58 protein-coding genes, 1 tRNA gene and 4 pseudogenes (1 of these 63 cut by a window edge) are annotated in these 55239 nt (G+C 69.6%); 31 read left to right on the top strand and 32 right to left on the bottom strand.

What is annotated here, in order from left to right; all coding sequences use genetic code 11:
* Positions 1 to 51: 51 nt before the first annotated feature.
* Positions 52 to 1668 (bottom strand): serine/threonine-protein kinase, encoded by a 1617-nt coding sequence (locus tag E4N62_RS20130; protein WP_230216269.1) that lies wholly within the window; start codon positions 1666 to 1668, stop codon positions 52 to 54.
* 55 nt (positions 1669 to 1723) lie between these two features.
* On the opposite strand from E4N62_RS20130, the gene E4N62_RS20125 reads away from it, so the two are divergent.
* The gene (locus E4N62_RS20125) at positions 1724 to 2053 is read left to right on the top strand and encodes a transposase (protein ID WP_230216267.1); all 330 of its coding nucleotides are present in this window, start codon (positions 1724 to 1726) and stop codon (positions 2051 to 2053) included.
* Positions 2050 to 2979: an IS3 family transposase gene (locus E4N62_RS20120; RefSeq protein ID WP_230216265.1), complete on the top strand. Its 930-nt coding sequence runs from the start codon at positions 2050 to 2052 to the stop codon at positions 2977 to 2979. Before E4N62_RS20125 ends, E4N62_RS20120 begins: the two co-directional genes overlap by 4 nt.
* On the opposite strand, the gene E4N62_RS20115 is transcribed toward E4N62_RS20120, so the two are convergent.
* The 10 genes and pseudogenes from E4N62_RS20115 to E4N62_RS20075 form a co-directional block, all read right to left on the bottom strand.
* On the bottom strand, positions 2868 to 4142 hold the full coding sequence (locus tag E4N62_RS20115) for a hypothetical protein (protein WP_230216262.1): 1275 nt from the start codon (positions 4140 to 4142) through the stop codon (positions 2868 to 2870). The genes E4N62_RS20120 and E4N62_RS20115 overlap by 112 nt on opposite strands.
* Before the next feature lie 45 nt (positions 4143 to 4187).
* Complete coding sequence (locus tag E4N62_RS20110) at positions 4188 to 4655, bottom strand: hypothetical protein (protein WP_230216260.1); 468 nt, start codon at positions 4653 to 4655, stop codon at positions 4188 to 4190.
* A gap of 212 nt (positions 4656 to 4867) precedes the next feature.
* Positions 4868 to 5266 (bottom strand): hypothetical protein, encoded by a 399-nt coding sequence (locus tag E4N62_RS20105; RefSeq protein ID WP_230213572.1) that lies wholly within the window; start codon positions 5264 to 5266, stop codon positions 4868 to 4870.
* Positions 5263 to 6110: pseudogene (locus E4N62_RS20100) on the bottom strand (IS5 family transposase). Before E4N62_RS20100 ends, E4N62_RS20105 begins: the two are co-directional and overlap by 4 nt.
* A gap of 204 nt (positions 6111 to 6314) precedes the next feature.
* A complete protein-coding gene (istB, locus tag E4N62_RS20095; protein ID WP_230216258.1) occupies positions 6315 to 7103 on the bottom strand; it encodes an IS21-like element helper ATPase IstB in 789 nt (262 codons plus the stop codon).
* Positions 7104 to 7107: 4 nt separating this feature from the next.
* A complete protein-coding gene (istA, locus tag E4N62_RS20090) occupies positions 7108 to 8349 on the bottom strand; it encodes an IS21 family transposase (protein WP_230216338.1) in 1242 nt (413 codons plus the stop codon).
* An 85-nt stretch (positions 8350 to 8434) separates the two neighbouring features.
* Complete coding sequence (locus tag E4N62_RS49515) at positions 8435 to 8620, bottom strand: helix-turn-helix domain-containing protein (protein WP_374117024.1); 186 nt, start codon at positions 8618 to 8620, stop codon at positions 8435 to 8437.
* A gap of 74 nt (positions 8621 to 8694) precedes the next feature.
* The gene (locus E4N62_RS20085; RefSeq protein WP_230216254.1) at positions 8695 to 8967 is read right to left on the bottom strand and encodes a hypothetical protein; all 273 of its coding nucleotides are present in this window, start codon (positions 8965 to 8967) and stop codon (positions 8695 to 8697) included.
* Positions 8968 to 9410: 443 nt separating this feature from the next.
* A complete protein-coding gene (locus tag E4N62_RS20080) occupies positions 9411 to 9983 on the bottom strand; it encodes a hypothetical protein (protein ID WP_230216252.1) in 573 nt (190 codons plus the stop codon).
* The gene (locus E4N62_RS20075) at positions 9983 to 12553 is read right to left on the bottom strand and encodes a DnaB-like helicase C-terminal domain-containing protein (protein ID WP_230216250.1); all 2571 of its coding nucleotides are present in this window, start codon (positions 12551 to 12553) and stop codon (positions 9983 to 9985) included. The genes E4N62_RS20080 and E4N62_RS20075 overlap by 1 nt, the downstream gene beginning before the upstream one ends.
* 438 nt (positions 12554 to 12991) lie before the next feature.
* Here E4N62_RS20075 and E4N62_RS20070 point away from each other — a divergent pair, with 438 nt between their 5' ends.
* The 3 genes from E4N62_RS20070 (at position 12992) to E4N62_RS20060 (ending at position 15529) form a co-directional block, all read left to right on the top strand.
* Positions 12992 to 13630: a hypothetical protein gene (locus E4N62_RS20070; RefSeq protein ID WP_230216248.1), complete on the top strand. Its 639-nt coding sequence runs from the start codon at positions 12992 to 12994 to the stop codon at positions 13628 to 13630.
* Positions 13631 to 13746: 116 nt separating this feature from the next.
* Positions 13747 to 14958: a hypothetical protein gene (locus tag E4N62_RS20065; protein WP_230216246.1), complete on the top strand. Its 1212-nt coding sequence runs from the start codon at positions 13747 to 13749 to the stop codon at positions 14956 to 14958.
* On the top strand, positions 14951 to 15529 hold the full coding sequence (locus E4N62_RS20060) for a hypothetical protein (protein WP_230216244.1): 579 nt from the start codon (positions 14951 to 14953) through the stop codon (positions 15527 to 15529). The genes E4N62_RS20065 and E4N62_RS20060 overlap by 8 nt, the downstream gene beginning before the upstream one ends.
* Before the next feature lie 111 nt (positions 15530 to 15640).
* Here the strand turns inward: E4N62_RS20060 and E4N62_RS20055 are convergent, their stop codons facing one another.
* Complete coding sequence (locus E4N62_RS20055) at positions 15641 to 16252, bottom strand: hypothetical protein (protein ID WP_230216242.1); 612 nt, start codon at positions 16250 to 16252, stop codon at positions 15641 to 15643.
* A gap of 127 nt (positions 16253 to 16379) precedes the next feature.
* Here E4N62_RS20055 and E4N62_RS20050 point away from each other — a divergent pair, with 127 nt between their 5' ends.
* A complete protein-coding gene (locus tag E4N62_RS20050) occupies positions 16380 to 16736 on the top strand; it encodes a hypothetical protein (protein WP_230216240.1) in 357 nt (118 codons plus the stop codon).
* Positions 16737 to 16911: 175 nt separating this feature from the next.
* On the opposite strand, the gene E4N62_RS20045 is transcribed toward E4N62_RS20050, so the two are convergent.
* Positions 16912 to 17766, bottom strand: a complete 855-nt coding sequence (locus E4N62_RS20045) for a Swt1 family HEPN domain-containing protein (RefSeq protein ID WP_230216237.1) — start codon at positions 17764 to 17766, stop codon at positions 16912 to 16914.
* Between the two features lie 520 nt (positions 17767 to 18286).
* On the opposite strand from E4N62_RS20045, the gene E4N62_RS20040 reads away from it, so the two are divergent.
* Positions 18287 to 18547 carry a hypothetical protein gene (locus E4N62_RS20040; RefSeq protein ID WP_230216235.1) on the top strand — a complete coding sequence of 87 codons (261 nt, stop codon included), beginning with the start codon at positions 18287 to 18289 and terminating at the stop codon, positions 18545 to 18547.
* A gap of 137 nt (positions 18548 to 18684) precedes the next feature.
* Here E4N62_RS20040 and E4N62_RS20035 read toward each other — a convergent pair whose 3' ends face one another.
* Together E4N62_RS20035 and E4N62_RS20030 are read right to left on the bottom strand one after the other, a co-directional pair.
* Positions 18685 to 19566, bottom strand: coding sequence for a DNA ligase (locus tag E4N62_RS20035; protein WP_230216233.1), 882 nt, complete (start codon positions 19564 to 19566; stop codon positions 18685 to 18687).
* A gap of 46 nt (positions 19567 to 19612) precedes the next feature.
* Positions 19613 to 19849: a hypothetical protein gene (locus E4N62_RS20030; RefSeq protein ID WP_230216231.1), complete on the bottom strand. Its 237-nt coding sequence runs from the start codon at positions 19847 to 19849 to the stop codon at positions 19613 to 19615.
* Between the two features lie 290 nt (positions 19850 to 20139).
* On the opposite strand from E4N62_RS20030, the pseudogene E4N62_RS20025 reads away from it, so the two are divergent.
* From E4N62_RS20025 to E4N62_RS20020, 3 genes and pseudogenes are all read left to right on the top strand, one after another.
* Positions 20140 to 23576, top strand: a pseudogene (locus tag E4N62_RS20025) (DNA polymerase III subunit alpha).
* A 5-nt stretch (positions 23577 to 23581) separates the two neighbouring features.
* Positions 23582 to 23800: pseudogene (locus tag E4N62_RS49510) on the top strand (hypothetical protein); the annotation flags it as partial.
* A gap of 156 nt (positions 23801 to 23956) precedes the next feature.
* Positions 23957 to 24589: a hypothetical protein gene (locus E4N62_RS20020; RefSeq protein WP_230216336.1), complete on the top strand. Its 633-nt coding sequence runs from the start codon at positions 23957 to 23959 to the stop codon at positions 24587 to 24589.
* A gap of 331 nt (positions 24590 to 24920) precedes the next feature.
* Here the strand turns inward: E4N62_RS20020 and E4N62_RS20015 are convergent, their stop codons facing one another.
* From E4N62_RS20015 to lexA, 4 genes are all read right to left on the bottom strand, one after another.
* A complete protein-coding gene (locus E4N62_RS20015) occupies positions 24921 to 25175 on the bottom strand; it encodes a hypothetical protein (protein ID WP_230216229.1) in 255 nt (84 codons plus the stop codon).
* A gap of 147 nt (positions 25176 to 25322) precedes the next feature.
* A complete protein-coding gene (locus E4N62_RS20010) occupies positions 25323 to 25745 on the bottom strand; it encodes a hypothetical protein (RefSeq protein ID WP_230216227.1) in 423 nt (140 codons plus the stop codon).
* 214 nt (positions 25746 to 25959) lie between these two features.
* A tRNA-Trp gene (locus tag E4N62_RS20005) sits at positions 25960 to 26035 on the bottom strand.
* 58 nt (positions 26036 to 26093) lie between these two features.
* On the bottom strand, positions 26094 to 26765 hold the full coding sequence (gene lexA / locus E4N62_RS20000) for a transcriptional repressor LexA (protein WP_230216225.1): 672 nt from the start codon (positions 26763 to 26765) through the stop codon (positions 26094 to 26096).
* An 890-nt stretch (positions 26766 to 27655) separates the two neighbouring features.
* Here lexA and E4N62_RS19995 point away from each other — a divergent pair.
* Complete coding sequence (locus E4N62_RS19995) at positions 27656 to 27871, top strand: hypothetical protein (protein WP_230216223.1); 216 nt, start codon at positions 27656 to 27658, stop codon at positions 27869 to 27871.
* 26 nt (positions 27872 to 27897) lie between these two features.
* Here the strand turns inward: E4N62_RS19995 and E4N62_RS19990 are convergent, their stop codons facing one another.
* Both E4N62_RS19990 and E4N62_RS19985 read right to left on the bottom strand, forming a co-directional pair.
* Entirely contained in the window at positions 27898 to 28623 is a 726-nt protein-coding gene (locus tag E4N62_RS19990) for a DUF6415 family natural product biosynthesis protein (RefSeq protein ID WP_230216221.1), read from the bottom strand.
* A gap of 142 nt (positions 28624 to 28765) precedes the next feature.
* Positions 28766 to 29980: a helix-turn-helix domain-containing protein gene (locus E4N62_RS19985; protein WP_230216219.1), complete on the bottom strand. Its 1215-nt coding sequence runs from the start codon at positions 29978 to 29980 to the stop codon at positions 28766 to 28768.
* 127 nt (positions 29981 to 30107) lie between these two features.
* Between E4N62_RS19985 and E4N62_RS19980 the strand changes: the two genes are divergently transcribed.
* The gene (locus E4N62_RS19980; RefSeq protein WP_230216216.1) at positions 30108 to 30785 is read left to right on the top strand and encodes an HAD family hydrolase; all 678 of its coding nucleotides are present in this window, start codon (positions 30108 to 30110) and stop codon (positions 30783 to 30785) included.
* A 229-nt stretch (positions 30786 to 31014) separates the two neighbouring features.
* Here the strand turns inward: E4N62_RS19980 and E4N62_RS19975 are convergent, their stop codons facing one another.
* The 5 genes from E4N62_RS19975 to E4N62_RS19955 all read right to left on the bottom strand — a co-directional run bounded on the left by E4N62_RS19975 (position 31015) and on the right by E4N62_RS19955 (position 34290).
* Entirely contained in the window at positions 31015 to 31158 is a 144-nt protein-coding gene (locus E4N62_RS19975; RefSeq protein ID WP_230216214.1) for a hypothetical protein, read from the bottom strand.
* A 493-nt stretch (positions 31159 to 31651) separates the two neighbouring features.
* The gene (locus E4N62_RS19970; RefSeq protein ID WP_230216212.1) at positions 31652 to 32266 is read right to left on the bottom strand and encodes a hypothetical protein; all 615 of its coding nucleotides are present in this window, start codon (positions 32264 to 32266) and stop codon (positions 31652 to 31654) included.
* A 550-nt stretch (positions 32267 to 32816) separates the two neighbouring features.
* On the bottom strand, positions 32817 to 33233 hold the full coding sequence (locus tag E4N62_RS19965) for an NUDIX domain-containing protein (protein ID WP_230216210.1): 417 nt from the start codon (positions 33231 to 33233) through the stop codon (positions 32817 to 32819).
* Positions 33230 to 33439 carry a DUF397 domain-containing protein gene (locus E4N62_RS19960; RefSeq protein ID WP_230216208.1) on the bottom strand — a complete coding sequence of 70 codons (210 nt, stop codon included), beginning with the start codon at positions 33437 to 33439 and terminating at the stop codon, positions 33230 to 33232. The genes E4N62_RS19965 and E4N62_RS19960 overlap by 4 nt, the downstream gene beginning before the upstream one ends.
* On the bottom strand, positions 33436 to 34290 hold the full coding sequence (locus E4N62_RS19955) for a helix-turn-helix transcriptional regulator (protein ID WP_230216206.1): 855 nt from the start codon (positions 34288 to 34290) through the stop codon (positions 33436 to 33438). The genes E4N62_RS19960 and E4N62_RS19955 overlap by 4 nt, the downstream gene beginning before the upstream one ends.
* 197 nt (positions 34291 to 34487) lie before the next feature.
* Between E4N62_RS19955 and E4N62_RS19950 the strand changes: the two genes are divergently transcribed.
* From E4N62_RS19950 to E4N62_RS19870, 17 genes and pseudogenes are all read left to right on the top strand, one after another.
* Positions 34488 to 34904, top strand: coding sequence for an ATP-binding protein (locus E4N62_RS19950; RefSeq protein WP_230216204.1), 417 nt, complete (start codon positions 34488 to 34490; stop codon positions 34902 to 34904).
* A 104-nt stretch (positions 34905 to 35008) separates the two neighbouring features.
* A complete protein-coding gene (locus E4N62_RS19945) occupies positions 35009 to 36028 on the top strand; it encodes a hypothetical protein (RefSeq protein WP_230216202.1) in 1020 nt (339 codons plus the stop codon).
* Positions 36015 to 37061 (top strand): enolase C-terminal domain-like protein, encoded by a 1047-nt coding sequence (locus E4N62_RS19940; protein ID WP_230216200.1) that lies wholly within the window; start codon positions 36015 to 36017, stop codon positions 37059 to 37061. Before E4N62_RS19945 ends, E4N62_RS19940 begins: the two co-directional genes overlap by 14 nt.
* Positions 37061 to 37522, top strand: a complete 462-nt coding sequence (locus E4N62_RS19935) for a hypothetical protein (protein ID WP_210549327.1) — start codon at positions 37061 to 37063, stop codon at positions 37520 to 37522. The genes E4N62_RS19940 and E4N62_RS19935 overlap by 1 nt, the downstream gene beginning before the upstream one ends.
* On the top strand, positions 37519 to 38226 hold the full coding sequence (locus tag E4N62_RS19930) for an HAD family hydrolase (RefSeq protein ID WP_230216198.1): 708 nt from the start codon (positions 37519 to 37521) through the stop codon (positions 38224 to 38226). Before E4N62_RS19935 ends, E4N62_RS19930 begins: the two co-directional genes overlap by 4 nt.
* Positions 38210 to 38995: a trans-aconitate 2-methyltransferase gene (locus E4N62_RS19925; RefSeq protein ID WP_230216196.1), complete on the top strand. Its 786-nt coding sequence runs from the start codon at positions 38210 to 38212 to the stop codon at positions 38993 to 38995. The genes E4N62_RS19930 and E4N62_RS19925 overlap by 17 nt, the downstream gene beginning before the upstream one ends.
* A 71-nt stretch (positions 38996 to 39066) precedes the next feature.
* Positions 39067 to 39843, top strand: a complete 777-nt coding sequence (locus E4N62_RS19920) for a phytanoyl-CoA dioxygenase family protein (RefSeq protein WP_230216194.1) — start codon at positions 39067 to 39069, stop codon at positions 39841 to 39843.
* Positions 39844 to 39868: 25 nt separating this feature from the next.
* The gene (locus E4N62_RS19915) at positions 39869 to 40519 is read left to right on the top strand and encodes an L-threonylcarbamoyladenylate synthase (RefSeq protein WP_230216192.1); all 651 of its coding nucleotides are present in this window, start codon (positions 39869 to 39871) and stop codon (positions 40517 to 40519) included.
* Positions 40509 to 41225 (top strand): annotated as a pseudogene (locus E4N62_RS19910) (phosphoketolase); the annotation flags it as partial. The gene E4N62_RS19915 and the pseudogene E4N62_RS19910, both read left to right, overlap by 11 nt.
* A gap of 283 nt (positions 41226 to 41508) precedes the next feature.
* A complete protein-coding gene (locus E4N62_RS48070; RefSeq protein WP_308185307.1) occupies positions 41509 to 42153 on the top strand; it encodes a hypothetical protein in 645 nt (214 codons plus the stop codon).
* Positions 42087 to 42638, top strand: a complete 552-nt coding sequence (locus E4N62_RS19900) for a hypothetical protein (RefSeq protein ID WP_230216334.1) — start codon at positions 42087 to 42089, stop codon at positions 42636 to 42638. Before E4N62_RS48070 ends, E4N62_RS19900 begins: the two co-directional genes overlap by 67 nt.
* The gene (locus E4N62_RS19895) at positions 42635 to 43471 is read left to right on the top strand and encodes a phytanoyl-CoA dioxygenase family protein (protein ID WP_230216332.1); all 837 of its coding nucleotides are present in this window, start codon (positions 42635 to 42637) and stop codon (positions 43469 to 43471) included. The genes E4N62_RS19900 and E4N62_RS19895 overlap by 4 nt, the downstream gene beginning before the upstream one ends.
* A gap of 242 nt (positions 43472 to 43713) precedes the next feature.
* Positions 43714 to 44958: a helix-turn-helix domain-containing protein gene (locus E4N62_RS19890; protein WP_230216190.1), complete on the top strand. Its 1245-nt coding sequence runs from the start codon at positions 43714 to 43716 to the stop codon at positions 44956 to 44958.
* A gap of 188 nt (positions 44959 to 45146) precedes the next feature.
* A complete protein-coding gene (locus E4N62_RS19885) occupies positions 45147 to 45665 on the top strand; it encodes a hypothetical protein (protein WP_230216188.1) in 519 nt (172 codons plus the stop codon).
* Positions 45662 to 46222, top strand: coding sequence for a hypothetical protein (locus E4N62_RS19880; RefSeq protein ID WP_230216186.1), 561 nt, complete (start codon positions 45662 to 45664; stop codon positions 46220 to 46222). The genes E4N62_RS19885 and E4N62_RS19880 overlap by 4 nt, the downstream gene beginning before the upstream one ends.
* Positions 46219 to 46620 carry a restriction endonuclease gene (locus tag E4N62_RS19875; RefSeq protein WP_230216184.1) on the top strand — a complete coding sequence of 134 codons (402 nt, stop codon included), beginning with the start codon at positions 46219 to 46221 and terminating at the stop codon, positions 46618 to 46620. The genes E4N62_RS19880 and E4N62_RS19875 overlap by 4 nt, the downstream gene beginning before the upstream one ends.
* 153 nt (positions 46621 to 46773) lie before the next feature.
* Entirely contained in the window at positions 46774 to 47553 is a 780-nt protein-coding gene (locus E4N62_RS19870; RefSeq protein ID WP_230216182.1) for a class I SAM-dependent methyltransferase, read from the top strand.
* A 53-nt stretch (positions 47554 to 47606) separates the two neighbouring features.
* Here E4N62_RS19870 and E4N62_RS19865 read toward each other — a convergent pair whose 3' ends face one another.
* From E4N62_RS19865 to E4N62_RS19855, 3 genes are all read right to left on the bottom strand, one after another.
* Positions 47607 to 48569, bottom strand: a complete 963-nt coding sequence (locus tag E4N62_RS19865) for a D-alanine--D-alanine ligase (protein ID WP_230216180.1) — start codon at positions 48567 to 48569, stop codon at positions 47607 to 47609.
* Positions 48570 to 48598: 29 nt separating this feature from the next.
* Positions 48599 to 49831: a PLP-dependent aminotransferase family protein gene (locus tag E4N62_RS19860; RefSeq protein WP_230216178.1), complete on the bottom strand. Its 1233-nt coding sequence runs from the start codon at positions 49829 to 49831 to the stop codon at positions 48599 to 48601.
* A 497-nt stretch (positions 49832 to 50328) separates the two neighbouring features.
* Complete coding sequence (locus tag E4N62_RS19855) at positions 50329 to 51063, bottom strand: A24 family peptidase (RefSeq protein WP_230216177.1); 735 nt, start codon at positions 51061 to 51063, stop codon at positions 50329 to 50331.
* A 65-nt stretch (positions 51064 to 51128) separates the two neighbouring features.
* Here E4N62_RS19855 and E4N62_RS19850 point away from each other — a divergent pair, with 65 nt between their 5' ends.
* Positions 51129 to 52058, top strand: coding sequence for a PIN domain-containing protein (locus tag E4N62_RS19850; protein ID WP_230216175.1), 930 nt, complete (start codon positions 51129 to 51131; stop codon positions 52056 to 52058).
* 17 nt (positions 52059 to 52075) lie between these two features.
* Here E4N62_RS19850 and E4N62_RS19845 read toward each other — a convergent pair whose 3' ends face one another.
* Positions 52076 to 52447, bottom strand: coding sequence for a type II toxin-antitoxin system death-on-curing family toxin (locus E4N62_RS19845; protein WP_230216172.1), 372 nt, complete (start codon positions 52445 to 52447; stop codon positions 52076 to 52078).
* Entirely contained in the window at positions 52444 to 52743 is a 300-nt protein-coding gene (locus E4N62_RS19840; protein WP_230216170.1) for a hypothetical protein, read from the bottom strand. The genes E4N62_RS19845 and E4N62_RS19840 overlap by 4 nt, the downstream gene beginning before the upstream one ends.
* Positions 52744 to 52907: 164 nt before the next feature.
* Here E4N62_RS19840 and E4N62_RS19835 point away from each other — a divergent pair, with 164 nt between their 5' ends.
* Positions 52908 to 54545 (top strand): hypothetical protein, encoded by a 1638-nt coding sequence (locus E4N62_RS19835; RefSeq protein ID WP_230216168.1) that lies wholly within the window; start codon positions 52908 to 52910, stop codon positions 54543 to 54545.
* A gap of 36 nt (positions 54546 to 54581) precedes the next feature.
* Here the strand turns inward: E4N62_RS19835 and E4N62_RS19830 are convergent, their stop codons facing one another.
* Positions 54582 to 55239 carry the 3' portion of an HNH endonuclease signature motif containing protein gene (locus tag E4N62_RS19830; protein ID WP_230216166.1) on the bottom strand. 5 nt of this gene lie beyond the right edge of the window, so 658 of the gene's 663 nt are visible here — the last part of the coding sequence; its start codon lies beyond the right edge, outside the window — the gene reads right to left on this strand; the stop codon is at positions 54582 to 54584.

The raw sequence follows: 55239 nt of genomic DNA, 5'->3' as shown, positions 1-55239 counted from the left end.
GCCGGGCCGTAATGACCGTGATGTGGTTGATCATGCCCTTGCACTGACCGCTCAAGGGCTGTAGACAGCGCCTCGGATGGCCTGGTTGACTCGCCGGTCGTCGGCAAGTTCGACGAGGAGGCGGGCTCCGTCTGGTTGAGCACGCAGTGCGGTGGCGGTGATGCTCGCGGCGTTCCCGGTGAGCTCGCGCATCCAGTCCTTGATGTCGTCTCGTGGTTTCCACCGGTCGTGGCGGCTGTCCCATTCACACATGCCCTGAACGGCTGTGTCGAGCAGAGCCCACTGCTTGTCGCGCGCTGCCAGGCGGGCGACATCGAGCAGCCACCACACGGCCCGGTCGGCCTCTTCCCAGCTGGGCCAGTCGTCGGCTGCGGCATGTTCAGCGAGCGCCTGGACCACGGCGGCCGCCTGCGTGGGGTTGTCGAGCATCGCCTTCCTGGCGGTCGCCACCTTCAGTCTGGTGATCACGTCCAGGTACAACTCATCGGAGCCGGGCTGATCGGCGGCAAGGGCGAGCAGTTGCGCGGCCGCAGCAGTGTCGTTCTTCTTGTCGGCTGCCTTCAGCAGGCGCTGAGCGCGCACAATGGGCAGTTCGCTGGCGGCCCCTGTCTCGCGTTCGACCAGGTTGAGGAAGGCCGTCATGTCCTGGGGCCGGCGGGCGGGATCGAACTGGGTGGCCTGGCGTACGACGCCGTACCACGGGCCCGGCGGGGGAAGGAGGGGCCTGTTGGTCTGGGGCCAGGTCCCGGTGAGAATCCAGCCGATGAGCTGGCCGAGGCTGTAGATGTCGCTGGCGGGAGTCACATCGTGACCGTCGATGAACTGTTCCGGCGCCGCGAAGCCTTCGGTGCCGATGCCTGTGGTGGTCAACAGGCCAGCAGTACTCGTCTGTCCGCGGGGGCGGCGCACGATCCCCCAGTCCGCGACCACCCAACGCCCGTCCAACAGCAGGATGTTGCCAGGGGTGATATCCCGGTGGATCCAGTCGTGCTGGTGCGCGTCGGCCAGGCCGACGGCAACGGCCTCCACCATGGCTCGCAGTTGGCCCGGCTCCTGCAGCTTGATACGTCTGTCCTTGACGTTGTCCTCGGCCTTCGGCATGACGAACCACTCATAGCCGGGATCGAAGTCGAGTACGGGCATGACGTGGGGGTTGGAACCCAGCCGCTGGGCGATCTCCACTTCGCGATGCATACGCCGGATGCCTCGCTGTCTGAACATGCCCTTCCGCCGTTTGAAGGCTACGATCGTGCCCGATTGTTTGTGGGTGGCCGGGAAGACCTCCCCCTGCCCGCCAGGCGGGGCCAGAGGGCGCCGGCCCAGGCTGTAGTCGTCGCGCTCGCCGCGGGCCGACCGGCTCACCACGTCGTAGCGGCTAACCTCCGGCGTCGACGCGGGCTCGGGCGTGGAGGCCTGATCCTCGGGGCGGTGGCCGGTGATGCGTACCAGGACCGGGGCGGGGTTGTCGATGTCGTTCGAGGGCAGCGAGGTAAGCAGGTAGGCGGGCCCGCGGTCAGGGGTCTGGGTGAGGCCGAATACCTCTGCGAGCCGCATGCGTACCAGGGGCTCGCTCGTGCGGCTGGGAATGTCGGTGCGGTGTACGGCGATGCCGCCTTCACTTCGGTCGGGTGATGCGCTCAGCACGCTTCCGATGCCGGCGCGCAGCACGTGTGGCCCTCCCCTCATAGCGTGGAGCCCGTGATTGCAGGGGAAGTTGGGGTTCATGGGGTCCAAGAAACAGCCGTACGACGCCGAGTTCCGTGAGGGCGCCGTTCGCATCGTGATCGAGACTGGGAAGCCGGTCCCGGAGGTAGCCGAGGAACTCGGCATCAACCCCGGCACCCTCCACAGCTGGGTCTCGCGCTGGCGCCGTAACGGAACGGCGTCGTCGGACCGGCCCGCGCAGACCGCGGCCAGCGGGCGGGTGCGCGAGGCCGAGCGCGTGGAACTGGAGCGGCTGCGGCGTGAGATGAGCGAGAAGAACAAGCGCATCCGGGAGCTGGAGATGGAGCGTGATGTCCTCAAGCGATGCATGGTCCTCTGGGTGAAGTGACCGAGAACGCTCCGGAGGCGCTGGTCGCCTTCATCGGTAACCAGAGGGCCGAGTACGGCGTCCCGCACCGGGTGGCCTGCCGGGTGGCCGGGGTGAGCGAGGCGTGGTTCTACAAATGGCGCCGCCGGCCGGACGAACCGACGAACCGCGAGGTCAGACGCGCGAGGCTGGAGGAGAGGATCGTGTACTTCTTCCGGGAGTCGGGCCGGACCTACGGCTCGCCGAGGATCACGCTCGATCTGTGGGCGGAGGGCTGGCAGGTCTCGGAGAACACGGTCGCCAAGATCATGGCCGAGCTCGGGCTCCAGGGTCGCAAGCCCCCGCGGCGGCGGTCGTTGACCCGGCAGGGCAAGCGGAAGGCCGCCCCTGACCTGGTGCACCGCCGGTTCGAAGCGGTGGCGCCGGATGTGCTGTGGTACGGCGACATGACGGAGATCGAGACCGCTGAGGGCAAGGTCTACCTGGCCACGGTCCTGGACGCGTTCTCGCGCCGCTGCCTCGGGTACGCGATGGGCGAGCACCACGATGCGGCCCTGGTCGGCGCGTCCTTGCAGATGGCCGCAGCGACGCGGGGCGGTCGCAGGGACGGGACGATCTTTCACAGCGATCGCGGGGCGGAATATACGTCCGAGGCGTACAACGGCCTGTGCGACCGGTTGGGCGTGGTGCAGTCCATGGGGCGGGTGGGGTCGGCGCTGGACAACGCCGCCGCGGAGTCGTTCAACTCGCTGATCAAGGTGGAGTACATCCACCGGCATCGCTTCGCGACCCGCACCGAGGCGCGGCTGAGGATCGCGACCTGGATCACCGGGTTCTACAACCCCAGGCGCAGGCACAGCGCGGCCGGCGGCCTGCCGCCGGAAGAGTTCGAACGGATCATCATCGAAGCACGCAACCAGAGCGGCCAGAGGTGCCAGGCCGCATAGAAGAGGTCTCTACGAAACGAGGGGATTGACACGTGTGCCGGGTAGTGCACGGGGGTCTCAACGCAGTCCTTGCGCTGTCCGGCGTCCGTCGTGCGCGCCAGATCCACCACGGCGCTGTTCCCCTGCGCGGCGAGGAAGAACTGGCGGCCGTCCAGCCAGAGAGCCGAGCGCACTGCGGCGTTGAAGGTGATCGGGTAGCGCAGCTGGTCGCCGACCGTTTCCCCGGCACGGGTCAGTGCGAGGGTCCCCTCACCGGCGCCGAGGGTGGCACCGTATCCGGTCAATATCCACGGTTCGTCGTCTGGTCCGGGCAAAAGCACCGCACCCTCTTCGAATGCTCCGGCGACAACCCGCAGGTGTCCTTCATGCCAGCGCACCAGCGCGGAGCCGCACATCACCAGCGTGGCGCCGTCCCCGCACACCAGAGCACCTCCGTGGCACCCAGGCAGGAGCAGGCGCCAGCGAGCCTGACCGCTGCCCGCATCAACCTCCAGCAGCCCGTCGGGGCAGGTGATCAACAGATGCTCGTCGGGCAGACACGCCAGACCGGTGGGGTGCGCAGACTGAGCCCGTCCGACGAGCAACACCTCGGCGGTCACCCCCGCCCACGTCTTGGACTCCACCTGCACGGGGGACATCAGGCGAGCCGGCGGCGTCAGATCCAGAGGCTGCGGCGCGGGGGCGCCGACGCCGAGCAACTCGGCCAACGGCGCATGCGGCTTCCGTCGGCGCAGGGCTGTGCGCACCAGGGCGGCCAGCGGAGACAACCCGGCGACCGCCGCTTCCAGATGGGTTCGGTCGAGGACTGCGCCACGGTCACCGATCTTGTGAACGAGTTCTTCGTCCGGCTGTTCCTCGGGCCAGTGCAGCACTGCCCACGAGGCGCCACGCGCCGCTCCCATGGTGTGCACGAGCACGCTGCCCCACGCCGGTTCCTGGCGCCGGGCAAGGACAATGAGGAAGTCCCTGCCCTCGAACTCGTATGCCATCGCCAGCGCGCCTGTGTCACCGAGCGCGGTCAGGTGCATGGAGTCCGCAGGGACGGACCTCGACAACAGCGTAGACACGATGTCGGCCAGCTGCTGCAACTGGTCCTCGGCCGAGGCGGTGTCGTTCCTTCGCCACTGGCCGTACTCGACCAACAGCTCGCGTTCCTGCTCCACCGTGCTGATTCCCCCTCGGTCCCGAGCGTGGTCTGCGCGTTTGCGTTACTGACCGGCTCTGGTCCGTGAGCCTATGACCCGTGATGGTTCCGCCGCTTGGTAATAGCTGACGACCGGTGCCCGCTCAGGGCCTGGGTGTGTGTGGGGCGGCCCGATGAGCCGGGCGACGTCGGGGGGAGCCACCGTCCAGTCGGATTCCCAAGCGTACTTTTGCACCATGCCCACCAGGTGTTGCCGGTCTTTCTCAGGAGGCGACGTCTCTTCCAGGTACACGACGAGGTAGGTATACAGAGTGTCGTAGCTCGCCTCCAAGGTTTCCAGTGTGTTCGCCGCGTCCCGGGCGGACGGCCGACTGAAGACCTTGAACCAGGCGCGGAACCAAGGCGCCAGAGACTCGTCGTCGATCCCGCAGGCTTGCAGGAATGCGACGTACTGCCGGAGGTCTCGGGGGACGCGGCCGGTGGTAATGGCATTGGCGGTGCTGCGCGGCAACCACCGTGAGGCCAGCGCCATCGTCCGCGACTCCGGGCGGCCCCCTTGTGCCCAGGCGTCGCGCAGGGCGTGGCTGAGACTGGCGACGTCTCCGACGCGCTGCAGGTTGGGCCGGACACTGGACCGGCGGAAGTCCCGCTTGGCCTGCGCGACAGCTCTCAGTGGGCGGTTCGTGAGCTGATGTCTGTTTCCGGCTGAGGTTGGTGCGAGGTCGCTGGTGGAGGTTCCGTCGGCTATTGCTTTCTGGCGAAGTTGCCGGTGTCGGCCTCGGTGAGGATGCCGAGTCTGACCAGGCGTTTCAGCTTGGCGCGGGTGCCTTCGACGTGCTTCGGCAGCAGTTCGTGGCCGAGGGCTTCGCAGACGTCCTTGGCCCGTAGCGGTCCGGTCGTGTGGTTGAACGCGGCGAGGATGCGGGGGTAGTCCGGGTGCTCGGGCAGGTCCGGCGGCGATGCGGGGAGCCGGTCGGCGAGGGCGGTGACGGTCGTGCGGGTGATCGCGAGGTGCTCCAGGTGCGTCTCGGCCTCCCGCAACCGGGTCTGTAGGTCGTCGATCTGTGCGCGGAGGTCGTCCGCGTGGGCCCGGGCGGCGTCTTCCTGGAGGCCCAGGGCGTCGAGCAGGGGCTGGATGTTCACGCTGCCGCCGCCTGCGCCTCGCGCCAGGTGGGGGCGTTCGCGCCGGTGAGGCGTCGGGTCATGACGTGGGTCATCGCCCAGTAGACGCGGGAGGCGGAGGAGGAGGGGCGGTGCTCGTAGTCACGGACCAGGCGCCGGTGCAGTATCAGGATCCCGTAGGTCTGCTCGACCCTCCACCGCTTCGGCTGCGGCACGAACCCTTTGACCTGCGGGTCGCGTTCGACGATCTCGACGTCGATCCCCAGGCCGGCGCCGTGCGCGACGACCTGGTTCTTGAAGCCCTGGTCGACCAGGGCCTTGCGGACACTTCCGCCGGCGTGTTCGGCGACCTGGTCCAGCAGGATGCTGCCCGCGGCGTTGTCGTGGGCGTTCGCGGCGAGGACGACGACTGCGATGACCAGGCCGAGGACGTCCACGGCCAGGCCCGCTTGCGGCCCGGCACCCGCTTGGCCGGGTCGTGGCCGGTTGTGGAGGCGGGGACCCCGGCGGCCACGTGGACACTCTGGGTGTCCAGGACCACCAGGGTCGGGTCCTCTAATCGGCGGGCACTCTCCCGGACCTGGCAGCGCAGGAGTTCGTGGATGACCTGGTCGGTTCCGTCGTCCCGCCAGGCGGCGAAGTAGTAGTACGTCGCGCTCTTCTGCGGCAGGTCGTGCGGGAGATAGGCCCACTGGCAGCCGGTCCGGCCCTGGTAGAGGATCGCGTTCACGATCTCCCGCATCGCGTACTTGCCCTGGTGGCCGCTGACCGAGCGGTGCCGGGCCTTCCACGCGGTGATCACCGGTTCGATCAACGACCATTGCTCGTCCGATAAGTCACTCGGGTACGGCTTGCGTTCACTCACCCGGTCACACCACCAGATCAACAGCCGCGGACCGGCAGATTCCGCCCTGCCGCCACACCATCAGGCGACAGCAGATCCGCTCAAAGACTCACGAACCGCCCACTCACAGCTTCCCTGTAGTAGAGCTCGGTGATCAGGTGTCGGCGGTCTCCGAACCTGGACCCCTTTGGGGTCGGTGACTTTTGACCCCGTGTGTGCAGTTGTTCACCCGGTTGCCGCGCTCGGTGTGCGGCCGATGTCGCGGTCCTTGAGCCGGTAGGAGTCTCCCTTCAAGGAGAGCACATCGGCGTGGTGGACGAGGCGGTCGATCATGGCGGCGGCGACGGTGTCGTCGCCGAAGACCTCTCCCCAGCGTCCGAAGGGCTTGTTGCTGGTCACGATGACGGAGGCGCGTTCGTAGCGGCCGGAGATGAGCTGGAAGAACAGGTTCGCTGCTTCCGGTTCGAACGGGATGTAGCCGACCTCGTCGATCACCAGAACGGGGACGCGTGCGAGCCGCAGGAGTTCGTCCTGGAGCTTGCCGGTGGTGTGGGCGGCGGCCAGGCGGTCGACCCACTGGGAGGCGGTGGCGAAGGCGACGCGGTGTCCGGCCTGGCAGGCGCGTATGCCCAGGGCGATGGCCAGGTGGGTCTTGCCGGTGCCGGGCGGGCCGAGGAAGACCACGTTTTCCTTGCCGGTGATGAAGTCCAGGGTGCCCAGGTGGGTCACCGCCTCCCGTTTGAGCCCGCGCAGGTGGGTGAAGTCGAACTCCTCCAGCGTCTTGCGGGCGGGGAAACGGGCCGCGCGGATGCGGCCCTCACCGCCGTGGGCCTCGCGGGCGGCGACCTCGCGCTGCAGGCAGGCGGCCAGATACTCCTGATGTGTCCAGGACTCGGCGGTGGCGCGTTCGGCGAGCCGGTCGGCAGCGTCCAGCAGGGCCGGTGCCTTCAACGCACGGCTGAGGAAGGCCAGTTCAGCGGTAACGTCCCTCGATGTAGTAGTGCGGGTGGCCATGGCTTCACTCCTCTCCTGCGCCGCCCTCGATCAGCTGGAAGAGGCGGTCATAGGCCGGCAGATCCGGCTGTGCCACCTCGATTGCAGCGGCAGCGGCACCGGCACCTCTCTGGCGGTACTGGCTGCGCATCGCCGTGGCGGCATCGGCGTGGTCCGGATCGGTCAGCGTCTGGTGGCGGGCCCAGCAGCGCGCATGCTCGGCGACCAGGCGGCCGTCCAGATGGGCCCGCACTGTTTCGGTGTCTGCCTCGATCCGCACGATCCTTCCGATGGCAGCCGGGTGGACGGAGTAGTCGCAGGTGTCCAGGCGGATGTAGTGGTCCCGGCCGATCCGCACCGAGGTCTGCCACCAGCGCGGCGGCGCGGTCGGCGGCAGCGGCAGCATCGCGGCCCGGTCGGCCTCCCACCGCTCGGCCGGACGGGCATCCAGGGTGCGGTGCACCCGCCTGTTGGCGACCTCAAGCCACGAGCCCAGCTGCATGTTGAAGTCGCCCGGGGAGGCGAACACCCTGCCAGGCAGGAACGACGTCTCCAGATAGCCGTTGGCCCGCTCCACCAGCCCCTTGGCCTCCGGGTCGCGGGGCCGGCACAGGATCACCTTGCAGGCCAGCAGCCCGGCCAGCGCGGCGAACTCATGACCGAGCACGACCCGCCCCTCGCGGCGGCGTCCGATGGCCGCCTCGTTGTCCCAGACCAGTGCCCGGGGCACCGCATCCCAGCCGGACAGCAGGTCCCAGTGCCCGCTCACGAGATCGGCGGCCTGCCTCGACGGCAGCATCCGCGCGGTGATCACCCGCGAGTACCCGGCCACCATCACCAGCACCGGCGGGCGCCCGGTCTGCCCGAAACCCAGCGGGATGTCCACCGGCGGGAACCACAGATCACACTGGGCCAGCTCGCCGGGCTGATACGCCGTCCGGGAGACCGGATCCGCCGGCAGATAGACCGGCCGCAGTTCCCGCACCCGTCGCTTCAGCACCGACAACGACCGTTCCCACCCGATCCGCTCGGCGATCACCGTGGCGGGCATCCGCGGGTACTCCGCCAGCAACTCGCGGATCGCCGGTTCCACCGCATCCACGATCGAGCCCTTCGGCGCCCGCCGGTACTTCGGCGGATCGTCGCTGGCCACAGCCCGCCGCACGGTGTTCCGGGCGATCCCCAGATGCCGCGCGATCCCCTTGATCGACATGCCCTCCGCACGGTGGAGCCGCCGGATCTCAGCCCAGTCCTCCACACCGATCACCTCTTCCACCTGACTCCCATGGAGCCAGACTGATCACTTGATCACGGAAGGGGTCACTTTTCATCGACCGATAGGGGGTCACGGTTCACGGAACGGCGACAATCAGGGGAGGCCTGGATTCCCCCGTGCATCCCCCTACGTACGCGAGCATCACGGGGCGGGCAGGCAGGGTCCTGCCGCTGGCCGCTCGCTTGAGGTGGGCGGCCGAGCAATTGCTTCGTACGGCGAGTTCGCCGTACGAAAGGCCCGCCTCATGTCGCAGTCGCCGCATGTGCTCGGCGAGCATGCCCAGGGCGGGCACGGTGTGGTCAACCGGCGTTTCCGGACGCGCCATCATCACCCCCGTCAATTGCCAGAACCGGGCGTCAGTGCGGCGTCCAACAGGCGCCGCAGCAGACCGTGTTTCCCCCCGCCGCGAGGGAAGCCGACGGCGAGCAGCACTGCGACGCCGACCGCGCCGGCGGCGGCCAGCAGCGTGACGGAGTCGCGCAAACTCATGCCCGCGACCAGGCGCAGCACGACAGAGGCCGCGACGAAGCCTAGGACCACCAGGGCCTGGGGCATACCGAAGCGGGCGGGAGCCGCCGGGTTTTGCGGCTCGGCGTTCTTCTGGGGCATAAGCCCTCCTGAACTCAGGAGGCGGCGGCCACGACGGCCGGCGCCCTTGCTGATGACATGGCGAATCCGGGGACAGCGGAGCGGTTCGGTGTTCTACCCCGGGGCGCGATCGGGATTCGGGCAGTCCGTACAGCTCGGGCTGTTGGCGTACAGACCCGTGCAGTGGCGTGCCGACCGCCTGGAACCAGACTCCCGTAACTGAGAGTTGGCTCCAACTTCGTCCCACTGCACGACGGGTACCTAGGCGTGAAGGCATCATGGACAGCGTCGCTCGGACGGCCGGACGGCCCGCGAGCGCAGCCCCTGAACTGCCGCTGACGTCAAGCAGGGGATCTACCGAGCCTCGATTGGCGTGTGGCCCAGAAGAGAATGGGCTGGTGACCGCCGCCTGGCAGCGGCGCTCGCCTGTCTCCTCTGTCTCCTCATGAACTCACCGCGTGCTGTTATCTGACTTCGATGGAGTACGAGGCGCCGGGGAACTCCCAGCCGTCGGTGCCTTCGCCGATGTCCTCGACGATGACGTCGTCGATGAAGTGGTCCTCGAACTCGTCGTCGGTGAGCTCGCCGGCGAGCCAGAGTTCTTCGATTGCGTCCCAGTTGCCCCGGCTGCCGTCGATGCGCAGGGGGTTGGCGTCCGGGGTGCCGCGCGTACGTACGTCGTCCCCGGTTTTGACGACGCCGCTGATCTCGTACTGGCCCTCCGTGATGTGGTCGGGGAGCGGTTCAGCGGGGACGATCGCGACGTTCTCGTACGCGGTGTGGATGATGTCCAGGTAGCTGCGGCGGACGTTGTACTCCGCGTCGGACAACCAGTTGATGAGGGTCTTGGTCGTGACGTGGAGCCCGGCGTCCGCGAGGGCCTGCTGGCCGCGGTGGGTCGCGGTGAGCTGACTGAGCTGGGCGTGCCAGTGTTTGGCGTTGTACGACGACAGCCGGTGGCGGGGGGTGACCTGGGAGCGCAGGAGGTCGTTGAGGGCGGCACCCAGGGAGCCGCCGCGGCCGGTGGGGCCGGCCATCAGTCATCACCCTCGGGAATCATCTCGCCGGCCGGGACGAACTTGGCCTTCACTTCGCCGAAGCCGGTCCCGATGCGGTACGTGGACGGCGCGGTGCCGTCCGGCGCCCAGAAGACGGCCGCGTCGACGTTGCGCAGCGCGAGGAGCCGGTGGCCTTCCTCGACCGCCCTGAAGGCCACGCTCCAGTGACGGACGGACGCCTCCGCGACCATACTCATGCGCCAGTCCGGCCGCCAGAACGGGGACCGCTGGGAGGGGCGCTTGGGCCACAGCAGACGCAGCGCGATGGACAGCCGGGTCTTGTACGCCTTGTAGGGGTCTCCGCCGACCTGGACGAGCTCGGTCCGTGCCTTGCGGGTGGCCTCGTAGAAGGGCTTGAAGAGGGACTCGTTGTACTTCCCGGTCCAGGAGTCGTAGATGGTCGGCATGGCGCCGAGGTGCTTCTCCCGGACGAGCTTCTCCAACTGCTTGACGTGGGGGGTGGTGACCCACACCCGGCCGTCCTCGTCGGGACGGTCGATGATCCGCCCCAGGGGGTGCGGCATGTCCGTGCGGGTCCACTCCGGGATGCCGATGAGATAGATACCGGCCTTCGTCTTGTCGTACGCGTCGAGCGGGCCGGTGTGCAGGAGCTTGTTCGGGGCGAGGGGGACGCCTGAACAGGCTGAGGGGAAGCTGCCGTTGCGGTCGATCAGGCACAGTACGCCCTCGCCGAACGAGTCGGGCACGTCGATCTGGTCGCGCCGGACGCGCTTTCCGTTCGCCCGGATGTAGGGAACACGGGTGGCGGTGATGTCTGGGTGGACCCAGCGGGGCTCGCCGTCCATGTGCTCGCTGATCAGCGGCCACGGGCCGCTGTCGCGCTCCTCCTTGCGGATGACAGGGATCGGGTGCATCTTCGAGCGGCTGACCGCGTCCTTGAGGATCTTCAGGGCGGGGAAGACGTGCCCCTCGGGCTCGTCCTCCTCGTCGCCCGGCTTCAGCCAGTCTCCGCCGTCTTCCTCGTCCTCCGCTCCGTCGCCCTGGGCCTGTCCGCTGTCCGCCGGGACGTGGACAGGGGCACTGGCCACAGCGGCCTGACCGGCGCTTGCGGCGGTGTCGGCGGGCGCGGGCGTGCCGTAGGGCCGCAGCGCGGCGGCGAGGCGGTGCCCCTCATGAGTGTCTGGCATCGCCGCTACCGTGGCGGCGGCCTGGAGTAGCGACGGCAGGATCTCCTTCAGGGCCTCCTGGTCGCCGCCCGCGACTGCGGTCCGCCATGCCGCGAGCTCGTGGGTGAGGGCGGCTGGAATCCCCTGCTGTCCGCCGGATGTGTAGGGAAGGGCGGCTTCGGCGAGTTCCAGCGCCGCCGTTCCCGTTCCGCCAGTGGCAGGCGAGAGCCCTGGGCCCGCCGGGCTGTGGGCGCGGTCGATGGGTCCGGTTCCAGCGTCGAGGAAGCGTGCGTGGATCAGGTCGGGCTGCAGGTATGCCGAGCCGATCGTGCCGAAGTCGCGTTCGGTGACCGTCACTTGGACGTTGCCCAGGTCGGCGGTCGCGGTGAGCGTCACGACGACGTCGGCGTCCAGGAGTGCCAGGAGCGTGGGGTCGTCGCTGTCCACGACGGCGAGGACCGGTACGTGAAGGGTGCGGGCGAGGCCGGCCAGGACCTGGGAGGCATCGGGGAGACGCTCTCCGGACAGCGGGAGGCGGGCGCTGTGGGCGGCCTGGAGGCGGTCCACGACCACGAGGGCCAGGCCCTCCATGTGCGGCGCGGTTTCCGCGATGTCCTCGGCCCTCAGGTTGGTGCCGTCATCGATCATCAGCAGGTCTCCCGCCTGGACCAGCTGCCGGGCGACCTGCTGCTCCTGCGCGGTGAGGCGGCCCTGCTTCAGGCGCGGGTAGTCGCCCCCGGTCTCGGCGGAGATGATCCGGCGGAAGATGTCGTCCCTGTTGGGTCCGGACGCCGCGTAGAGGACCGTGTGGCGGTCGACGAGCGCGGTCTGCCGTGCGGCGGCAAGACCCAGCAGGCTCCCGCCGACGTTCGGGGCGGCTGCCACGAGCGTCAGCCGGCCCGGCTGCAGACCGCCCGTCGCGGCGTCCAGGCCGGGCAGCCCGAACAGGGCTCCGCCGGCCGGGCCGTCGGTGAGTACGGAACCGATGGCGTCGCCCAGCGTGGCAAGCCTGCGCGGCGCGCTGCTGCGGTCCTGGTTGCCTTGGCTGTTCACCGCACCTCCTGCGGTCGCCGCGCCGGGGTGCGCGGCCGTGTCGGATGAGAGGGCACTTGAGGCGGGGTCGGCGGGGAGCAGTACCGCGACCGGCGTGGTGTTGCGAAGGAGGACCTGCGGTTTGCCCTGCGCTGCCAGCGTCACGAGGTCACCGAGGTCCTTCTGTGCCGAGCTCAGCACGTGGGCCGGGAAGGCATCTGTCTTCCGGGCTGCCGGGAACCGGTCCAGCGGAGCAAGCAGAGCGCGCACCTTGTGCTTGGTGATCACCGTGGTGCGCCCCTCCTCTTCGACGAGCTTCACCAGCGAGTACAGGCTGTTCCGCGCTGCGGTCGCGCTGATCGCCCGCTCTTCCTGCGGCGACGGACTCACTCACCCTCCTAAAATCCTCAACTCCCCAGCATGATAACAGAATCCACTCAGCCGGTTGGTAAAGTCACTATGTTTTTTGAAAATCTCACTCATTATTGGCGGCCTTGTGGTGTGAGTTGACGGGCCGGTTTGCCGCGGGGCGATCAGCAGCCGACAGCACGGAGGCCGGGATCCGGGCCCCGGCCTCCTCTCCACACCTTCCGCAGACGATCACGCCCCACCGCGTGGGGTCGGTCGGCTGAAGGTCCGCGGCCGACGGGCCGCTGTCGTGCTGGTGGAGGGTGCCGGCGGCGCCGGGGCGAGTTCGGGTGAGGAGTGATCGTCGGCGCGTTGCGCCGACGCGACGGGTGGACATTCGGGGCGGGTCCGGGTTGAGACGCACCCCCTCCCCGCGTCGCTTCGCGCCGGTTTGCAAACTAGGAATGCCATGATGAACGCATGGAGAAGCTGGGCAAGCATCAGGCCACCGCGAAGGTCCGTCTGGAGACGCGGGAGCGCCTGACGGAAGAGCTGAAGGCGCAGAAGAAGTACCGGGCGGAGCTTGAGAGCGACGATCGGTGGAGTGTGGCAGGCCTGAGTCGTCAAGATGCGAAGAAGGTGCGGGCCGCGCGGCGGGGTGAGATGGAGCGGCTGCGGAAGGCCGGCGAGCTGCTCGACACGGTCGATGTGCTCGCCATACACGGCATCGAGCTGGAGTTGAGGGCCCGCGGCTGGTGGGACCGGCGGTGGCCGCCGGTTCCGGGAGAGGCGATGGACCCAGGGCGGTGGCCCGGGTCACGGGATGGCGGCTACCCCAAGTCGGTGCCGCTGCGGCTACCTCAGCCGCTGGCGCGGAAGGTGTACGCGGCGTGCTGGCACACGTCGGCGAAGTCGATCGAGGCGCTGCTGGCGTGGCGAGACCGGCACCCGGGGATGGTGCCAGCCCGGTTCTATGACGACCTGGACGACTTGCCGGACCCGCTGAGGGAGTACGCCCGGCTTGCGAGCGAGGTGACCACGGTTGGTGATGTGTGGCGGGGCGGGTTGGATCGCGGGATCGATGCCGCGGCCGCCCTCCGAGCCAAGTTTGCAAACTAGAAAAGCACTGGTCAGAGCCCTGCGCGTGCTTGCGTGGTGGGTGTCGAACGGCTACCGTCCCTCTAGGAGACGGCGATGCCGAGGGCGCCACCCAACCCCCGTAGAGGAGACGCAGCGTGACGGAGCAGCAGCTGATGCCGGAGCAGAAACCGCAGGTGCCGGTCTGGTACGCCCGCTGGAATAAGGTCCCGTGGTCCCTGGCCTCCAAGACCCAGTTGAGCCGGGCCGACCTCCCCCGCGAGCCGGTCGGCCCGGTCCGCGGCTACGTGGCCGGCCGCGACTTCCGCGACAAGGAGACCGAGATCGCGCTGTACGCCGTGAAGGAGTCACGGCCGACGAAGGCCACCGGCGGGCAGCTGGCGGCCGCGGAAGCGCGCCGGTCGGCGACGGTCCGGGTGTGCACGGACTGCGGGGCGAACTGCCAGCTACCGCTGTCGGAGCGGCGCGGCCGCTACCTGTGCCCGATGTGCTGGCGGATCGCGACGGTCGTCGACTACCAGATCGAGCTGCGCGAGCGCCGGGCGGAGAACGCGGCCTGGGCGCGCGGTCTCCTCGAGGGCGGTCCGCTGGCGGTGGTGTGGGTGGAGGTAATGGAAGCCGAGCCCACGCCGTCCGGCCGCAAGAGGCCACCGCTGGCGGCCCGGGTGCACGCCGTGGACGAGAACGGGAAGAAGCTGCTGAACGTGCTGGTCCGGCTGGCCGGACCTCGTACGCAGGGCGCCCCGGCCGACGCGCTGACGCCGGAGGACGGCAGGCGGAAGTTGGAGAAGGCCTTCAAGGGACGACGGCGCGCGGTCTGGGGCCCGCTGGGAGACGTCATCGCGAGGTTGGGCGAGCTCGGTCACCCCGTCCAGTTGGGGTCCGCGCCGTCACAGTCGCCGATCACATGGCACTCCTCCCGGCGTACCTGGGACAACTCGGTAGCCGGTCGATACGCGCAGTGGCGCGGCGAGTTGGACCCGGCCACCGGCGCACTGCGCACGCCGTGGTCTCCGGGCACGGCCGATCGGCTCTGGCTGTGCCTGCGGCGCATGGCGGACACCGTCGACGCGGGCGACGCGGGCCGTCCCGGCACTAGCCACGGCGTCCGCCAGACGCCCTCGCAGGGCCCCAGGGGCGCGTACGCGGTACGAGTGGCGGTGACGGGCCCGGCCGGGGCGGGCGAGGCTCTGGCGCAGCTCCTGGCGGATCAAGAGGCACTGGAACCCGCCTCCGTCGTCGGCCCGGTCCCCAGCCGCGAGGTACCGGACGCGGTCGTGACCTACATGGCGGGCCGCCCGGACGTCTTCACCCCCACCACTGCAGTACAGGAGGGCAGCGATGCCTGAGACCACCATCCGACCCGAGCCGCGCGACACTGCCTTCTCGCTGATCCGGGCGACCGCGCTCGATGTGGCCGCTCACCATGACGGGGAAGGCCAGCCGCTCGCCAACTGGGAGATGTACAACTCCCTGACCGCCGCGCTGAAGTGCTGGCACGCCGCCGACTGTCTGCGGGAGGACTCGCTGCTGCTGACCGAATGGCTGGCATGCGAACTGATCGCCTACGTGTACCAGCAACTCGGCCAGGACCGGGACCGGCTCGACAACTGGCTGCGTGACCACGGTGACCAGGTGAGCCAGGCCCAGCAGCACGCGCACCCGGCCGGCCCCACCACGGTGGAGATCATGTCGGTGGTTGCCGAGGACTTCGCCGCCCGCCCGGCCGGGCCTGGCTCACAGGCGCGCCTTCTCCGGATCGCGGCGCCCTATCTGCTGTACCTGCGCGAGGGCCAGGAGGTGGAGGACGCGCGAGAAGTAGCCCTGACCCTCGCCCTGTGGGCGGGCCAGCAGTTGGCGGTGCTGATGGGCCACGACGGCGAACGGATCAAGTCCTACACGGACACGCGTACTCGCTGAGAGCCGCACGCTTCACCTCGGACTGCTGATGCTGATGCCCCGGTCCCGCTGTCGCGGGCCGGGGCATCAGCATGCGGTGCTCGGGTCAGACGGGAGTCGGGCAGCGTCCGTTCACGGCGTCTCTTCCGTGTCCGCCTCCATGTGCTTGGCAAACTTCTCGTGTGCGCTCTGCTTGCTCATCATGAGCGGGCCGGAGATCTCGTCCCAGGAGAAGCCGCCCTTCCTGGCCGCGCGCACGGCGTCCCTCTGCCACGCCTCGACGTCCATCAGCAGAGAGGTGGCCGCGTAGGCGGCGAGAAGAGGACGCGCGGGCTCGCTGTCGTTGTTGAAGGTGCCGGTCAACTCGTCGAAGGCAACGGCCAGGTCGCTGGTGAGCCGCTGCAGACGTTGCGTCAGCATGCGGGACATGCTGATCTCGCAATGCCGTTCCCACTCCTGCCTCAGCTGTACGTCGCATGCGTCGGGGTCGGCGAAGTCGACCGGGCGACGGGCTCCCCGCCACCCGCAGTAGCAGATGACGCGCAGGCCCTGCGCCTTCCGTCGCCCCTCCTTGCCGTCGTATTTGTAGGACCACGCCCAGTTCACGCGCCGCTTCCATGTCTCTTCGGCGTCGTCGAACGTGTCCTGCTCGGCGTCCGTTCCGTCCGACAGCACGGCCACCACCCATCCCTCGTGGTTGCCGCCTTCGCTCTCGTTCTCGCCCTCCGCGTACAGCCAGCCCATGACCCCTCCTCGGCTCGATGACGACCAGTGGAGCCGTCAGGCAATCCTGACGATACCGAAAACGTCAGGAGTTCATGACGGTTCTGAGGTACGGGGCGCGGCGTTCGAACGGCAGTACCGTTAAGGCGTGGCGCAGAAGGACGAGACGTACGACTTCCCGCAGGACCTCATCGAGGCCCAGGACGAGCTTGACGAGGTACGAAGCGAGCTGAAGCCCCTGCTCAAGAAGCAACCCTGGTCCCTGGAGCCGCTGCCCGGGTGGACCACCCACGAAGGTGCATGGCGCGCCTCCTCCCGCCCCGATTCCCCGGGCTGGGATCCGGCGGACCAGCAGCGCATCGCCGCACTGCGGGCACGTGAACTCGAACTCGTCACCCTGATCCTCTGCCACACCTTCTGGGAGGGGATAGACGGGTACGAACGTACGGCGGCCCGCGACAAGCTCAAGCACCACCGCCAGCAGACGAGGACGGTCGCAGCCTAGCCTCGGATACTGGCGGCCACTTGACCACGCGGGTACGCTCCAGGCCCTCCCTCCTGAGCCGAAGGCGAAGGACTGGAGCGATCTTCGTCAGGTTGTGCGGTGCGGATCACCCGCACCGTTCACCTCCTCGCTGTGCACCTCCGCCATCGCTCGTTCCTGTCTTCCGGTCCGATGTTCAGGACGTCGCTCGTGCGGAGTCCTCGCGGGGGAGGACGGTGTAGATGAACGTAGCGCAGTAGTCGAAGCCGTCCGTCCCGGTGTTGACCCGGTGGTAGGGGCCGCTGCTCTTCATGTAGATGTGGACGTCCCGGCGCGCGGCGACGTCGCCACTGCTGACGCGCCAGACGATGTCGAGATCCCGGCCCGTGTAGTGGGGGTTGTCTGTGTCGCTGGCCGGAAGGACCCACCACGTGAGGTCACTGCCTTGGGGGTCGGTGCCGCGGCACCGGAAGGTGATCGTGTCGCCGGGGTGCAGCACCGCTCCGGTCCGAAGCGAGACCCCGTGCTCCATGGGGTCCGGCGGGAAGCTGTCGATGCAGTTCCCGAGGCTGTCGGTGACGCTGTCGATCCGTGCGAAGTAGTCCCCGGTCGGGTCCTGGCTGCTCATGTAGATGGTCACCCTGTTCCGGATCTCGCCGGCGATGCCGCTCAGGAGTTCCTCTTCGAAAGGAAGCAGATCCCGGCTGTGGGCCACGGAGTTGCGCAGTGCTTCGAAGCGGCTGAGCAGCCCCAACGTCTCGCTCTGATTGCCCAACGCGGGCTTGAAATCCGCCCAGTACTTCTTCAGCAGGGCGAGGATGTCGAAGAACTGGGCGTACGCCAGCTCGCTGCTCGGTACCGAAGCGACCCCGCGTCGTGTGCGGCGGCCAGCCTCTTCATCCCGGACCCCCCGGATCTTGACCAACCGCTCCTCGGGGAACACCTGGGAGACCCAGTCCTTGCCCAGCTTCTTCGCCAACACCGTGGCGATCAGGCTCCGCAACGCCTGCTCACACGTCGCCAGAGCCTCCGCCGGCTGCATCTGTGGCATCGATTCCTCCACCCCGTGTGGCCCCAGGACCATCATCATCCCGAAGGCGCACGCCTCACGTCACCGGGTTATCCCCCTGCCGTGACTCCCAGGCGTTCCGTGCTCTCGTGGCACGAATGGCCTGGTCTGGCGGTCACTTGTGGTGACGACGGCCAGCAGCAGGCCTCGGTGCACAGCGGCACGCCGTGGTTCTCCGGTGTCGTGCCGGGCACGGACGGCCCATTGTCAGACCCTGCCGGTAGCGTCGTGGGTGTCACAGGACTCTGATCACGACGAAAGAGCCCTGGAACTGCGGACTTTGCTTGGCGGCTGCCGCATCCCAGGGCTCTCGGCGCGTCCCGGGTCCCCCACCCCTCGTGAACGGGCAGTAGGAGAAACCCTTGACTGGCACCTTTGAAGCTACAGCACAGGTAGGACAATCCCTCCGACCTGCGGAAACGGACACGAGCGCCGTTGCTGGGCTCAGCGAAACGCTCGATACGGGCGCCGCCGTCGGTCCGGTGGAGATGCCGGCCGCCTGATGACCGTCTTCCCCATCACCACCGGCCTGTTGCTCATCCTCATGGTGGCGGCGTTCGTCGGCGTCGCCGTGTTCCTCTTCACGAAGAAGAGCAGCACGACGGTCCCGCCCACGGGAGACCTGGGCATGGCGATCGGCTCGGCCGCGACCGTTGCCATGTTCCTCGTGGCGATCGGACTGGCGTCGGCGCCCCCGAGTTCCGCAGATCCGCCTGACGGGCGTGCCGTACCCACGTGTTCGTCCCTTTCTCCCGGGTGTTGAAGGGCACCTTGCAGGTCGTTGCCGGGGCCGGCGGTCATCTGACCGTCGGCCCCGGCAACATCCGCCACTCCGCAGGGGACGACATCGACGCGCAGCAAGAAGGTCGCGACCATCGCACCCGAGACGCACGGCCCGGTTCACGTACTGCGGAGCCGGGTCACCGTCACCACGGCGTGCCGGGTCGTCCCGGCCAGAACCTCAACCACCAGACCGGGAGCGGCAGTGGTGTAGGGCTCCCCCGCCCGGCTGCGACGGTCGCGCGGCGGGCCGCTCGCCGCGAGATGTACCGCGACCTGAGCCGCGAGCGGTGCCTTCAGGGACTGGGTGAGCGCCACACGCCCGTCGGGGAGCCGGACCGCGAGTGCCCGCGGCCGCGCGGCCGGCCCGGTGTAGCCGACGATGTCGGCCTCCACGGTCTCGGCATGCCTGATCTTCTTCCAGACCCGGCCTGTGGTCCTGTAAACGGAGGTGGCCTGCTTCGCCACGATGCCCTCGATGCCTTGCTCCGGGAGCTGTTGGTACCAGGTCATGGCCACTGCCGGGTCGTCGGTCATCGGGACCAGTTGGATCGGCGGCTTGACGTCGTACGCCTCCAGCAGATCGACGAGTAGGGCACGGCGGTCGTCGTACCGCCGTCCCCGGACGTCGCCATGTTCGGGGTGGAGAAGGACGTCCCACGCCACGAAATGAGCGGGCAGGTCTTCGGCGAGGCGGCGCGCGCGGGCCGGAGTGGACAGGGCGCGCGACTGCGCGGCCGCGAAATCGATCCTGCCGTGGGCGTAGATCACTGCCTCTCCGTCGAGGACCAGGCCCGGGGGGAGCATGTCGAGCGCAGCAAGGGCCAGGTCCATCCAGACCGGCGTGACGTCCCGCCCGGAGCGGGCCTGGAGCCGGACGGTCTCCGCGTCCCGCCAGATGACGGTCCTGTGGCCGTCGAACTTCATCTCGTACCGCCAGCCCGTCCCGACCGGCAAGGTCGGGACGAGCTCGGCGAGTGCGACGTCGACGGGAAAGTTCACACGATCAGACTCCGGCCGCCGCGGCGCCCGTGCATGTGCAGCGGCGCTACCCGAGGAGGAGCGTCACCGCCTTCACGACCAGTGTGAGCGGCGCGGCCTGGGCGGCCAGGGCGGCGCCGTAGGAGATTGCGACGTGCTCGATGGCCTTTATCGCGGCACACAGGATGCGGGCTTGGTCTGCGGTGAGCTCGTCGCCGGCGTACAGCGCGAACGAGCTGAGGGCGATCACCGCGAGGCTGGCCAGCGCCGCGAGCAGCGCGAGGTTGTGGAAGAGCTGGGGCATGGAGTGCCTCTCCGGGCCGGACGAGCGCCGGCCTCACCCTTCCCGCCCAAGTGACGCCGTTTCCGTAGATCAACTTGGGAAGTGAGAGGCACGTCACATGCGCGCTCCCCGGGGCCCGTGATTCAAGGCCCCTCCCGGTCCTTGCGTCCGCTGTGCGGCGAACGACAGCACCAGTCCACCCGTTCGCACGCTTGTGCGAATTCGGAGTATCGTGGGATACCTGGAGAGGACACAGATCAGGGAGGGACGGCAAGCGAAAGACGGGAGGTGGAAGCCGTGGATTTACTCATCTGCGCGTCGCCTCCGGATACGCCGCCCGCTACGGAGCCTCCCTCCCCGACGCCCTCGTGCAGCGCGCCGCCGAGCGCGGGATGACGACGCTCGCACTGACCGACCGGGACACCGTCGCGGGCACGGTCCGCTTCGCCACCGCCGCCATGGCCGCGGGCGTCCGCCCCGTCTTCGGCGTCGACGTCGCCGTCTCCCCGCTCACCCCGCCGGACCCGGCCGCCGTACGACCTCGTACGCCAGTGCGCGGCGGCGCGCACGTGCTGGAACCGCCGCTGCGGATCACCCTGCTCGCGCAGAACGCGGCCGGGTGGGCGAGGCTGTGCCGCCTGGTGTCCGCCGCGCATGCCGAAGCAGACGGCGCGGCGCCGGTCGTGTCCTGGACGGCCTTGCGCGCGTACGCCGACGAGGACCTGGTGGTGCTGCTCGGACCGTCCTCCGAGCCGGTGCGGGCGCTGTCCGCAGGCCGCCCGGATGTCGCCGAGCAGCTGCTCGCGCCGTGGCGGGAGCTGGCTGGAGAGCGGCTGCGGCTGGAGACCGTGTATCTGGGCCGGGAGGGCACCGGCGCGGGATCGCTGCGGCTGGCCGCGCGCACCGTGGGTCTGGCCGACCAGCTCGGCGTACGCACCGTGTTGACGAACGCGGTCCGCTACGCCGACCCCGGCCAGCACCGGCTGGCCGACGTGCTCGACGCCGCCCGGCTGCTGCGGCCCGTCGACCGCCGGCATCTCGACGGCGGGGAGCGGTGGCTGAAGGGCCCGGCCGCCATGTCCGCGGTCGCCGAGCGGATCGCCCAGGCCGTCGGCGACGAGTCCGCCCGCGCCGTACGCCTGCTGAGCGAGACCGAGGCCACCGGACAGTCCTGCACCCTCACCCCGGCCGACCTCGGCCTGGGCACCCCTCACTTCCCCGAGCCGTCCGTCGTGGGCGCGGGCCCGGAGTCCGGTTCGGGGATGCGGCTGCTGAGGCAGCGGTGCGAGGCCGGGATGGTCGCCCGCGGCCTGGACCGCGACGAACGCGCCGTACGACAGCTCGACTACGAGCTCGAAGTCATCGGCCGGCTCACCGGCTTTGAGGCCTACTTCCTCGCCGTGGCCCAGGTGGTCGCCGATACCCGGGCGCTGGGGATCCGGGTCGCCGCGCGCGGCTCCGGCGCAGGGAGCATGGTCAACCACTCCTTGTTCATCGCCACAGCCAATCCCCTTGATCATCATCTCCTGTTCGAAAGGTTCGTGAACGAGCGCCGTACGTCGCTCCCGGACATCGACCTCGACGTGGAGTCCGAGCGGCGCCTGGAGGTGTACGACGCGATCATCAAGCGGTTCGGCACGGAGCGGACCGCGGTTACCGGCATGCCCGAGACCTACAGGGCAAGGCACGCCTTGAGGGACACCGGGCTTGCCCTCGGGATTCCGCCCCAGGTCGTGGGCGAGATCGCCAAGAGCTTCCCGCACATCAGGGCGCGCGACATCCGCGCCGCACTGGCGGAACTCCCGGAGCTGCGGCAACTCGCCTCCCAGGGAGAGAAGTTCGGACCGCTGTGGGAGCTCGCCGAGGGCCTGGACGCGCTGCCCCGCGGCTACGCCATGCACCCCTGCGGGGTGATCCTGTCCGACGCGTCCCTGCTGGACCGGCTGCCGGTGCAGCCGACCCCGGCCGGCTACCCGATGGTGCAGGCCGACAAGGAGGACATCGAGCTCGGCGGCTACGCCCTTCTGAAGCTGGACGTGCTCGGAATCCGTCTTCAGAGTGCGATGGCGCACGCTGTCGCGGAGATCCGCCGCGTCACCGGGAGAGTCCTCGACCTCGACAATCCCGACCACGTCGACCTCAACGACCGGCTGGCCTTCGAGATGATCCAGGCCTCGGACACCGTGGGCCTGTTCCAATTGGAGTCACCTGGTCAACAAGATCTTTTGTCCAGGCTGCAGCCGAGACACATGCAGGACGTCATCGCCGACATCTCGCTATTCCGTCCGGGCCCAGTGGCCGGAGGCATGCCTGCGCTCTTCATAGCGGCCCGGCACGGCGCGGCCCCGCGGTACGCGCACCCGGACCTGGAGCCGATCCTGTCGGACACGTACGGCGTGACCATCTGGCACGAGCAGATCATCGCGACGTTCACACAGCTGACCGGCTGCGATCGGGCTGCCGGCGAGTACGCCCGCCGCGCCCTTGGCGACCCCGACCGGCTCCCCCGCGTCGAGGAGTGGTTCCGCCGTACGGCCGGTGACCGCGGCTACAGCACGGCCGTGCTGGACGAGGTCTGGGAGACCATCTCCAGCCACGGAGCATATGGATTCTGCAGGGCGCACGCTGTCGCATTCGCTGTTCCTGCACTTCAGAGCGCCTTCCTGAAAGCACGCTTCCCGGCGTTCCTCTACGCCGGGCTCCTGGAGCACGACCCCGGGATGTGGCCGCGACGGCTCGTCGTGTCCGATGCCCGCCGCCACGGCGTGCCGATCCTGCCCGTCGACCTCAACCACTCCCAAGCGACGCACATGGTCGAACAGACCGAGCAGGGCTGGGGCGTGCGCCTCGCCTTCACCAACATCAAAGGGATCAGCGAGGGTGAGGTCACACGACTCGTGGCCGGCCAGCCCTACACCGGCCTGCAGGACCTGTGGCAGCGCGCCCGCCCCTCCCTGCCGATCGCGCAGCGGCTGATCCGGATCGGCGCGCTCGGACCGCTCCGAGGCGACCTCACCCGGCGAGATCTCCTGCTGCAGGCGACCGAGCTCCACCGGCAGTCCCGCGCCCGCACCACCACCGACGGCCAACTGCCGCTCGGCGGCGAGCTGGTGACCTCTACCCCGAGCGGGCTTCCCGAGATGACCAGCCGGGACAAGCTCGGCGCGGAGCTGGACACGCTCCAGATCGACGTCACCCATCACCTGATGGAGCACCACCACCGGCTGCTGAACGAACTCGGCGCGACCACCGCCGCGCACCTGCGGGGCATGATCCCCGGACAGAACGTCCTGGTCGCCGGAGTCCGCGCCTCCACCCAGACCCCGCCGATCGCGTCCGGCAAGAGGATCATCTTCGTGACCCTGGAGGACGGCACCGGCCTGGTCGATCTCGCCTTCTTCGAGAACTCCCACGAAGCCTGCGCGCACACCGTGTTCCACTCCGGCCTGCTGCTCGTGCGCGGCACCGTCGAGTCCCGCGGCGCGCGCCGTACGGTGGTCGGCGAGATGGCGTGGGACCTGGACGAGATGGCCGCCGCCCGCCGCGACCACGGCCCCAAGCCGCCCTCGACCTGCTCGGCCGCACCGACCCGGCCCCCACCCCGGCCCAACCAGCGGCACCGCAGCGCACCCTTGCCGACGGCACCGCGGGAGCCCGCCTCCACCCGTACGCCGACCTCCAGCCCGCCGGCACCCGGTCTGCAGACCTGCGGCGGCTGGGGCACCGGAGTCAGGGAAGTGCGGGGTGATCACGATGAGCGGACGCCACCTCCTCCACCTCCGCTTCGACATTCCGGCCGAGGAGGAAGCCGAACTCCCCGAGGGGCTGCGCCGTTTGCTGGAGAACGTCACGCCCCGCGTGCAGATGATCGGACCGGACTCGGCTGCCCTCGACCTCACGGGAGCGATCCCGTACTGGAAGCGGGACGCCCGCGGCCTGACCGAACTGGTCCAGTTGCGTGCGCTCGCCCACTTCGGCCTGCGCAGCTCGGCGGGGTGCGGCCCCAACCGGATGCTCGCCTCGATGGCCTGCGCCCTCACCCCTCCCGGGCAGCGAACCGTCGTCGACGACTCCCCCGAGGCGATCTCCGCCTTCCTGCGCCCGCGTCCGGTCCACGAGTTGCCCGGTGTGGGAGCGCGGACCGCCGCGACGCTCGGCGAGTACGGTCTGCACACCGTCGGCGACGTCTCCGATGTCCCCCAGCTCACGCTGCAACGTCTGCTCGGCGCCCGGGCCGGCCGCGCCCTCCACGAACACGCCCAGGGCCGCGACACCCAGGTCGTCGACCCCACCCCGACTCCGGCGAGCATCAGCAGCGAGCACCGCTTTGACCGCGACGAGCTCGACCCAGCCGCCCACCGGCGTGTCCTGCTCGCTCTCGCCGACGACCTCGGTGCCCGTCTCCGTGCCTCCGGCCAGATCGCGAGCGGCCTGACCTGCACCATCCACTATGCCGACCGGAGCTCCACCCGCCGCAGCCGTGTCCTGTCCGAGGCGACTCAGCACACCGTGCTCCTGGCCCGCGCGGCGTACACGGTCTACGACTCTCTCGGTCTCCAGCGCGCGCGAGTCCGCACCCTCGCGCTTCGCGCCGAGACCCTTCGGCCGGACGACCTGGCCACCCGGCAGCTCACCCTCGACGCATGCGACGACAAGCCTCTCGCACTCGAAGCCGTCGCAGACCGTGCCCGCGCCCGCTTCGGGCGCCAGGTGCTCTATCCCGCTGTCCTCGCCGTCAACTCCCGTCGCCCCACTGCCTGACGGCAGGTCCGAGACGGCTTCCGTTCGCCTCGATGATCGATCACTCGACCGGGCCGGCCGGGCCCGGGCCCTGGCCCGGATCGTCACCGTCCCGGTGAAGCGGGTACCGGCTGGCGGAGAGAAGACTGGGCCCGCCACCACGGGGGGAGTGACGGGCCCAGCCTGAAGTCAACGGTGCCACATCCGTCCCGGACGCGCGCGGTCTCCGGGTGAAGTGTCTGTAACCGCGGCAGCCGCGACTCCCGGATGACCACGGGTCAGACCGGCACGGACTCCACGAGATCGGGAGAGTCGAGAAGGTAGAGCTCGGGGGAGCTCCGCTCGTCCAGGATCAGGTCCTGCGCGGTGAGCGGCTGCATCGTCTCAGGGTCGCGGTAGCCGATTCCGGCGGCCTGCAGAGCTTCGTCCAGGCCGGTGAGCCGCCGCCGACGCGTGGCCTCGTCCTCGTTGTCCCAACCATGGCGGCGCCGAGGGAGTACATCGCGTCCTGGAAGGCCTTGGCGGCGTTGAAGGTGTGGTTCTGCTGGCCCAGGAGCCGTTTGTCGGCCCGTCGTCGCAGGAAGTTCGCCATGATCCCCTCGCTCATCTTCGCCGTCTTCCTCCCGTCGGCCGCCCGAACTTGACCAAGGCTATCGGCCCTGCCTCACCGGCCGTTCGCGCAGGACGGACAGGTGTTGAGCGCAGGAGCGGGGTGCCGGCGAACTCGGCGAGGGGCGGCATCGGCGGTGTCCGGTCACTGGTAGAGGAAGTCGACGTCGAACTCTGCGAACCCGACGAGGAGTTCGAGCGCCGTCGTTGCCGCCGCGAGCCGTTCCTCGGAGGTACACCCTGCGCAGGCCTCACACACTGCCTCCGTCGCCCCGTTGGCGGTGCCCCAGTTGGCCGCGTATGCCTGGGCCACGTTCCGGAACGCTGCGGTGGGGTGGAAGGGCGCGTCGGCCGGCTCGCTCCCCTCCATGAGCACTTCCGGCAGTTCCCCGTACGTTTCCGCAGTGACCAGGCAGGCCCAGTGAATCAGGATGCCGGTGGTCGCCGGGTCGTCCTTGAGGACGTCCATGAGCTGTTGGCGGCACGGCTGGCAGTCGTCCAAGACCGTGTCGTAGAGCTGCGTCACCAGGCCGACGACCGCGCCCGCCCGCTCCTCTTCGTACTCCATGGGAGGGGCCCAACTCCGTCGGTCATCGCCGCCATGGTCGTGGACGTGGCCGGTGGTGAGCACAACCCTGGACACGAGGACCTCCGTGGGCACCGGTTACCGAAGAACGGAGTCAATCGTCTCGCGGCGGGGCAGGCGGCAGGGGCCGTTTCCGATTCTGTACTGCCCGGGCCTGCTGGCAGGGCTCTGCGCACGACCGGTGGCGATGTTGTCGTGGCAGGGGTGGCAGGAGTTGAACCTGCGGCATCCGGTTTTGGAGACCGGCGCTCTGGCCTCTGAGCTACACCCCTTCGGTGCGTCTCAGCTTGGCAGGATCAACGGGTGGATCTCCAAGGGTTTTCCGGCACCTCAGAGCACGCGCAGGACGCCGACGACCTTGCCGAGGATCTGAGCCTGTTCACCGGGGATCGGCTCGTAGGCGGGGTTGCGGGGCATCAGCCACACCTGACCGTCCTGTCGGCGCAGCACCTTGACGGTGGCCTCGTCGTCCAGGAGTGCGGCGACGATGTCGCCGTGGTCGGCGCTGTCCATCTTCCGCACGGTGACGATGTCGCCGTCGCAGATCGCCGCGTCGATCATGGAGTCGCCGACCACGGTCAGGGCGAACAGCTCGCCGTCGCCCACGATCTGCCGGGGCATCGAGTAGACGTCCTCGACCATCTCCTCGGCGAGCAGCGGTGCGCCCGCTGCGATCCGTCCGACGAGCGGTACGTCGACCGGCGCCTCGCTCCTGCTTCCTAGTTCGGGTGCCCACGAGGGCCTCACCCGGTAGGCGCGGGGCGTGTGCGGATCGCGGTAGAGGACGCCCTTGCGCTCCAGCGCCATCAACTGATGGGCCACCGAGGACGTGCTGGCGAGTTTCACCGCCTGGCCGATCTCCCGCATCGACGGCGGGTAGCCCTGCCGGTCGACCGTCTCCGTGATGTAGCGGACGATGGCCGACTGGCGACTCGTCAGCTCACCCTCGGCGGTCCGAGGGCCCGGGGGGCGGCCCCGGCGGGCGGACGCGCTGCTCTCCATACCGGGCACCTCCGTACAAGATCCTCGCGGAACGAGACCTTAACCTGCCATCCGACGCAAATGGAACACCGATTCGACTCCTGATCGCAGGCTTCTTCAGTCGGGCGGGTCGGCATCCGTCGTGTCAAGTGGTCGCGACTTCCCACTTCACCCCACTTCGGTCTATGCCGTGAGCCCCCAAAAGGGGCGATCTGCGCATCTGTGGCCTCAGCTCCGAGGTGCAAAGCGGTCTAATTCGCCGCTCTGCCAGAACAACCCCACTTCACCCCACTTGCTCGGCATCGCACCGCAAACAGACCGGCAGGTGCTTCGCTCGTTCATCGACGCCGAAATCACGGGTTCTCACGCTTCGAGGGCCAAGTTCACAACGTTCTCGGCCTAGGGGGCTCGTATCCCCAACAGCGCCGGCGTTCCATCGGGAGGCAACGGAAGGAGGGCACGCATGTGCGACTACAAGTCGGCACCGGCCGGACCAGTGCGTACCGCATGGTGATGCGCCGTTTCCAGGGGTAGCGCGTGGCCATGCATCGGCCACTTCCGCTTGCCCCAAGGGCCACAAGTGGAATCCACATCCGGAGGCTCGACGTCCGTCTGCCGTCCGTACGCCATTTCACTGCCACTTCGCCCGACCCCGGCTGATCTGGGATACAGCCGTGCTTCGATGACAGCGCGCCAAAGGATCTTTAACGCCTTTAACGGAGTCCGGTGCCCCAAGAGGGTGTTGGCGCGCTGCGTGCTCGGCTTCGATTCAACCGCACGCACACACCGGTACGGAATCCGCACCACATGAGTTCCCGAGGGGAAGCCGGGCTGGACACGCCCGTCAAGCCGAACCGGCCGGCTTCTCCCCGGGTCACAGAAGACCCCCGCAACTGGAGGAGTACATCACCGTGACTCACACCGACCGTAGTACCTCCGAGCCGTCGTCGGCCATGACGACGGCGCTCACCTGGATCAGCGCCTTATCCGTGCTGGGCGCGATAATCGCGGTCATCGTGCTCACTCTCACCGGGCACAGCGACCTCTTAGCCCCGGTGATCGGGCTCGGAGCCGCAGCGGCCGCGGCCGGCGGCACCGTCCAGGTCCGCATCCACATCCGCCGCTGAGGGGAGCGCGTGGTCCAGCGGCGCCGTCACTGCTGGACCACGCCGACTGTGGGGGCGGGCTCCCCCGCCACCGTGGGCGTGGGGACTACCGCGTGGCGGCACAAGGCCTCGACCGAGCGCGCCAAGGCCTGTGCGTGCTTGATCTCGCTGATGAAGGTGAGGCCGGGGACCGCGTCCAGGCGCCTTCGGGCTTCTCCCACAGTCACCTGAGCGACCAGGCGCGGCTCGGCGGTGCGCGCGAAGGACCGCATCCGGTCCTCGACGTGGGGGACCAGGACCATGAGATGACCGCGTAGCCGCTGGACGAGCTGCGGCAGGACAGTGCTCTCCGGGAGCTCGGCACCGTCCCCGATGAGCTGTGCGGCGTCGGCACGCATCGCGGCAGTGTCGATCCGGAAATGGGGATGCGGGTCCGGACAGCGAAGGGCCGTCTCCAGCGCACGGCGGAGCGTGTCTATCGGAGTCAGCCCGCAGGAGGGCGACAGCAGCCAGTAGGGGCCGGGAGGGCCTTCTCGGTGACCTGGCGGGAGCACCACGTGGGTGGTGCATTCGGTGCTGTTCAGAGCTCTAGTGTCGGGGACGTCCCAGTCGGCGAGGGTGCCCGCGGGGACAAAGAAGTACAGCATCGGCTCCGGCCAATGGGGGTCGACGGCGACGGCGCCCGGCTGCTCGATGTGCTCGATCGCCTGGAGACCGAGGAACCGGCGCACCTTGACGACGTCCCACCTCACTCCGGCTCGTGCGAGCCGCATGCCGGCCGCAGTCGCAACGCTTGCTCGGTCGTCGAACACGGTGAGTCCTTGTCGTCGCGGTGCTGTGCCGCGACCGTAGACCCGTTCCCGTCCGTCAGCCCGAACTGTGAGTTCGGGCGAACCAGCGGTTCGGGTCCGGCAGTCAGTCAAGCTCCAGCCGTTCGATGAGGCCGGAGACCTGCCGGCGGAAGACGGGCCGGATCCGCTGCTGCAGCTGGAGGATCATGTCGCGGGCGAGCGGGCTGCGCACCAGGTCCTCCGGCGCGAGCTCTTCCAGATCGAGCAGGTGGACCAGGACGGCGGCGTCGTCGCGGCGCAGGGCGTGGCAGCTGGCGAGCTCCAACTGGTGCGTGAACTGGCGCTCCCGGCTCAGCAGTTGCCCGATGTCGACCTGGTCGGCCAGGCGCAGCCCCTCGGCGGCATCGCCGGCGAGCATCTCGACGCTGATGGCGTGCAGGGCGACGTTGGTCGGCCCGAAGACCGTCCAGGCGATGTTGCCCTCACCGACCCGCTTGGCGAGCGGGTCGGCGCGCTCGGCCAGGCGCCGGCGGGCGTCCGCCCAACGGCGGCGCCGGGCGTCGGAGACGACCGCGACCAGTTCCAGCGCGCCTTCCATAGCCGCCGCCTCCCGCGACGCGACGGCCGCGCGGCGTAACTCGTCGACCGCCTGGAGCGCGATGTCCTTGGCCTCCTCCACCGCGCCCGGGTCGGTGTGGGAGAGGAGCACATGGCCCAGGTTCCAGGTGCCGACGGCGATGCGCACGGGGTCGTCGGCGTCTTGCGCGGCCCGGATGGCGCGGTCGGCGACCATGAGGGACAGATCGAGGCGGCCCGTTCGGCGGCAGTACGAGCGCAGCAGCCCGTACAGGTCGGCGGCCACCCGCAGGAACTCGCGCCGTGGGGCGGGATCGCCCCCGCCGCGGTGGGCGCGCACTGCGTGCTCGACGTCTGTGATCAGCGCGGGCAGGACGTCGGCGATCTCAGTGAACCGGGTCTTGGAGGACTGCCAGGTCCGCCACGCGCTTTCCACCCGTTCGCGCAGCTGGGCCGGACTGAGGACGGCGGCGCTCGCGGGTGCGGTGTATCCCATGAGTGCGCGGGCGATGGCGGGCGCGGTGCTCACCGGCGCCGCAGGTTCATCGGCTGGTGCCTCGGTGAACAGGGCGGCGACCGGCACGCCGAGCTCGGCGGCGAGCCGGGCCAGCACGTCGGCCGAGGGGACCTTGCTGCCGGCCTCGATCATCTCCAGGTAGCGGTCGGTGATGCCGCACAGCCCGGCGATCGCGGTGATGGTCCGGCCGTCCCGGCGCCGGTAGTGCCGCACGTTGCGGCCGATCGGCAGTTGCGGCGTCGACACCGTCGCCCCCTTCCCCGCGCGGTCCTCGTACCGTCAGCGTAGAACCGGAAGCCCGGGCGCATGCACGCTCCGCACACGTTCGTGTGACCGTTGTAACCCTGTGGCGGCGGGAAGTTGGGGAGGGCACATGGCGAAGCTGGTCCTGTGGGACATCGACCACACGCTGATCGACACCCGAGGCGTGGGACGCGAACTGTCCGCCGCGGCCTTCGAGCAGACTCTCGGGCAGCCCATGCAGCAGCAGGCGAGGATCGACGGCATCACGGAGCCGGTCATCTTTCGCGAGACCGCCAAACTCCACGGCCTGACGACGGGCCGGACCGACTTTGAGCGCTTCGCCCACGCCCTGGCCGACGGGCATCTATGCCGGATAGCCGACCTGCGGGAACGTGGGCATGCCTTGCCCGGCGCGGCCACTGCCCTGGATGCTCTGGACGCCGTCGACGTGGGACAGACCGTGGTGACGGGCAACGTCCGGCCCGTCGCCGAGATCAAGCTCTCCGTCTTCGGGCTCGACCGGCACATCCGCTGGGACATCGGAGCCTTCGGGGAGGACCACGACATGCGCGCCGAACTCGTCCGCCACAGCCTGCAGCGCGCCGGTACGGCGGCCGCGGCCGCCGTACTGATCGGCGACACCCCGGCCGACGTGGAAGGCGCGCACGCCAATGGCGTCCGCGTCATCGCGGTCGCCTCGGGGCGCAGCGACGAGGCGGCGCTCCGGGATGCTGGCGCGGAGACCGTGCTCTCCGACCTTCGCGACACCGAACTCCTCGTCAAACTCGTACGCGGCGACGAGCAGTGAGGCTGCCGACGAGCTGGCAACGGCACTGAATTCGCCTGCTCATCGTCGCCGCCCCCCTGCCCCTCGTACGGAGATCACGGCTCAGTCGGCCCGGGGTCCTGGGTGGTGCCGGCCTGCCGCGCCCTGGACCCACGGGCCCGCACTGCGCTCGCGCTCCATCGAACGATGCCGACCGCGACGGTGGCAGCAATGCTCCCCAAGAACTCCGGCACCGCGTTGGCGAGCAGGCTCACCGCAGCACCCCCTGTGCCCTGGCGGCGGCCGGACGGTGCATGGTGGTCGCCACGTGTGCGGCGGAGCGCTCGGTGTACCGGTCCCCTAGCCGCTTGAGCTTGCGCCGCACCCGCTCCCCCGCCGCCGGGTCCAGGCCCATCGCGGCCGCGCTCTCTGCCCAGCTCCGTCCGGCGTGGCCCAGTCCAGGGCAAGAGCGGCCTCCGTCGGCTGCAAGCCACGCAGCACCGCGGCGATCCGGTGGTCAGAGAATTTGGCGAACTCGGCCTCCAGGTCGTCGTACGAGCGGATGGGCCGACGGAGCCGGGTTCCCTGTGGCGGTAATGCGTTCGGCATGGTGGCGTGTTTCCTCAGGTCGCTGTTGAGCGTTCGCCTGTTAATGGCTGCCTGGGACACCCGAACCGGCAATAAATCTTGAGCGTGTAGCTGTGATGCGCGCCACGTCTTGCTTCGGGGACATTGGTGCCCACCACGCGTGGCCACTGTGTGGTGGACGGCTCTTGGCCGACGGACCGACTTCGCAGGCGGGGCCCTGGGAGGCTCGTCACTGGCGGCCAGGCGCCGAAGGGTCCGGCGACTGGCCTGGTGAGGAGATGCTCGGGCGCGCCCGTTGTCGCGTGTGGGCCCATGCAGCCCTATGGCTGGTCGGTGAGGTCCACGGTGTCGTCGATGCGGAACTCGATGCCAGTGGTCTGACCGGCCGGGGCGTCGGGGTCGACCCGGGCGGCGAAGTCAGCGAACTTGCTGTACAGGGTGCGGCACCGGGCCGCGTGCGGCAGGGACTGCGCGGTCGACGCCCCCTCGCGCAGCGCCTCCAGGATGCGCACCAGGTTGTGCCCGGACAGGACCACCTTCTGCATCCCGGACTGGTCCTTGTCCTTGGTGATGCGTCCCTCGGGCAGATTCGGGTCCACGATCCAGCGGTGCCCGATCCACGCGGTGTTCGGGCCGCGCGTGTCGTTCTGTTCGTGGGTGCTCGTGATCCAGCACGGCTTCCACCGGCCGAACGCCTCGGTGGCGACGAACGTCCAGGTGTCCTCGTGGCTGACCAGGGTCAGATACGAGACGCCGGCAGCGGCCTTCATCGCCGCGCCGTGTTCGTCGGCCCCCACCGCGTTGGTGGCGATCGCCTTCTGGGTGGCCGCGCGGTCTTCCTCGCGCCACCGTTTCTCCTGCTCCCACTTCTCCAGCTCGATGCGCCGTTTGAGTTCCTGATTGGCCTTGAACTCCTCCAGCCATGCCTTGAGCACGAGCGTCCCCTCCTGGTAACACCTGATCAGAGTCCTAGGAGTATGCCGGGCAGGCTCATTGGGCCGACAGGACGCCTTCAGCCGATCACTCAAGCGTGCTCCGGCCATCACGCGACACGGGCCAACCCGCAGCAACGACAGCGCTGGGGGTCGGCAACGGACAGCGCAATGGTTGTTGAAGGAGACGAATCAGCGGGATGCGTCAGAACAGGGCGTCCTGGTCCGTCTTCTCGTGGGGCAGCGACCCGACATCCTCGCCCCTCCACTTCGACTCCAAATGCTTGCGCCAGCCTGGCGGCGGAGGCCAGGGAACCCCCCACTCCGCAAGCTGCTTTCGCGTCCAGCCTCCGTCGGGTGTCTGCGCGGCGGCCACCTCGTCTGGGGAGGGCACAAAGTCGACCATGAGGCGATGCTGCCCCACACGACCAACGGATCGCATCTCCCAAAGGCCACGAGTCCGGCAGGCCGGAGAACTCTGCCGCACCCTCACGCTCTCAGCCAGCCAGAATGACGGGGCGCTCCGGGCGCCGGCCATCCGCCACTGCGGCAATCAGGTCGGCAAGCCCCGCGGGGTAGACGGTTTCGCGCGTACTGCGGAGTTCGCCCAGCGTCCACCAGCGGTGAGTCTGGATGTTGACGCGTTGGGTGGCTTGGTCCACGTGGACGTCAGCCGGGGAGGCGTGGACGAGGAAGTATCTCTCGACCTGTCCGACCTTGCGTTATCCGACCAGGTGTTCCGTGCTGCGTTGAGCGAGTTGCATGCCCAGTTGGACGAGGTCGGGCTGATGCCGAGTTCTTCGTTCAGTTCGCGCAGTGTCGCGGCGGCTTGGGTTTCGCTTTCCTCGAGGGAGCCGCCGGGTGTGGCCCAGTAACCCCCTTGCGCCGCGTAGCGCAGCAGCAGGACGCGATGGTCGGCGTCGAGGAGGACGGCGCGGGCGGCTTCCCGTAGCGGCAGGTACGCATTCACGACTCAAGGCCGCCGATGAAGGCCTCGTACGCGCTGGTGGTGAAGAGCAGCGGTCGCTGGTCGAGGTTCTTGGAGTCGCGGACGCAGACGAGTTGAGGCAGGAAGGCAACCTCCACGCAGTTGGTGCCTCCGCTGCTGGCCGTGACCCAGGTTGCGGCGTTGATCTGCTCCAGGAGCCGTCCGTCGATGGGGATCTTGCCGTTCATGCGAGGTCCTTGGCGATTGAAGTGAGCAGGCTGACGGAGGCTTGTCGGGTCTGGGCTTCGGTTTTCAAAAGGTCGCCCGTGGTGCGGTACTGCTCAACACTGATCGCCTGGTTCATGTGGAGTGAGGCCCGCATGGATTCGATCACGATGACGTCGGGCCCGGCCGGGAAGGTGAGGTGGAGGAACGGGCCATCCATCCCGGCGTGGGCGCCGACGCTGAACGGCAGGACCTGAATGGTGACGTTGGGCTCGTCTGCGGCCAGCGCGGCCAGGTGCTGAAGCTGCTCCCGCATGACAGGCCGGCCCCCGACCTCTTGCCGCAGCACGCCTTCGGGGATGACGGCCCAGAACCTGAGCGGCGGCGTGCGGGCGGCCATCTTCGCCTGGTGCTCCATGCGGAGGTCGACGAAGTGATCGATGTCGTCGGTGGTTTTCCAGGCCCGGCTAGCTTCGACGACTGCTCGGGCGTAGGCCCGGGTCTGCAGCAGCCCGGGGACAGCGTTGGGGTTCCAAGAGAACAGCGCGCTGGCGAGTTCTACCTGCGTCAGGTAGTCGCCAAGAGGATCGTCGACCACCCCTTCGTATCGCTGCCACCAGTCCGGCTCTCTTGCCCGTCGGACGAGGTTGCGGAGGCTGTCCTGCAGGTCCGGGCTCTCGATCCCGTAGACCTGGAAGATGTTGGGCAGCTGCTGGATGGTGACGCCCTGGGTACCTTTTTCGATCTTGCTGACGGTGCCCGCGGACTTGTAGCCGAGCCTGCGGGCCGCTTCCTCCCCGGTCCAGCCCCGCTCTTCGCGGAGCTGCCGCAGGACAACTCCCAGTTGCCGCCGCCTCGGTGTCGGGTCTACCACAGCCCCACCTTCCGTTTCTGGGAATCGTAGCGGTCAAGCCTGTTCGCGAATATGCCAGATCTCCGATCGGAAAACTTTCCTGTAAGAAACCTTGCCTGCGTGCGGAATGACGGGCCATCATCAGGACTCTGATGCACGCACAGCGCGCGAATGATCACAGCATGTGACGGACGTGAGCTGCTGAGGCTGGAGGGCCGGTGACCGTGGTGATGCCTGGATCAGCAGTTCGCCAGGTCAAGACCGTCCTCCCCGACCTGCGTGCTCAGCAGATCGGCGTGTTGCGCCGGATCGTGGCTGCCTATCTCGACCTGTGGCACATGACCGGCCTGGCAGAAGCCGCCGTTGCGAGTGTGACAGAGCTGCTGGCCAACGCGGTCCAGCATGCATCCGGCGAGTGCGAGCTGCTGATGTGGGACTTGGACGACGGCCTGCTGGTCGTCGTCACGGACTTCTCGCCGGAACCGGTGCTCTTCCCGCAGGCGGCACAGGACGACGAAAGCGGGCGCGGCATGAGCCTCGTCCACGCCCTGACGGACGAGATGGGCGTCGAATACACCCCGGTCGGCAAGCAGGTCTGGTTCCGCCTGGCGCGGAGCTCCGGCCCGCTCGCCTGACCCACACCCCCTGGATGACGGGAGCGCACATGCTTCACCAACCCTTATCGGGCGACCAGAGGCTCCGGGACCTGGAGCAAAGCGCCCTGCAGTATGGCGTCCCGGTGGAGGACGCTCTGCTGATCGCGGTGAATCTCTTCGGCATCACCTCCGAGCACCAGGAGCGCCACCGGGCCCGGATCAACCTGCGTCTCGTGCGGCAGCCGGCCGTCGCGTGGCAGGTGATCGTGCCCCTGAACCAGCCCGCCTCGCCGTTCCGGCTGCGCGGCGAGGACCTGGTCCTCGACGGGAAAGTGATCGCTCACGTCGAGCGGATCGATGCTGACGAGGCCGTCGGCGGCTACTTCCGCAACAACGGCCGTGCCGCGACCCTCAACCCCAACGCGCGCAGCCGCTGCGTGGGGTGCGCCTTCTGCCCCAACACGCTGGAGGCGGCTGCCGATCCGCGGATGGGCGAGGACCAGGGGCTGGACGAACTTCTGATCGCCCTCGTCGAGCAGCACCCCCGCCACGACCTTTCCGAACTGACGGAAGTCACTGTCTCGACCGGCTGTTTCGAGCGGGAGGAAGCCGCCCTGTCCCACCTGGTTTCCCTGCGCGCCGCGCTGATCCGCGCTGGCGTCCAGGCCAGGATCGGGTTCCTGACCTCCGTGCTGCGCACGGACGCGGCCTTCGACGCCCTGGCCGAGCACGTCACTCCGTTCGTGCTCCGTCTGACCGCGGAGTGCTTCACCCGCCGCCCGGTGATGCTCAAGGACACCAAGGCCAGCCTGCTGCCGGAGCAGATGCCGGATCTGCTGTCCCGCGCGCTGGCCCGCGGACTGGACACGTCCTACACGTACATCGTCGGCCTGGACCCCATGGACCGCATGGTCGAGGGCGTCGGGGCGATGGCGGAGGTGTCGACCTGCTTCCCGAACTTCCAGGTGTTCCAGGCTCACACCCCGTTGATGGCCGGCCTGCGGGTCGCGGGAGCCGAGACCCTCGACTACTACCTGGCCGCCCGCCAGGCGATTGAGCAGGCCATGGCGCCGACCGGACTGCGGCCGGTGGGCTGGGAGTGCTACCGGCCGCTGTGGTACTTCACCTACGCGGGCCAGGAACTGCTCGATGCACGCGGCTGACGTCGTCATCGACGACGTGCGCGTCGTGTGTCTGCCCGAGGCGGTGACCGGCCCGTTCCAGGAGGGCGACAGTCGGCATGCGGTCGTCGCCAGGGCGGCCGGGATGACCGGCGTCTTCGGGCCGGTGGATGAGCTGCCCGCCGCGCTGGTCGCTGCCGGCCTGGGCCGCACTGTCATCGGTTGCCGGGTGTCGGACCATGCTGAGCTTCTTACCCGGCTGCTGGCCCGGCTCGGCCCGCACGGTGCGGGCCTGGGCCGCTGGGCGGCGGGCGCGGTGGACTGCGCGGTCTGGGACCTGCACGGAAAGCTCTCCGGCTTACCCGTGGCCGCCCTGCTGACCGACACCCCGGCGCCCCGCGTGCCGGTGTACGGGTCATGGCTCTCCCTGGACCTCGCGCGCGACGGTGCCGCCGATGCCGTGCGCGGTACCGCAGCCCAGGGATTCGCGTTCACCAAGTGGTCGATGCGCCGTACCCAGAACGTGCAGCACATGGCTGAGCTGGCCGGCTGCGCCGCTTCCTGGGCCGAGGCCCCGGTAGCCCTGGATGCGCTGGGCACCTGGGGCGTGGAGACTGCGGCCGACCTGGCATCCCTGCTACCGCCTGGCACGGTGCGGTGGGTCGAGGATCCGCTCCCGCGCACCGAGAAGGACGCTTACCGCGAACTGCGCGCGGCGTCCTCGCTTCCGGTCGCCTTCGGTGAACGCCTCAGTGACGCGGCCAGCGCCCGGGAACTGCTGGAGCTGGGGCCGGCCGCGTTCACCTTCGATGTGGCGTGGTGCGGCGGTATCACCGAAGCCTGCACCTGGATGGCGCTGGCCGAGCAGGCCGGCACGCCGGTCCACCTGCACGGCCGGGCGTTCCTGCCCGCCCTGCACCTGGCCGCGGCCTTCCCGCACCTGGCCGGGCCGTTGGAGTACCAGGTGGTCTGGGAACCGAAGCGGCAGCGAGCTCTGTCGGGCACGGTCGTGCCGGAAGACGGCTGGGCCGCGCTGCCCGAGGGCCCGGGGCTGGGGCTGGAGGTGCGCTGCTGATGGCACCGGCGAGCACCGGCGACCTGCCGGTTACCGGCACGCAGCAAGAGCGCCGCGGCCGCACGCCTCTGTTCGTTCTCGACGAGCGGCTGACGGGCCACGCCACCTTCCTCACCGCGACGCTCGTCCTCGGCGACGCCCCGGCGCCGTACCGCCTGCAGGTACGGATCCTCACCTTCGACGACGTCACGGTCCTGTCCCCGCTGCCCGGTCAGGAACTGCCCGCAGCCCACGACGGGCAGGCCTTCGCCGGCACGCTGATGCTGCCGCACGGATGGCGGCCGCCGGTGATCCCCGAGGACTTCGCCCGGGCCGCCGCCGCGGCGGGCATCGACACGGACGCGTGGAGCGAGCCGGAGGCCCGCCAGCTGCTGACCTTCCTCGGGGAAGCCCGAGAGGGCAGCCCGGTGCGAGCGCAGCGGATCACGGCGATCATCACGGCCCTGGAGGGGACGCGGTGAACGCACACCGTGTGCGGCTGGTGAGCCTGGACGTCGGCTACACCCTCGGCGCACCCACCGGGACAACGATCACTCAGCGGCTGGCCGAGCTCTCCCCTCTGCCCCGAGAGCAGGCGAAGCGGCTGATCCAACAACACCTGCACCACGTCCCGCCCGAGGACACCGCCGCGATCCGGGCGCTCTGCCAGGCCCTGAATGTGGATCCGGCCGCTTTCCCGTACGAGCACCGGCCTGAGCCCTTCGCCCTGTGGCCCGGCGCCCGCGAGGCGGTCGCCCGGATCGCACGCCACGTGCCGGTGGTCACCCTGTCGAACGTCACGTACTGGGACGAACACGATTGCGACCTGGCGGGACTACTGGCACCGCATCTGGCCGGCCACTACCCGTCCTGGCGGCTCGGGTTCGCCAAACCCGATCCACAGGCTGTACTGACGGTGGCCGCCCTCCATGGTGTGCCGACGTCCGAAGTCCTGCACGTGGGCGACAACTTCGCCTGTGACGTGCAAGGCGCTCTCGCCGCCGGTGCACAGGCACTGTGGATCACCTCAGCTACGCCAGACCACACGGCCCGGCGGCTGCTGGCCGCCCATCCCGGGCGGGTGAGCATCGTGCCCGACCTGGAAACCGCGGTCACCCACATCGAGCAGGCCACCAAGGCCTCGCCCTCATCACCGCAAGGAGAACCTCATGAGCGAGTTCGCTGACACCGCCCCTTACTACGCCACCTACCGGCCCGGCATCCCCGAGGCCGCCGTCCGCCTGCTCAGCAAGACGGTCGCCGCCAAGCAGCACCCGGTCCTCCTCGACCTCGGATCGGGAACGGGGCAAGTGCCCGCCGCCCTGCACGAGGCATTCGCCGAGATCGACGTCGTCGAACGCGACCCCGGCATGCTCGCGGAAGCCGACAAGGCCCTGGCCAGTCTGCCCGACACGACGGTCCGCCTGCACAACAAGCCTGCCGAGGAGTTCGTCCCGCCCCACGCCGACTGGGCCGCCGACATGGTCACCGTCTGCCGCGCGTTCCACTGGATGGACCAGCCGGCCGTGCTGTCGCTGCTGGAGGGCTGCACAGCCAAGGACGCCGCCGTCGTCGTTATGGGCGACGGCAGCCTCTGGACGGCCCGCTCGACATGGACCGACGCCCTGCGGTCGCTGATCCAGGAATACACCGGCACCGAACGCCGGGCGGGCAAGGACAAGACCTACGCGGCGCACGACCGCCCCTACCGCGAGATCCTCGCCGAGTCCGCCTTCGCCGACGTCGAGGAACACACCATCCCCGTCGAGCGGCCCTGGACCCCCCAGGCGGTGATCGGCTACCTGTACTCGACGTCCTTCGCCTCCCGTCCCCTGTTCGGAGACCGGCTGGAGGAGTTCGAGGAGCGGGCCCTGGCCCTGCTGACCGAACACGCCGACGCGGGCGTCCTGATCGAGCACGCGCGCTTCGACGTCCTGATCGCCCGCCGCCCCTGACCCCTCACGACGCCTACGGGCGGGGACCCCACCGTCCCCGCCCGCCTCGTTTCCCTGCCCGGAGGTCCACCATGCCGTCTCCCGCCCCGCTCTCTCAGAGCGACCTGCACGCCTTCGTCGCCGACGGCGTCCTGATACGCCGCGGCCTGGTCCCCGACCGGCTCCTGCAGCCCGCCGCCCATCTCGTCGACGCCTGGATGCGCGAGCACTACGACCACGCCCGGCTGACCGCGTACACCAACCAGACCTTCGCCCCCGACCTGGCCGGCCATCCGGACCTGCTCGGCCTGTACAACGACAGCGGGCTGCACCAGCTCGTCACCCAGCTCCTGGACCCCGCCCCCACGGTCCCCCTCACCACGGCCCAAATCCAGATCCGGTTACCGGACGGCGCCGAGCAGCCGGTCAAGGCGATGCACGTCGATGGGGTGTCCTGCCCCCACCTGCACCCCGAGGACCTCAACACCTTCACCCTGATCGCCGGCGTCGTCCTGTCCGGCAGCGCCACCGGCGAGGCCGGCGCCCTGCACTATCTGCCCGGCGGGCACGAGCGCATGGCCCGCTACTTCGCCGAGGAATGGACACGCGGGCAGGCCGCTCAGACCCCGGACGACATCGCCCGCCAGGAGGGCACCGCACTGACCGCGCGCCCCGGTGATGTCATCGTGATGCACCACCTCGTGCCGCACCGTGTCGGCCTCAACGCCAGCCCGGTGCCCCGGGTGATGGCGTATTTCCGCATCCGGCACGCCGACCACTCCCGCCTCGCCGAGGCCGCCCTCACCGATCCGTGGCTGGAGTATCCAGGCCTCGCCGCCCTGGCCGCCGACACCCGCCCCCGCTCCTGACGCCGAGAGCCGAGTGGGAGACCTGATGGACGTCCTCACCACCACCCAGCTCGACACGGCCGCTGAACTGCTCGGCGGCGGGGCCGTGGTGGCCGTGCCCACCCCGCGCTGGTACATGCTCATCGCGCGCGCCGCCGATCCGGCAGCGGCCGCGACCATCCTGCGCGTCAAGCAGCGCCCCGAGCACAAGCCGCTGCTCCTCCTTGTCGATGCCCTCTCGACCGCTGAGGACCGCTTCCTGCTCAGCGCGGACGCGTGCACCCTCGCCCGGCGTCTGTGGCCGGGCGACCTGGCACTGCGCCTGCCGTGGCGGACGGACGCGAAGCGGCTGCCCGCCATCGGCGCCCCCGCGCTCGTCGGCTGCCCCGACGGCATCCTCGGACAGCTGCTTCACCTGACCGGTGAGCCACTGTCCGCGGCTGCGTGCAGCATCTCCACCCCGGCCGCGACGGCCGACGACCATCCCGCGTTGACCGCCGACCAGGTCGCCGCATTCGACACTCAGGCCGCGGCGGGTATCGCCGCCGTCGTCGACGGCGGGATCTGCCCGCAGGGCCGGCACATGACGATCGTCGACTGCCCCCATGGCCAGAGCGCCCGCCTGCACCGCGAAGGAACCGTCCATTCCCGGGCCGTCGCCGCGGCCCTGACCGAGGGAGCATCCGATGTGGGCTGACCTGGCCCGTGCCACGGCACAGACCGTGCCCGACGCCTCGGTGGCCGCCGTCGCCGACGCCCTGGACTATCTGTGCCTCGCCCAGCTCTACCTGCAGGACAATCCGCGCCTGGAGCGTCCCCTGACCCGGGCCGACATCAAGCCCCGCCCGACCGGGCACTGGGGCGTGTGCCCGCCCGTCAACCGCGTCCTCGCCGCCCTCGGCCCCCTGCAGAAGGCGGTTCCCGACGTCCGTGACGTTCTGGTCCTGCACGGCGCGGGCCACGCCGGGCCTTCCGCACTGGCCCACGCCTATCTCACCGGCCGCCTCGGCGCCGCCCACCCCGAACTCGCCCACAGCGCCGAAGGCCTGCACACGCTCGTGACCGGCTTCCCAGCTCACTTAGGTGGGGAGATCACCCCGCTCATCCCGGGCCAACCACACACCGGCGGGCAGCTCGGCCCCGCTCTCGCCATCGCTCAGGGCAGCGTCCTGGACGCCCCCCACCGCCTGGCGGTCGCGCTGATCGGCGACGGCGAATGCGAGACCGGCACCACTGCCGCCGCCTGGCTCGCCGCCCGCGCCCTGGCCGGCACCGGCCGCCACGGAACCGTTCTGCCCGTCGTCCTCCTCAACGGCCAGAAGATGGGCGGCCCAAGCCTGCTGTCCACACTCACCCGCCCGGAACTCGACGCCTACTTCACCGGCCTGGGCCACCGGCCCGTGTACAGCGACGGCCACAGCATCGCCCACCTGCGCCGCGCACTCGCCGACGCCCTCGAGGCCGCCCGCCCGCTCGGCACGCCCGGCCCGGGCAGCGTTCTCGTCCTGACGCTCGACAAGGGGCACGGCGCTCCCGGCCGTGTCGCGGGCCGTCCGATCGCCGGGACCCCGGCCGTTCACAAGACGCCGCTGCCGCGACCGGTACAACGCCAGGAGGAGTTCACCGCACTGTCGCGGTGGCTCACCTCATACCGGCCCGGGCGCCTACTGACCCCGACGGCCGCCCGTGCCCCTGCTGCTTCCCGCCCTGCCCACCGATCTTGCCGAGCAGGCGGCGCTCGAGCCGCCGCGCGGCTGCATCGCAGCCAGCGCCCACGTCGCCGAAGCAGCGACGGACAGCACGTTCCCGCAGGCCATCCCGGCGGTGCTCCGCGCCCGCGCCGACCAGGGCCCGTTCCGCGTGTTCAGCCCCGACGAACTCGCCTCCAACCGGATCGACCTGACCGACGAACACGGCCATCCCCTCCCCTGGGTGGTCGAGATCCTCAGCGAGGAAATCTGCCATGCCTGGGCCCAGGGCTACACCGAGACCGGCCGGCACGCCCTCATCGTCGGCTACGAGGCGTTCGCCCCCATCACGGCAAGCCTCATTCAGCAGCAGCTCAAGCACCGGGCCCTGCGCCGCCACGCCCAGCTCGGCCCGCTGCCGAGCATCGTGCACCTGCTCACCAGCCTCGGCTGGCACAACACCTACACCCACCAAAACCCCGCCCTCACCTCCGCCCTGCTGGCCACCGGCGACCCCAGCGTCCATGTCCTCACCCCGCCGACCCCGCCCGCACGGCCGCAGCCCTCACCTTCGCCCTGCGCAAGCTGGAGCGCTGCACCCTCGTCATCGCCGGCAAGCACCCCACATCCCAGCACCCGCTAGACACCCTCGACGAGGAACTGCGCCACGGCATCGCCCGCTGGCCGCACCTGAGCCACCCCGAGCCCGGCGAGCCCGACCTTGTCCTGGCATCCGCCGGCGACCTGCCCGCCGAACGGCTCACCGCCCTCGCCCGCCGCATGCGTGCCGAACACCCTCGCCTGCGGCTGCGCTACGTCCATGTGCACGACCTCACCGCCCTGGCCGAGGCCGGCACCCGCCCCCTCGCCCTGTCCGAGAAGGCGTTCACCACACACTTCGGCAGCCGCGCGCCCGTCATCCTCGCCACCACCGGCTACCCGGCCGATGTCCACGCCCTGCTCGGCGCCCGCCATCCCGGCGCCCGCCTCACCGTGCTCGGCTACCGCGACCCCGGCCGCCCCCGCACCCAGGCACAACTCCTGGCCCACTGCCGCCTCGACGACGACAGCCTGTGGCAGCTCGCCACCCACACCGCCCTGCTTCCGACGGAGGCCACCGCATCATGACCACCACCTTCGCCCCGCCCCGCCAGCCCGACCCGGCCGTCCTCAACGCCTTCGACCGCGACGGCTACGCCGTCATCCGCCAGGCCATCGACCCCGCCCTGCGCAGCACACTGTTGACGGCCGCGGAGCAGCTCCTCGCCAGCGACATCACCTGCGGCCGCGACCGAGGCGGCGACGGCAAGGACGGCTTCCGCGGGTGCCTCAACCTCGATCGCGCCTTCCTGCCCCTGCTGGCCAACCCCCGCACCCTGCCGACCGTCGTCGGCCTGCTGAGCCCCAACCTGCATCTGCTCTCCGCCCACCTGATCGCCCTGCCCTCCGGTCCCCCGCGCACCATTCGCACACCCGAACGCCCCGGATGGCACCGCGACATGTACGGCGTGACCGCCGACCTCGGCTTCGCCCACACGCCGCGCATGGCCATCAAGGTCGCCCACTACCTCACGCCCATCACCGGCGACTGCGGGCTCACCATGTTCCTGCCGGGCAGCCACCTCCTTACCGAGGAACCCGGCATCCCCGCCGGCGCGGCCGATCCCGTCGGAGCGCTCACGCCCGAACTCAAGGACGGCGACGCCGTGATGTTCGAGAACCGCACCTGGCACGCCAGCGGCATTAACCTCTCAGGCCGTCCCCGCATCGCCTTGATGCTCCAGTACGGCTACCGGTGGCTCCAGCCGGTCGACGACCCTGCCACCGACCTGCTGGCCGATCCCGCCCTCAGCCCGATCGAGCGGCAGCTCGTCGGCATGCCCGACCGCAACCCAGACGGTTCCCTCGCCAAAGGCGCAGGCGCCGCACCGCTGCACAGCTGGTGGCACTCCACGGGGTGATCCGCGGCCCCTGGCTCCGGTCCCAGCCGACGCCCCGGCCTCAACCCACAACTCCGCATGCCCTCCGATTGGCGGAACCGGCCCCGAGCAGCTGCAGATTCTGGACGAGCGTCCAGAGAACTGTCCGGGAAGAGGAGGGTCGAACGCTCGTACGCCGAACGGTGCCTCTCTCCCTTGCGGGAAGCGGCGAACGCACCGTTCGGCGTACCGTTCTGAGTGTCTAGTCCAGAACGGAGCCAAGTATGCCTCTCCCCAGTGACGAGCACATCGGGACGCGAGTCCGCATCGCCAGAAACGCAGCAGGACTGACGCAGGTTGAGCTGGCCGATTTTCTTGACCGAACCGACAGTTGGGTGGCGAACGTCGAAGCGGGCCGGCAGTCGCTCGACCGGTACTCGGTGATCACGGAGATCGCTGACCGGTGCGACGTGGATGTGGTCTGGCTGCTCGGCCAGCCCTACCGGCTGCAGCGGAGCGGCGGGAACCTCGCCCACGCCCATATTCCGGCACTGCGCATGGGCTTGCGCAGGTCTGGGCTGATCCTCTCCGGTCATCCGGGGCTGAGTCCGCAGGGCCCGCAGGTGCACCTTGCGACCATGCGGTCTCGCTCCCGCAAGGCCAACGTCGCGCGCCAGGCAGCGGATCTACCGAAGGTCGCCACGCTGCTGCCGAACATGGTCGAGGACCTGAATACAGCGCTCCTGGTCGCTCAGGGGCGGGCCCGTGAGAGCGTGCTGAGTCTCATGGTCGACGCGGCGCGCACGGCTCGCATGGCCTTGAATCAGCTGGGTTACCCCGATCTTGCCTGGATCGCTGCGGAGGTCGCGGCCGGCGCGGCGTCCGAGCTCGGTGATCCGGTGGTCAAGGGCACCGTGGCGTGGGACCGGTGTGGTGCGCTGCTGCATCAGGCGTCGTTGCGCGAGACGGTGGCGGTCGCGGACGCGGCGCTGCAGGACCTGGAGCCGTATGTCACGGGGCACGGCGCCTCGGACAAGGCAGTGTCGATCAGGGGTGCACTGCACCTGCGGTGTGCCATCGCGCACGCGCGTGGCAATCAGAAGGCGGATGCCTGGTCTCGGATCGACGCGGCCTTGGAGGACGCGGACCGGCTCGGTGACGAGTGGTACGACCTGGACGCTCACACAGTGTTCGGCCGGGGCACCGTGGCCGTGCACGCGGCTGAGGCCGGGGTCGAGGTCGACCAGCCGGACAAGGGTCTGAAGAAGGTGCCATCCGTCGACGTCGGCCAGGTGCCCAGCCGCGAGCGGCGCACGCACTACGCGATTGATGAGGCGCGCGCCCTGCATCGGATGGGCAAAGACGCTTCCGCCGTGGTCAAGCTGAAAGCAGCGGCGACGGAAGCGGCGTACTACACCTACGCCGATCCGATGGCGCGGGCACTCGTGTCCGACCTCGCGCGGGTGGGCGTTCCTTCACAGAAGGCAGCGCTGTCCGGGTTGATCCGGCACATGGAACTCGTGAGCTGACCCTCCTCAATTCGGCCCTCAAAAAACGCCCCCTAGTTTTTCTAGGGGGCGCGGTGCTTTCTGGGCTCCATCCTCAGACAGGTAACGATACGTGTCTGAGTGATCACATGGGGGTTCGGCTTATGGGGCCGATCAACACCTACTCCCCTGCTGCTGCGGCTCGCGCCTACGTCCAGCTGGGATGGTCAGTGACCGTAGGGCACCGGCTCCGGCCTCGTGCGGGCTGCACTTGCGGCGACACCAACTGCCCGACTCTGGGCGCGCATCCGCTGATCCCCCCGGGTCCCCGGCTCGTCGAGGACTCGATCGAGGAGGCGCTGCAGGAAGCCCCCGGAGGCTCCCTCATCGCGGCGACGATCCCTTTCGACGCGGTGCTCGTGCCGTACCCGATCGCCATGGCGGTCATGCTGCGGCTCGACCGAATCAGTCCCGTTCCCTGTCTCGTGACCCATGGCGCGACGGCGAATCTGCTCGTGCTGCCGGCCACCGGCCGGTACGCGGCCGTCCACCCGAGGGTCGAGGTACGCACCGGTCCGGATGGCTGGATCGCCCTGCCCCCGAGCAACGGGGCCCGGTGGGACACCCCGCCCTGGGTGGAGTCCACCCATACCCCGCACGAGCTACTGAACGGCCAGGAAGTCGGACGACACCTGGGCGAGGTGTTCAAGATGTCCACCGGAGCCAACACCAAGGGGGCTCCCCGGTGACCACTCGCCGAGCCCCGAAGCGCAAGGCCCCCAAGACCCCTCCCACATGGATGTCGCAGTATGGCGAGCCGCAGGGCAAACACCGTGACGATCTGCTCGCCGCGAGCAGTTGGTCCTCGCGCCTCCTGCAGCACGACGGCGGCCAGGACGTCGTAGTGCTACCGCTCGCGCTCGGACTGGCGGCGCTCGACGCGGTGCAGGTACCGATCGCGGACGGCCACTCGCTCATCGCCGACTACCTGCATGGCAAGCTGCTCGCGGTCGTGGCCAGCGGCTGGGCACAGCTGTGGGAGTTCGTGCCGGACGTCCGTGTCGTGCCGTACGGGGGGTGGGTCGTTGTGCCCGCTCCGGGCCGCGCCGGGTCCTACGCCGCTGCGTGGCTGAGCCTGCCTCCCCCGCAGCTCACCCAGGGCGATGACGAGGGTGAGGACGAGACGACCGCCGGTCTCCGGCCCGATTCCCTCCGCGCGTTGGTGTCCGCCGGCGCCCTCGACCCCCGGCAGCTGTACGAGGGCCTTGTCGGCCGACCCGCGACGTGTGAGGCGGTGGCCTCGTGAGCACGCAGGCCAACACCCACACCGTGCTGTACGACCCCGAGGGCCTCATCGAGGCGGGGCTCCCCCTCGATCGCGAGCCGTACATGTGCCTGGTCAAAGCGGTGCTGGCCTGGGCCGACGACGCGGTCCTGCCCCCGAGCGACTGCGAACAGATCGCCCTGCAGCTGACCGGGCACGCGCGTGCTGTCGCCGCCGACGTCCGGCGCCACTGCGGCAAGCTGCCCATTCTCAACGCGACCCGGATCCTGACGGAGGTGGTCCTCACCGAGGCCCACCTCCGGCTGGCTGAGCCCTACCAGGGCACCGTTCGCTGCGTACGCCAACGGGCCCACATGGTCAAGGCGTTGTACGAGCGCCTGGACCGGCTCGCCCCTCCCGAAGAGGCGTCCCCCACCTGACCACCCCGGAGGGCGTCGCCCAGCGCCATCCCCCGTGCGTTCGGGCCTGGTCGACGCCGGGGCCCCAGCGGTTGCACCTCCGCCCGCAGCCGCCGGGGCCCCTTTTGACTGCCGCGCAGACATCCCATCCCGTTTGACGAAAGGAACTCGCACATGACGTACGACAGCGACACCTACGGCGACCGAACCGCTGACGAGTACGACGAGCTGTACAGCGACTTCGTCCCACCGGCCGCGCAGATCCGATTACTGGCCGAACTGGCAGGCAACACGCCCGCCGTGGAGATCGGCTCCGGCACCGGACGGGTCACCCTGCCGCTGGCCGAGCACGTGCCGGTCCTCGCGGTCGACGCGTCCGAGGAGATGACCCGCCAACTGGCGAAGAAGACCGGCACCCTGCCCATCACCCCGATCACGGCGGACGCCGCCCACTACGTGGCGGGCAGGCGGGTGGACCTCGTGTGCGCCCTGTTCAACACCTTCTTCCTGCTGGCGGCCGAGACCACCCAGCGGGCATTCCTGCGCAACGCCGCCCGCATGCTCACCGACACCGGCACGCTCGTGATCGAGACCTTCGTCCCGCGGCCCGGCCAGCGACTGCCCGACGGGCCCCACCCGGGGGTCTTCCCCGAGGGACGCAGCGTGATCGCGCTCAAGCGGCGGACCGTGGACACCCTGGTCCTGTTCGCCGCCGAGAACCACGACACCGAGCAGGAGTTCCACTACTCCGAGATCGTCCTGCGCGACGGGGCGCCGGTGCGGGTGCTGCCCGGCCAGATGCGCTACTGGCGGCCCGAACAGATCGACGTGCTGGCCGGCGAGGCGGGGCTGCTGCTGCGGGAACGGTGGGAGGACTGGGAGCGCACCCCGTACGACGCGGACACCAGCGGCCGACACATCTCCCTGTACCGCCTCGCCGGACAAGACCAGTAGCACGCACGAAGGCCGCCGCACCCCTCGCCGGGTGCGGCGGCCTTCCTATGTCGTCAGGCAAACAGGCCGTGTCGGTGGGCGGCCTGGGCTGCGAGATCGCGGCAGAAGTGCCCGAAGTCGAGGCCCTCCTCCTCGAGTGCCATGGGGTAGGTGCTGGTTTCCGTCATCCCGGGGGCGACGTTCGTCTCAAGGACGAAGACCTCCCCGGCCTCGGTGACGATCGCGTCCGTACGCGACAGATCCAGCAACCCCAGGGCCTCGTGCGCGGCGACGGCCACCCTGGCGGCCTCCTGCGCCACCTCGGCAGGCAGGCGGGCCGGGCAGTGGAACTCGACCGCGCCGGGGGTGTAGCGGGCGGTGTAGTCGTACAGGCCCGTCCCTGCGTCGATCTCGACTGCGGGCAACGCACGCGGTCCGTCGCCGAGATCGGCCACCCCCACGGCGATCTCCGTGCCCGTCACGCGCCGTTCGATCAGCGCCTCGTCGTGGTACGCGAAGCACGTCATCAGGGCCTGCGGCAGGTCCTCCGGCGACTCCACCCGGCTCACGCCGAACGCGCTGCCGCACGCGCGCGGCTTGACGAACAGATCGGGACCCAGCCGCGCCAGGACCCGGGCTGTCAGCTCCGCGGCGCCCAGGTCGTGGAACGCCTGCTTCGGCAGCGTCACCGACTCAGGGGTCCGCAGTCCTGCCTCCTGCAGGATCGCCTTGGCGGTGGTCTTGTCGAACGCCGAACGGCACGCGTACGGGCGGGCGCCGACGTAGGGCACCCCGGCCAGCTCCAGGACCTCCTTTATGGTCCCGTCCTCCCCGGCGACGCCGTGCAGCACGGGGAAGACCACGCTCGGCGCGTCCGTCGCCAGCGCGGACAGCAGGTCCTTGCCGATGTCGCGGAGCTCCACCTCGACCCCGCCGGCCCGGCGCAGCGCGTCGGCCACCCTCGACCCGGAGCGCAGCGACACCTCGCGCTCCGGTGACAGACCCCCAGCGATGACGATGACGTTCAGGTCGCTCATGCTCATCCGTTCCTCTGCAGTCAGGGGCGTCAGGAGTGGTCCGGGCCCGGGGTCTGCGGCCCTCGGCTGTGCGGGTGCGCGGTGGTGCCGAACGTTTCCCACAGTTCCAGCTCGCCGCGGATCACCCCGGCCAAGGTGCGTACGCCCTCGGCGATGCGTTCCGGGGGTGGATAGCAGTACGACAGGCGCATGGCCCGCTGCCCGGCGCCATCGGCGTAGAAGCCGGTGCCGGGCACGTAGGCCACCCTTGACTGGACCGCCCGGGGCAGCATGGCCTTGGAGTCCAGCCCCTCGGGCAGCGTCACCCACACGAAGAATCCGCCGCCCGGCCGAGTCCACGACACACCCGCCGGCATGTGCTCCTGCAGGGCGTTGAGCATCGCGTCGCGTCGTTCCCGGTACATCTCCCGGAAGGCCTTGAGTTGTTCGGGCCACGGCTGGGTGCGCAGGTACCGGTCCACGGTGAGCTGGGCGAACGCGGAGTGGGACAGCATCGCGCTCTCGGCGGCCAGCACCAGCTTGTCCCGCACCGCAGACGGCGCCAGCGCCCAGCCCACCCGCAATCCCGGGGCCAACGTCTTGGAGAACGACCCCAGGTAGATGACGTCCCCGGGGGCGTCGGCGCGCAGGGCGCGCATCGGTCCGCCCTCCAGATGCAGCAGCCCGTACGGGTTGTCCTCCAGCACCAGCACCCCGGCCCGGCGGCACACCTCCAGGACGCTTAACCGCCGCTCGGCGGCCAGCGTGACCCCGGCCGGGTTCTGGAATGTCGGCACCGTGTAGAACAACTTCGCCTTCCGCCCGGCGCGCTCCAGACGCGCGAACGTCTCTGCCAGTGCCTCGGGCAGCACGCCCCGCTCGTCCATGTCCACGTGGACGGCCCGGGCCTGGTACGCGGCGAAAGTCCCCAGCGCGGTGACGTACGTCGGGCCCTCGGTGACCACCGTGTCACCCGGGTCGAGGAACACGCGCGCCACCAGGTCCAGCGCCTGCTGCGAGCCGACGGTGACCACCACGTCGTCCGGGTATGCATCGATGCCCTCGGCGGCCATCACCGTGCAAATCATCTCTCGCAGGCTCGGATCCCCCTGCGCGGATCCGTACTGCAGCGCCACCGACCCGCGCTCCGTCACCAGGTCGGCCATCATCGCGCCGATGTCCTCCATCGGCAGCGCGGACACGTTCGGCATCCCGCCGGCCAGTGACACGATCTCCGGGCGCGAGGCCACCGCGAACAGCGCCCGCACCTCGCTTGCGACCATCCCCTCGGCGCGCGCTGCGTAGTGGCCGAGCCAGGGATCAACCCGTGACCCCCGGGATGGTTCATCCGACTGCATCCGTCCGCTCCCTGTCCGTCACCACTGGGGCCACCGACACTACTGGCCACACACGCGCCACCGGTGCGCAACGACAGACAGAGCACGCCCGTACGCCCACGCGCGTGTCGACCTGAGCAAGCAGCGCGAATGGGATCTGGGAGCCTACGGGGAGGAACACGACGGGCGCGTCGGCCTCGCCCGCCTGTCCCCGCAGCGCGTCCACGCGACTGCGGAGCCGCCGCGCTGATCGGTGACATCCCGGCGGACATCGAGGGCACCCCCGCAAACGGAATGCGCGTGATCGTTGTTGCCCGGTACGCAGCGACGAAGCCGCGCTCCGCGACGTCGGCGCAGAGGCGGTCCTCCCCGATCTACGGGATGCCGAACTGCTGGGCAAGGTCGTGCGCAACGAAGCCTGCCCAGGTGTGAACTCGCCTCGTTCAGTGGCCGAAGGAACCCAGGAGCACGCCAACGCAAGCCCCAGCGAGCAAGAAGGGGCCCATCGGGTGGGCCGTCTTGCGTCCGGCACGGCGAGCGACGATGAGGCTGAGCCCGTACAACGAAAAGAACAGGAACCAGGCGAAGGTGCCGACGATCAGGATGTCCCACCCGAACCAGCCAGTGACGGCACCGAGGGTCAGGGCGAGTTTCACGTCTCCGAAGCCGAACCCCGTGGGGTTCATCAGGAAGAGCACGAGGCAGAAAGCGCCGAGCGCGAGGGAGCCAAGCAGCGCGGTCCCCCAGCTGCCGCGAGCACCGGGCATCAGCGCCGCCACCCCGAGCAGACTCAGCGTGATCACGACGAGCGGCAGCGTGACGACATCGGGCAACCGCTCCACTGCGAAGTCCACGATGGCGAGCAACACGCCGACCGGGGCTATCAGCAGCCAGACCATCAGTTCGGGGCGGGCACCGGTGCCGGCCGCCAGGACCGCGCAGACCGCGGCAGTGCCGGCGGCGAGGACGGGCGTGCTGGGGCCGTAAGAGGCGCAGTCGGCGCAGCGGGCCCGCCCCAGCCATCCGTTCCCGGCGCCGGCGAAGGGATGTCCGGCGGGACACGCTGCCCGCCACGGTTCCTCGGGCTGCACGGAAAGCCGGTACGCGGCGCGCGGTATGAGCAGGCCGGTGCCGGCACCCCACAGGACCGCCGCCGCAGTGATCCAGAACGTTTCCACCGGATGGAGCTTAAGCTCAGCCCGGTCCGGTGATGCGGACGGCCCGTACCGTGAGGAGCACGTGCATGCTGTTGAGGCCCGGAACGACCTGCTCTGATGCAATCGCGCTGCTGGACCGCCTGACCGACCAGGGGCTCAACGACGTCCAGAATGCAGTACCCCACCACTTCGTCGGCTCCACCAGGGTCGGCCTGCCCGAGAACTGGGAGTTGGACGTCAACCGGGTGGTGGGCGAGTACGACCGGTGGACGCTCCAGGCCGCGACCGATCTGCTGGGCGCGTTTGCCGACCGGTCGGTGGCGGCCCGGCTGCGGGGCGAGCGCTACAACGCGATCGTGCACGGCCAGTTCACCCATCCGGGCCGGTGGACGCTCCTGATCAACACCGAACTGCAGGAGCTGCGGACGCACTTCATGGAGTTGGCCAATGAACTGCGCCGGACGCAGGACCGGTTCACGCGCCATCGGGTGCGGACGGTGGTGCTGGACACCAACGACCTGCTGCATTACATGCGCTTCGACAAGATCCCCTGGCAGCGGCTCTTCGGTCGCGGCACGTCCGTGATGATCCCGCACGTAGTCCTCGACGAGATCGACAAGAAGTCGTACGAGACCTATGACACCGGGGTCCGGAAGCGGGCGCGCGGCGTCTTCGCGCTCCTGGAGCGGACTCTGGCCCAGATCGAGGCCGACGGCCACGCAGTGGTGCACGAGGACACCGTCGTTGACGTCCTCCTGGACGAGCCCGGGCACGTGCGGCTGCCGAACAACGACGATGAGATCGTCGCGCGCGCCTGCTACCTGCAACAGGCCATAGCGCCGGCACCGGTCACGGTGGTCACCGGGGACAACGGGATGCGGGCCCGCGCGCTGTCCTGGGGGCTGAAGGCCCGCGTCCTGGACGAGAAGTACAAGATCGAGCGACTGAGTGCGGCAGAGAAGGCGGCCAACGAGCAGACCATCACGTTCGACGTGCCCGACGACGAGAACGGGTAGCCCGGGCCCGGCCGGCTTCAGCCGGTGGACCAGGCGCGCAGCTGCGCGGCGATCTCCTGCACGCGGGCGCCCTTGTGCTTGGCGCGCATGACGAGCGCGAGAGCTTCCTCCGGCTCGTAGTCCAACGTGACGCCGTTGGTGTTGAGGTACGTCTCCGCGACCAGCCAGGCGAAGAACTCGTTCTTCGCCTCAAGCGGCTCGTGCAACGCGATCGTCTCCAGCATGGCCGCGGCCTTGAGCCAGTCGCTGGCGTACACGTCGCGGCCCATGTAGTGGGCCTGGACCCGGGCGCAGACGGCGTCCAGCACACCCAGGTCGAGACAGGCCGGGTCGCCCGGGAGGGTCTGTGCGATCTGCAGAAGCTCTTGTGGGCTGAGGAACCGCGTCACGCGGCGTGACCGTGCTGCTGGATCTCGCGCAGGTCGCGGCTGCCCATGGGAGCGGGGTCAGGCCAGGCGGCGCTGGTGTCGGCGGCCTGGGTGTCCTGCGTGGCGAAGACCTCGGCGAGCTGCGGAACGCGGTCGCGGGTCTTACCGAGGGCCTTGAGGAACGGGTCGTCGGCGGCCTTGAGCGCCGCGTCGCGGACGAAGTCCTCGGGGGACTTGCCGACGAGGTGGGCGGCCGCCTCGACGCGCGCGTATTCGTCCGGCGCGAAGGGCGGAACCTGGCGTCCGTTCTGGTCCATACGAGCGACGGTACCAGCGGGCCCGGCACCGGCCGAAGGCGTTCAGAAAAGAAGGAAGGGGCAGCGGCCGTCGGAACGGCGGATGCCCCTTTAAGTCTGCGAGGAGCGTACCACGTGATCGTGGACTTACGCGTGGTCTGTGAGCAGCTCGGTAGGGTTCTGTGATGGTCTCTGCTCCTGCGCCCGATCCCTACGCCCGGCACGTGCTGGCTCGCATGTCGGACTTCTTCACCGACGAGGGAACACCGTGGGCGCGTCGTCTGTGGGACATAGGTTCGGTGCTGGCCCTTGAGGAACTGTGGGAGGCCGGTTACTGGCAGGCCTACGGGGTGCTGTCCCCGGCCGCGTGTGACTGGCAGCGTAACCAGCTCAACGCTCTGATCGGCCCTGACCGAGGCCTCGGAGACAGGGACCTGCGCAAGGAGCTCACCGGCCTGCTGAAGAACTCGATGCCGGATCCCAGCCCCGCGCGCCGCCGCCTGAAGGAGATCATCGGACACGTCCGGGTCGGCTATCTGGAGCGGTGGGCGGCGGCGGTCAACGTTCCCGTCGACGAGCGGGTCAAGCCGGAGCGGTTCTCCCGCACGGTGGCCTCCCACCTCCTTGACCTGGGCTACAGCGCCAGTCACCTCAAGGCCTGGGCGAAAGGTCTCCACGACGCGCGCGCCACCGCGGCGGATATAGCGGACAGTGCCGCTGAGCTCGCGCGGACCCCGGCCCGGCCGTACGAGGTACTGGTGGCGCTGGAGAAGGTGCCTCGGCGGGAGCTCGCCGAGCCGCTGGAGCACTGGTATAGCAACAGCAAGGTCATCTCCTGGCTGCGCGAACACGGTCACAGCACCGCTGGCATCCGGCCCGGCGGCGGGTTCGTCTACCGGTTCACGGCGCTGGACCCGTTCAGCGCCGCCGAGCAGGCGCGGCAAATGGTGGAGCGGATGACCGCTCGCTCTCAGTTCCTGCGCCGGGACCGCGGAGGCGTGGCACCTCTCCCCTACATCTGGGTGGCCGGCCACAGTCGGCCCATTCCGCTCGATCCCCCGGCTCGGGGCGCTGACGTCCTGACGCTCGTCAACGAGGGGCACCTCTACCAGGTCGCTGGCACCCGGGGCCGGATCGACGACGCCCTGGAGCTCGCGGCCGCGGTCAACCGCGGACCGATGGCCCCGGCCGTGGCCGGTGCCTGGGCCGCCGTCGAAGCACTGTTGACCCACCCGGACGACCCCAAGGGGGAGCACGAGCGGTCCGGGAAGGCGGTGGCAGCCGATCGGATGGCGGCCATCATCACCTGTTCGTGGCCCCGCGCCGAGCTCACCGCCCTCGCGCACCGTCACAAGCCCAGCACGAAGGACGACCTCGCTCGGGGAATCGCGGCCTGCGCCACGAATCAGGAGCGCGCCCGCCTGGTCGCTGAGGCGCTGAACGCGGGCGGTGCCTCGGCTCTGGACTTCACCGGGGCCTCCACGAAGTACAGCGACCGGCCCGCTGCCCAGCGCATGGCCGACTTGGTGAAGGATCCCCGGCCGGTGCTGGGCGACGTCGCAGGCGCCTTCCGGATCGCGCTGCGCCGGCTGTACCGCACGCGGAACATCATCCTGCACGGCGGCGCCACCCAGGGTGTGGCGCTGGAGGCCTCGTTGCGCACCGCCGCGCCGCTGGTGGGCGCGGGCCTGGACCGCATCGTGCACGCCGCGTACGCCGAAGACCTCGACCCGCTCGATCTCGCGGCCCGGGCCGAAGTCGCCCTTCAACTCGTCAACGGCGAGACCGGGCTTTCCGTTGTCGACCTCCTGGAACCCATCTGACGGTCAGGGGCTTCACTGCAGGAGTAGGCAGTTGACTCATGCGCGTGGTCCGTCCTGCTCCTGCTGCATAACGGCAGAGTCCAGCGCCTGTGCCACGCCCCTCAGGCGCTCCCGCAGTGCACTTCGGTCCGCACCGCGAGTCTTGTTGGCATGGCAGTTGGGACACAACGCGATCATGGCGCCCGGGTGGTCGCGGCCGCCCTGGGCGTGATCGTCGATGTGATCGATCTCCAGCAGAGGCTGTCCTGCTGTCGTGCGGTACGGCAGGACAGCAAGCAGACAGTCGGGGTTCTCGCACCGACCCTGACTGCGCAGGAGGACCGCCTCGCGAGCGGCGCCGCTGCGGACCCGGCGTTCTCCAGAGGTGAAGACCCGGTTTTGGTCCCGGCCGGCCGCCTCCCATGTCTCGGCTCGCCACCGCAGTTCCCCATACCGCGCGCGCCAGGGCACTGTCTTGGCGCGCATCCTCCGGCGCGCAAAGGGCTCCTCGCGCAGGAGGAGTTCACCGGGTGCCGTGGGGTCCTCCACCGGATCCGGTACCTGATTGATCCTCAGCAAGCCCCCTGTGCGGTGCTGCCCGTTCACGATCCAGAGCGCGGGCGGACTCGAGGCCCCACGAACCATGTCCGCGATCAATCGGCCCGCTTCGATCGTCTTGCCCGCGCCGATCCGACTCTGCAGCGCGATCTTGTAG

It is taken from the genome of Streptomyces sp. MNU76 (genome assembly GCF_020982545.1).
In the GTDB taxonomy this organism is placed as follows: Bacteria; Actinomycetota; Actinomycetes; order Streptomycetales; family Streptomycetaceae; genus Streptomyces.
The sequence above is the reverse complement of the archived record's forward strand: the minus strand, read 5'-3'. Positions and strand labels throughout refer to the sequence as shown.

Excerpts from the sequence above, each read along its gene's own strand:
- E4N62_RS49515 (WP_374117024.1), bottom strand. The coding sequence starts at position 8,620 with ATGCGGCGACTGCGACATGAGGCGGGCCTTTCGTACGGCGAACTCGCC.
- E4N62_RS19935 (WP_210549327.1), top strand. The coding sequence starts at position 37,061 with ATGGCACCGGCGAGCACCGGCGACCTGCCGGTTACCGGCACGCAGCAA.
- E4N62_RS20055 (WP_230216242.1), bottom strand. The coding sequence starts at position 16,252 with ATGGGCTGGCTGTACGCGGAGGGCGAGAACGAGAGCGAAGGCGGCAAC.
- E4N62_RS19840 (WP_230216170.1), bottom strand. The coding sequence starts at position 52,743 with ATGGACCAGAACGGACGCCAGGTTCCGCCCTTCGCGCCGGACGAATAC.
- E4N62_RS20110 (WP_230216260.1), bottom strand. The coding sequence starts at position 4,655 with ATGGCGCTGGCCTCACGGTGGTTGCCGCGCAGCACCGCCAATGCCATT.
- E4N62_RS19850 (WP_230216175.1), top strand. The coding sequence starts at position 51,129 with ATGCTGTTGAGGCCCGGAACGACCTGCTCTGATGCAATCGCGCTGCTG.
- E4N62_RS20030 (WP_230216231.1), bottom strand. The coding sequence starts at position 19,849 with ATGCCCCAGCTCTTCCACAACCTCGCGCTGCTCGCGGCGCTGGCCAGC.
- lexA (WP_230216225.1), bottom strand. The coding sequence starts at position 26,765 with ATGGAGAGCAGCGCGTCCGCCCGCCGGGGCCGCCCCCCGGGCCCTCGG.
- istB (WP_230216258.1), bottom strand. The coding sequence starts at position 7,103 with ATGGCCACCCGCACTACTACATCGAGGGACGTTACCGCTGAACTGGCC.
- E4N62_RS19920 (WP_230216194.1), top strand. The coding sequence starts at position 39,067 with ATGCCGTCTCCCGCCCCGCTCTCTCAGAGCGACCTGCACGCCTTCGTC.
- E4N62_RS20045 (WP_230216237.1), bottom strand. The coding sequence starts at position 17,766 with ATGCCACAGATGCAGCCGGCGGAGGCTCTGGCGACGTGTGAGCAGGCG.
- E4N62_RS20015 (WP_230216229.1), bottom strand. The coding sequence starts at position 25,175 with ATGAGCGAGGGGATCATGGCGAACTTCCTGCGACGACGGGCCGACAAA.
- E4N62_RS19925 (WP_230216196.1), top strand. The coding sequence starts at position 38,210 with ATGAGCGAGTTCGCTGACACCGCCCCTTACTACGCCACCTACCGGCCC.
- E4N62_RS19860 (WP_230216178.1), bottom strand. The coding sequence starts at position 49,831 with ATGGTCGCAAGCGAGGTGCGGGCGCTGTTCGCGGTGGCCTCGCGCCCG.
- E4N62_RS19895 (WP_230216332.1), top strand. The coding sequence starts at position 42,635 with ATGACCACCACCTTCGCCCCGCCCCGCCAGCCCGACCCGGCCGTCCTC.
- E4N62_RS19890 (WP_230216190.1), top strand. The coding sequence starts at position 43,714 with ATGCCTCTCCCCAGTGACGAGCACATCGGGACGCGAGTCCGCATCGCC.
- E4N62_RS19980 (WP_230216216.1), top strand. The coding sequence starts at position 30,108 with ATGGCGAAGCTGGTCCTGTGGGACATCGACCACACGCTGATCGACACC.
- E4N62_RS20060 (WP_230216244.1), top strand. The coding sequence starts at position 14,951 with ATGCCTGAGACCACCATCCGACCCGAGCCGCGCGACACTGCCTTCTCG.
- E4N62_RS19990 (WP_230216221.1), bottom strand. The coding sequence starts at position 28,623 with ATGCGGCTCGCACGAGCCGGAGTGAGGTGGGACGTCGTCAAGGTGCGC.
- E4N62_RS20070 (WP_230216248.1), top strand. The coding sequence starts at position 12,992 with ATGGAGAAGCTGGGCAAGCATCAGGCCACCGCGAAGGTCCGTCTGGAG.
- E4N62_RS20080 (WP_230216252.1), bottom strand. The coding sequence starts at position 9,983 with ATGGCCGGCCCCACCGGCCGCGGCGGCTCCCTGGGTGCCGCCCTCAAC.
- E4N62_RS19870 (WP_230216182.1), top strand. The coding sequence starts at position 46,774 with ATGACGTACGACAGCGACACCTACGGCGACCGAACCGCTGACGAGTAC.
- E4N62_RS19835 (WP_230216168.1), top strand. The coding sequence starts at position 52,908 with ATGGTCTCTGCTCCTGCGCCCGATCCCTACGCCCGGCACGTGCTGGCT.
- E4N62_RS19975 (WP_230216214.1), bottom strand. The coding sequence starts at position 31,158 with ATGGGCCTGGACCCGGCGGCGGGGGAGCGGGTGCGGCGCAAGCTCAAG.
- E4N62_RS20040 (WP_230216235.1), top strand. The coding sequence starts at position 18,287 with ATGACCGTCTTCCCCATCACCACCGGCCTGTTGCTCATCCTCATGGTG.
- E4N62_RS20085 (WP_230216254.1), bottom strand. The coding sequence starts at position 8,967 with ATGCCCCAGAAGAACGCCGAGCCGCAAAACCCGGCGGCTCCCGCCCGC.
- E4N62_RS20125 (WP_230216267.1), top strand. The coding sequence starts at position 1,724 with ATGGGGTCCAAGAAACAGCCGTACGACGCCGAGTTCCGTGAGGGCGCC.
- E4N62_RS20010 (WP_230216227.1), bottom strand. The coding sequence starts at position 25,745 with ATGGAGTACGAAGAGGAGCGGGCGGGCGCGGTCGTCGGCCTGGTGACG.
- E4N62_RS19915 (WP_230216192.1), top strand. The coding sequence starts at position 39,869 with ATGGACGTCCTCACCACCACCCAGCTCGACACGGCCGCTGAACTGCTC.
- E4N62_RS19940 (WP_230216200.1), top strand. The coding sequence starts at position 36,015 with ATGCACGCGGCTGACGTCGTCATCGACGACGTGCGCGTCGTGTGTCTG.
- E4N62_RS19865 (WP_230216180.1), bottom strand. The coding sequence starts at position 48,569 with ATGAGCGACCTGAACGTCATCGTCATCGCTGGGGGTCTGTCACCGGAG.
- E4N62_RS19960 (WP_230216208.1), bottom strand. The coding sequence starts at position 33,439 with ATGAACGGCAAGATCCCCATCGACGGACGGCTCCTGGAGCAGATCAAC.